Here is a 42,018-nt window from a genome sequence, read left to right as displayed (position 1 = left end):
CCACGTCTCACGCCTCGTACTTGTAGCCCAGGCCGCGGACGGTCACCAGGTGCTTGGGCGAGGACGGGTCCGGCTCGATCTTGGCCCGCAGCCGCTTGACGTGGACGTCCAGCGTCTTGGTGTCCCCCACGTAGTCCGAGCCCCACACCCGGTCGATGAGCTGCACGCGCGTCAGGACCCGCCCGGCGTTGCGCAGCAGCATCTCCAGCAGCTCGAACTCCTTCAGCGGCAGCGAGACGGTCTCGCCGTTCACCGTCACGACGTGCCGGTCGACGTCCATGCGCACCGGCCCGGCCTCGACCGTGGTCTGCAGCAGCTCCTCCGGCTCGGCGCCCCGGCGCAGCACCGCGCGCACCCGGGCCAGCAGCTCCCGGGAGGAGTACGGCTTGGTGACGTAGTCGTCCGCGCCGATCTCCAGGCCCACGACCTTGTCGATCTCGGAGTCCTTGGCCGTCAGCATGATCACCGGGACGCTGGAGCGGGTCCGCAGCTGCCGGCACACCTCCGTCCCCGGGATGCCGGGGAGCATGAGGTCGAGCAGGACCAGGTCGGCGCCGGCACGCTCGAACTCGTCCAGGGCGGCGGGACCGGTGGCGGCCACCGACACCTCGTAGCCCTCCCGCCGCAGCAGGTACGACAGGGGATCGCTGAACGACTCCTCGTCCTCGACCAGGAGGATGCGGGTCACGGTGTGTTCTCCTCGTTCAGGGTGCGGAACCGGTGGATGGGTCGGAGGGGCGGCACGGGGCCCGCCCGGGCCGGGGAGCTCACCGCGGCTGCGCCCCGGAGGGAGCGACGGCGGGCGGCCGCACGGCTCCCGGGGCGACGGCGGCGATGTCCGTGGCGTCGGGCAGGCGCAGCGTGAACGTCGAGCCCTCCCCGACGACGCTCCACACCGTCACCTCCCCCCGGTGGTTCGCGGCGATGTGCTTGACGATGGACAGGCCCAGGCCCGTGCCGCCCGTCAGCCGCGAGCGCGCCGGGTCGACCCGGTAGAAGCGCTCGAAGATGCGGTCGAGGTCGGCGGCGGGGATGCCCACGCCGCGGTCGATGACGGCGATCTCGACGGAGTCGCGGACCCGGCGGGCCTCCACGACCACCCGGCTGCCCTCCGGGGAGTAGGCCACGGCGTTGTGGACGAGGTTGCGCACGGCGGTGACCAGCAGCTCCCGGTCCCCCGCCACCCGCAGGCCCCGGTCACCGGCCACGACGACCTCCGCGTCGCGCGCCTGCACCACCGAGCCCGTCCGGTCGACCGCCTCGGCGACCACCTCGTCGACCTCCAGCAGCCTCGGCTGCACCACCCCCGGCGAGGACTGCAGCCGGGACAGCTCGATGATCTCCTTGACGAGGTCGGCCAGGCGGACGGACTCCCGCTGCATCTGGGAGGCGAAGTGGCGCACCGCGTCGGGGTCGTCGGCCGCACCCGCCACGGCCTCGGCGAGCAGCGACAGCGCACCCACCGGTGTCTTCAGCTCGTGGCTCACGTTGACCAGGAAGTCGCGGCGGACCTCCTCGACGCGGCGGGCCTCGGTGCGGTCCTCCACCAGCAGCACGACGTGGTGGGCGCCGAGCCACGACACCCGCGCGTGCACCAGCAGCGGGCCACCGGCCAGCGGCCCCGCGGGCAGCTCCAGCTCCGCCTCGTGCACCGCCCCGTCGCGGCGGCACTGGCGGACCATCTGGCGCAGCTGGGGGTGCACGAGCTCGCGGCCGGAGACGATGCCCGCGGCGTAGGCGGCGGCGCTGGCGCGCACCACGTCGTCCTCGTCACCCACCACGACCGCCGAGGAGCGCAGCACCGCCAGGACGTCCCCCACCCCCGCGGGCAGGTCGGTCGGGCGCACCTGGTCGCGCGGCGCCTCCTGCTGGTGCTCGCTGAACCAGAACGCGAGCACGGCCCCGGCGCCGACGACCGCGCCGACACAGCCGGCGAAGATGGCCAGCAGCTCGGGTGTCACGGCTCCCCCACGAGCACGAGGGTACGGCGGCGCCGGGGCTCCTCGGCGCGCAGCGACCCCCTACGGCGGGCGGACGCTCCCGCGGGGCGAGAAGTTCACCCACGCGATCCGGCCCGTTCACCGCATACTGTGAGCTTGGCGTGAGGACGCGGGTACCCGCTGTACCGACGGGGTGGTCGGCTCGCGGAAGGGGATCCCCGCCCCGAGACTGTGGCGCAGCCGGACGACGGAGGAGTGCACGTGCGGGACCAGTTCCACGGCGAGCTGTCGCTGATCGACGAGAGCCTCGTGCAGATGGCGCACCTCGCCGAGTCCGCGGTGACGCGCGCGACGACGGCCCTGCTCGACGCCGACCGCGAGCTCGCGGAGAGCGTCATCGCAGCCGACCAGCGCATCGACACCCTCCACCACGAGCTGGAACAGCGCTGCCTGACCATCCTCGCCCGCCAGCAGCCCGTCGCCACCGACCTGCGCGTCGTCGTCACGGCCCTGCGGATGAGCCTGGACCTGGAGCGGATGGGCGACCTCGCCCGGCACGTCGCCAAGCTGGCCCGCCTGCGCCACCCCAACCCCGCCGTCCCCCCGGAGATGCGCGCCACCATCCTGCAGATGGGGCAGGTCGCCGAGCGCATCGTCGCCAAGGCCGCCAGCGTCATCGCCACCCGCGACCTCGACCTCGCGGGCGAGCTGGAGGTCGACGACGACGAGATGGACCAGCTGCACCGCAGCATCTTCCAGTTCCTGCTGTCCGGGGAGCGCACCCCCGGCATCGAGTCCGCCGTCGACCTCACCCTCTGCGGCCGCTACTACGAGCGCTTCGCCGACCACGCGGTCTCCGTCGCCCGGCGGGTCGTCTTCCTCGTGACGGGCCAGCACGTCGGGGACCCCGGCGGCGTCGGCACCGCCTCCACGAGCACGTCCTTCCCGCTGGTGTGGGACCGGCGCGCCGAGCCCCGCGAGGGCGGCGCGGCGACGGCCGAGGTCTGACGGCCCCACCGGCCGTCACGAGGCGTCCGCAGGTGCGGCGGCGGCACGGCGGCCGGTGGTGGGGGGCGCGCGCCCGGCCACCCGCGGGGCCGCTGCTGCTCGTGGCGGCGCTGGCCGTCCTGCCTTCCGCCTGCACCGGGGGGCCGCCCGCACCCGTGGACCCGGGCACCACCCCGGCCGCCTCCACCGCCGTCCCCGGCGGCACGGACCCACCGCCCACCAGTGCCGACGGCACCGCACCCGGGGGCACCGCCACCGGCCCCGCCGTGGACTGCGCGCGGGTGGAGGAGGCGAAGGAGGCCCTCGACGGGGCCATCGAGGCCGAGATGGACCGGCTCGGCGTCGGCGCCGGCGACCCGCGCGCCCCGTCGGTCTCCGCGATCGCCACCACCCTGCACGGCAAGGACTACCAGGCCGCCCTCGTCGAGGCGACCAGCGGCGCCACCCGCGCCGACGCCGAGCGCGTCCTCGGCTACTACGAGCACCTCGCCGTCGCCGTCGGGGACATCGACCTGCGCTCCGGCAGCGCCACGGACCTCGGCCTCGCGCTGCAGCGCATCGACGCCGCGAGCGCCGCCCAGGACCCGGCCGTGCTGGAGGCGCAGCAGCGGGTGCAGGCCCGGGTCGAGGCGGCGTGCACCGGCGAGCCCACCGCCACCGCCTCCACCCCGGCCGGCGGCACCGGCAGCACCTGAGCGGCGCCCCCGGGACGGACGGGGCCGGGGTGCCCGTGCGGCACCCCGGCCCCGTCCACCGCCCGGACCCCCGGTGGAGGTGTGGCCGGTCTCAGCGTCCCTGGTTCGCCACGGCCGCCGCGGCTGCCGCGGCCGCCGCCGGGTCCAGGTACTCCCCACCGGCCTGCACCGGGCGCAGGTCGTCGTCGAGGCGGTACAGCAGCGGGATGCCCGTCGGGATGTTCAGCCCCGCGATGGCCTCGTCGGAGATGCCGTCCAGGTGCTTCACCAGCGCGCGCAGCGAGTTGCCGTGCGCGGCGAGCAGCACCACCTTCCCGGCGCGCAGGTCCGGGACGACGGCCTCCTCCCAGTACGGCAGCATCCGGGTCACGACGTCCTGCAGGCACTCCGTGCGCGGCATGTCCGCGCCGAGATCGGCGTAGCGGGCGTCGCCGTCCTGGGAGAACTCCGAGCCCGCCTCGATCTCCGGCGGCGGGGTGTCGTAGGAGCGGCGCCAGAGCATGAACTGCTCCTCGCCGAACTCCGCCAGGGTCTGCTTCTTGTCCTTGCCCTGCAGCGCACCGTAGTGCCGCTCGTTGAGCCGCCAGGAGCGGCGCACGTCGATCCAGTGCCGGTCGGCGGCGTCGAGCGCCAGGTGCGCGGTCGTGATCGCCCGCCGCAGCAGGGAGGTGTGCACCACGTCGGGCAGGATCCCGGCCCCGGCGAGCAGCTCACCGCCCCGGGAGGCCTCCGCGCGGCCCTTCTCCGACAGGGGCACGTCCACCCAGCCGGTGAAGAGGTTCAGCGCGTTCCACTCGCTCTCACCGTGGCGCAGCAGCACGAGGGTTGCAGTCATGCGCCCGACCCTAGTGGGCCGCCGGGGCCGCCCGGACCGGCCCCGGACCAGCCCCGGACCGGCCCCGGACCGGCCCGGGCGCACCCCGGCGACCCCGCGGCAGGCTCAGCGGCAGGCTCAGCGGCGGCGCCCGCGGACCACCTCGCGGTACACCTCCGCCGTGGCCTCCGCCGTCGCCCGCCACCCGAACCCCGCGGCGTGCCGCACCGCCCCGGTCGCCAGCCGCGCCCGCCGCGCCGGGTCCTCCAGCAGCGCCTCCAGGCACACCGCCCACTCCGCCGGGTCGTGCGAGCCGACCAGCACGCCGGAGACCCCGTCGGCCACCGCGGTGCGCAGCCCTCCCACCGAGGCCGCCACCACCGGCGTCCCGCACGCCTGGGCCTCCAGCGCCACCAGCCCGAACGACTCCGAGTACGAGGGCACCGCCACCAGGTCCGCCGCGCGGTACCACTCCGCCAGCTCCGCGCGCGCCACCGGCGGCTGCACCCGCAGCACGTCGCCCAGCCCCGCCTCCCGCGCCAGGTCCGCCAGGGCGTGCGGGCGGTTGCGGCCCGTGCCGCTGAGCCCGCCCAGGACCGCCACGAGGAGGCGCCCGCGCCGCTGCGGGCGCCTCGCCAGCAGGTGCGCCGCCGCGCGCACCAGCACGTCCGGCGCCTTCAGCGGCTGGATGCGGCCCACGAACAGCAGCAGCTCCGCGTCGGCGGGCACCCCCAGCCGGGCGCGCGCCGCGGCCCGCGGGTCCGGACCCGCACCCGGCGAGAACGTCGCCAGGTCCACCCCCGGCGGCACCACGGACACCTTCTCCGGGGCGGCCCCGTACAGCTCCACCAGCTCCCGGCGCTCCTGCGCGGTGTTGGCGACGAGGCGGTCCGCGGCGTCCACCACCTGCTGCTCGCCGATGACGCGCCCGTTCGGCTCGGGGGTGTCGCCCTCGGCCAGGCTGGCGTTCTTGACCTTCGCCATCGTGTGCATCGTGTGCACCAGGGGGACGTCCCAGCGCTCCGAGGCCAGCCACCCCACCTGCCCGGAGAGCCAGTAGTGCGAGTGCACGAGGTCGTAGTACCCGGGCTCGTGGCGGGCCTCGGTCCGCAGCAGGTCCGCGGCGAAGGCGCACAGCTGACCGGGCAGGTCCTCCTTGGAGAGGCCCTCGTAGGGCCCGGCCGGCACGTGGTGGACCAGCACGCCCGGCACGTGCTCCACCACCGGCGGCTGGTCCGAGGACGTGGCCCGCGTGAAGATTTCGACCTCGGTGCCGCGGCGGGCCAGCTCCGAGGCCAGCTCCACCACGTAGACGTTCATCCCCCCGGCGTCACCGGTGCCGGGCTGCTCCAGCGGCGAGGTGTGCAGCGACAGCACCGCCACCCGCCTGGGGTCGGGCGCCGCCGTGCCCGGCCCCGGGCTCCCTCCGGTCATCGCTGCACTCCCGGCACCCGGTCCTGACGTCGCTACGGTTCGCCGGTGGCCGATCCCCCCTCCGGCGCCCGGCGAGGCGCTGCGCGCGCCGCCGGTCGCGCCCGGGAGGCGGGGGCGGCCGGCGACCCGCCCCGCGCGCAGTCTGCCTCCCCGCGCGGGCGCGGCGCACCAGCAGGGGGTGCCGCACGGCCCGTGGGGAGCATCACGCGCGGCACCACGAACCCGGACCGGCTGCGCCGGGTGGACCGCTGGCTGGCCGGGCCCGCCGCCGGGCGGCTGCGGGCGGCGGCCGACCCGCTCGTGGTGGACCTCGGCTACGGCGCCTCCCCCGTGACCGTGCTGGACCTGCAGCGGTGGCTGCGCCGCGTGCGCCCGGACGTGCGGGTCGTCGGCCTGGAGATCGACCCCGGGCGGGTGGCCCTCGCGCGGGAGCGCACGGCGCACCTGCCCGGCGCCCCCGGGTTCGCGCTCGGCGGCTTCGAGCTGCCCGTCCCCGGCCGGCCGGTGCTGGTGCGGGCGTTCAACGTGCTGCGGCAGTACCCCGAGGACGAGGTCGCCGGGGCGTGGGACCTGCTGCGCTCGCGGCTGGCCCCCGGCGGGCTGCTGGTGGACGGCACCTGCGACGAGGTGGGCCGCCGCGCCTCCTGGGTGGCGGTGGACGCGGCGGCCGGGCCGGTGTCGCTGACCCTCTCCCTGCGCCTGGGCGGGCTGGAGCGGCCCTCGGACGTGGCGGAGCGGCTGCCCAAGGCGCTCATCCACCGCAACGTGCCCGGGGAGCCGGTGCACGCCTTCCTGCGCGCCCTCGACGCGGCGTGGGCGCGGGCCGCACCGCTGGGCGCGTTCGGGGCGCGGCAGCGGTGGCTGGCGAGCTGCCGGGAGGTCGCGGCGGCGTACCCGCTGCTGGACCGCCCCGCCCGCTGGCGGCTGGGGGAGGTGACGGTGGCGTGGTCGGCGGTGGCCCCGCGGCAGCGCTGAGCCTCAGGCGGTGGCCGGGGACCGCGCCGGGACCACCGCGGGCACGGGCACCTCGCGCAGCCGGCCGCCCTTGACGTCGACGACGAAGCCGCGGATGTCGTCGCGGGCGGGCAGGAAGCGGTCCTCGCGCAGGCGCCGCACGCTGTCGCGCACGCTCGCGTCGAGGTCGCGGAAGGCACCGAGACGCCAGGCGGGCCGCACACCGGCATCGCTCTCCAGGGCGTCCGCGAAGGTCTCGTCCTCGGCGATCAGCATCCCGCAGTGGTCGTGCTGGATGACCATGACGGAGCGGGTCCCGAGCAGCCGCTGGCTCACCGCGAGGGAGCGCACGACGTCGTCGGTGACGATGCCGCCGGCGTTGCGGATGATGTGCGCTTGGCCGTTCTCCAGGCCGAGGACCTTGAAGACGTCGATGCGCGAGTCCATGCAGGTCACGACGGCGACGTGGTGCGCGGGCGCGGTCGGCAGCTCCGGCGGGAGCAGGTCCCCGGCGCGCGTGTGCGCCTGGTTGTGCTCCAGGTAGCGGTCGACGGGCGAAGGCTGGGGTGCGGTGTCCTCGACGTGCATCCGCACAGGGTAGGGCCGCCGCGGGGCGCGCCGGGCCGGCCGTCCCCCGACGCCGCCTCAGGCCTCCAGCAGGATCGTGACGGGCCCGTCGTTGACGAGCTCGACGGCCATGTCCGCGCCGAAGGAGCCGGTGGCCACCTGCAGGCCCCGCGCGCGCAGGGCCGCCACCACGGCCTGCACGAGCGGCTCGGCGACGGGCCCGGGGGCGGCGGCGTTCCAGGTGGGGCGCCGCCCCTTGGCGGTGTCGGCGTACAGGGTGAACTGGCTGACGACGAGGACGGGTGCGCCGGCATCGGCCGCGCCGACCTCCCCGCGCAGGATGCGCAGCTCGGCGACCTTGCGGGCGATGCGCTCGGCCTGCTCCGGCCCGTCGTCGTGGGTGACCCCGACGAGGACGAGGAGGCCGGGGCCCTCGACGGCGCCGACGACCTCGCCGGCGACGGTGACGCTGGCCCGGGTGACGCGCTGCACGACGGCTCTCACGGCGGAGCACTCTGCCGCAGCCACCGCGGGGCTCCCGCACCCGGCCCGCCGCGACCGGGGGCGGCGGGTGCGGCGCGGCGGTGCCGTGGGGGTCGCGTGCAGATGCGCCCGGCCGGGGCGTTCGCGGCTGCCGGTGCCGGCGGGGGCGCCTAGCCTCGCGGGGTGGTGCTGATCCCCCTGACCGTGCTCGCCGTCCTGGTCGCGTGCGTCGGCTCGCTGCTGCGGCCCCGCTGGGACGTGGCCGTGCTGACGGGTCTGCTCGGGGCGATCTGGACGCGGGTGAACCAGCCGGTGGAGGGGCGGGTCCTGTACGTCATCAGTGCCGACCGCGGCTTCACCGAGGCCGACCTGCTCGCCGTCCTCGCCGTCGCCGTGGCCGGCACGGCGCTGCTGCGCTGCGCGGCCGCGGCGCTGCGCACCTCACCCGGCTCCCGCACCTCACCCGGCTCCCGCACCGCGTCCGCCGGGGTGCCGGGGACGGCTCACCAGGGTCCGTAGGGCCCCGACCGGGTGCCGCGGCCGTCGCCGCGCCCCTTGAAGGGGCGCAGCGCGGGCCGGGCGTCCGTGAGGTAGACCACGGCCGCCACGACGGCGAGGGCGTCGAAGAACAGCAGGCCGAGCAGGTTGTTCACGGAGATGACGCCGATCGCGGTGGCGACGGCGAGCAGCGCCACCCACTTCGTCTTCGTCAGCTTGCCCGCGGCGACGTACGCCTCCGGTCGGTGCCGCAGGGAGTCGACCAGGGCCCACGCCTGCACGCCGAGCGCGCCCACCCCGAGGGCGAGCAGGAGGAAGTACTGCACGACGGCGAGCCCCTGGGTCACGGGACGATCCTACGAGCCGGGGGCCGGGGGCGGCGCGGTGCGGGCGGCGTCAGCGCCCGGACGCGCGCAGCGTGTCGTCGACGGAGGCGCTGCCGTCGCGGTACCGGCGGGTGATCTCCTCGGTGCACGCGTCCATGGCCTGCTGGACGCGGTGCCGGTCCGCGCTGATGTCGTGCTCCATCTCCCGCAGGCGCTCCTGCGCCCCGGCGAGCTCCTCGTCGCTGAGCTCCGGCAGGTTCGACAGGCGCGGGTCGGCCACGGCGGCCTCGGCGCGACGGCGGTGCTCGCCCACGCGGCTGGGCTCGACGAGGCTGTGCCGGCCGTAGCCGTGGTTGACCCTGCGCGGCTCGGCGAGCACGTCCACGAGGCTGCGCACGAGCTCGGCATCGGAGCGGACGGTGGGCGGCTCCGGGGCGCCGTCGGCACCGGCCCGGCGCGCCACCTCGCCCTGCACGATGTCCAGGCGCCCCTGCAGGAGGCGCCGGGCGTAGGAGAGGTCCGCCTCCTCCTGCTCCGCCTCCGAGCGCCGGAGGCGGAGCTCCTCCAGGGAGATCTCGCCCAGCCCCTCGAGGAACCCGGGGCCCAGGACCCGGTCGATCGCACGGCGGCCACCCTCCTGGTAGCCGCTGGAACCCTCGCCGCTCATGCCGTCCCCCGCTCAGCCGTCATCGCACAGCTCTCATCGCTGCTAGCGACGCTTCTAGCACTGAGCGTATGCGAATGCGTCTCAGGGGGCTACGACCGCCTCCTGCGCCGCAGCGATGCGCCGGGTCGGCACCCCGTCCTCGCCGGCCCCGCCGACGACCAGCAGCGGGGCGTCGGCCGGCGCGCCCCGCTTGAGCATCGCCAGGGCCACCGGGCCCAGCTCGTGGTGGCGCGCCGCCGAGGTGACGAACCCGATGCGCCGCCCGTCCAGCAGCACGTCGTCCCCCGCCACCGGCAGGTCGTGCCCGGAGCCGTCCAGGTGCAGGAACGCCAGCCGCCGCGGGGGCCGTCCCAGGTTGTGCACCCGCGCGACGGTCTCCTGCCCCCGGTAGCAGCCCTTGTGCAGGTGCACGGCGGTGCGCAGCCAGTCGACCTCGTGCGGGATCGTGCGGTGGTCCGTCTCCCAGCCCGCCCGGGGCCGCCACGCCTCCACCCGCAGGGCCTCCGCCGCCCACGTGCCGGCCAGGGGCCGCTCCCCCACCGCGGCGGCCAGCTCCGCGCGGAGCACGAGCACCTCGCGCCACGCCCGCTCCCGGCCGGGATGCTCCGCGGTGCTGACGGTGGCGTAGCTGGCGGTGTCGGCGGTGCCGCCCTCGGCCAGCGGCGCCGCACCCGGCCACGGGTCGCACCAGGCGGGCGGCCCCCCGGGCGCGGACTCCGCGCGGACGGGCTCGCCGAGCACGGCCCAGTCCGCGGTGACGTCCGCGACCTCCACGCGCAGCATGAACCGCATCTTCAGCAGCCACGCGGCCAGGGCGGGCGCGGTGCCCGGCTCCACGGTGATCCACGTCGTCGTGCCGTCGTCGACGAGGTGCAGGGCGTGCTCGACGTGACCCTTGGGGCTGAGCACCAGGCTCTCGGTGCTGGTGTGCGGCGGCAGCACGCGCAGGTCCTGCGTGGTGAGGCTGTGCAGCCAGGACAAGCGGTCCGGCCCGCCCACGGTGACCACGCCGCGGTGCGAGAGGTCCACGACGGCGCGCCCGGCGAGGAGGGCGCGCTGCTCGGCCACGGGGTCGCCGTAGTGCCACGCCACCCCCGCGTCGGCGCCGCCGCCCTCGACGGCCCCGGGCCGCTCCAGCAGCGGCGAGCGCCACCCCCCGGTCTCCGGTGCGGCCCCGGTCTCCACCTCGACCTGCACGGCGTTCTCCTCTCCCGCGGCTGACGCCGCTGCGACGGCGGGTCCCGCGGCTGGCGCCGCCGCGGCGGCGGGCCCCGTCCCTCCCGCCGCTGCAACGGTGGAGGGGGGCCGGATCATCCGCCGTCCCCGGACCCGGCCCGGCACCGCGGGCAGCGGCCCCGGAGCACCAGGTGCCGGGCGTCGACGGCGAAACCGGACAGCTCCGCCACCCGCGCCACCAGCGGCCCGGCCTCCGCCGCGGGGACCTCGGCCATCGCCGCACACCCGTCGCACACGACGTGCAGGTGGTCGGCGTGCTCCAGGAGGTGGTACGAGGCGGGGCCCTGCCCGAGGTGGCCGCGCGCGACGAGGCCGACGTCCACGAGCACGTCGAGCGCGCGGTAGACGGTCGAGAGGTTCACGTCCGGGGCGTCGCGCTGCACCCGGGCGGCCACCTGCTCGGGGGTGGCGTGGCCCAGCTCCGCGACGGCCTGGAGCACCAGCTCCCGCTGGGGCGTGCGGCGCAGGCCCCGCGCGCGCAGCGCGGTCCGCAGGCCCCGCGCGTCCTCCACGGCGCCAGGGTACGGCGGCGGGGACCCCGGCGGCGCCCGGTGCCCGGCGGCAGGCGCCGCGGCACCCGGGGGCGGGCCGGCCTCAGGCGACGCGGCGCAGCCCGGGGCGGACGCCGGCCGGCTCCGGGTGCGGCAGCCCGTGCACCGCGAGGAACCCCTCCACGCTCCCCTGCCAGCCGAAGCGCTCGGCCCGCGCCCGCGCCACCCGCCGCCGCGGCGCACCGGCACCCGGGCCCGTCAGCAGCTCCTCCACGGCGTCGGCCATCGCCCCCGCGCGTCCCGGCGCGGTCAGCCCCGCCCCCGCCAGGACCTCCCCCACCGCCGAGGAGGAGTCCGCCAGCACCGGCGTGCCGCACGCCAGCGCCTCCAGCGCCGCCAGCCCGAACGTCTCGACCGGGCCAGGGGCGAGCACCACGTCCGCGCAGGCCAGCACCGCGGCCAGCTCCTCGCGCTCGCGCAGGAACCCCGTGAACCCCACCGGCAGGCCCCGGGCGCGCCGCTGCAGGCCCACCCCGGCCGGGCCGTCCCCCACGACGACGAGGCGCACCCGCCGGCCCCGCCGCACCAGCTCCGCCACCACCTCCACCGCCACCTCCGGGCGCTTCTCCCGCGAGAGCCGGCTCGCCAGCACGAGCAGCGCCTCACCGGGTGCGGCGTACCGGGCCCGCACGGCGGCGCCGGCGCGCGAGGGGGCGAAGCAGTCCAGGTCCACCCCCAGCGGCACCCGCACCGCGTCCACGCCGATGCGGGAGAACTCCTCCGCCGCCCAGCCCGTCGTGCACACCACCGTCCCGAACGCCGCCGCCAGGGAGCGGTTGGAGCCGTCCGCGGCACGTGCCACCACCGGCTCCAGCACCCGGCGGGCCGGCCCGCGCCCGGGCAGCCACTGCCCCAGCACCCGGTCGAGGCGCTCGTGGCTCACCACGAGGGACGGCACGCCCGCCCGCCGCGCCCAGCCGCCGAGGCCGCGCAGGGTGGTCCGGTCGTGCACCTCCAGCCGGTCGGGGGCGACGTCCTCCAGGATCCGCTGCACCCGCTCGGGGTCCACGAGCACCCGGTAGCCGGTGCCGGGCACCAGCGGCGCCTCGACGGTGACGAGCGTTCCCCACGGCTGCTCCGACACCGCGTCCCACGGCCCGGGCAGGACCTGCACGACGTCGTGGCCCCGCGCCGCGTAGCCGGCCGCCAGGTGCCGCAGGACGGTGCGGATGCCCCCGGAGCTGGGCGCCACGAAGTTCGCGGTCTGCGCGATGCGGCTCACGCCAGCAGCTCCCGGTAGTGCCCGACGAGCTCGTCGCCCACGGAGTGCCAGTCCCGGCTCGCCACGGAGCGCCGCGCCGCGCCGCCCAGGGCGCAGCGCCGGTCCGGGTCGGCCACCAGCCGCCGGACCTCCGCCCGCAGCGCGAGCGCGGAGCCGGGCGCGAAGAGGGCGCCGTTGACGCCGGGCTCCACGAGGTCGAGCAGCCCTCCGGCGGCGGGCGCCACGACGGGCACCCCGCTGGCCAGCGCCTCCTGCGCGGCCTGGCAGAACGTCTCGTGGGAGCCGGTGTGCACGAAGACGTCGAGGCTGGCGACGACCGCGGACAGCTCCCGCCCGCCGAGCATCCCCAGGAAGCGCGCCCGCGGCAGCAGCCGCTGGAGCTGGGCGCGGTGCGGCCCGTCGCCGACGAGGACGAGGCGCACGCCGGGCAGGTTCTGCACGGCGGCGAGGAGCTGGAGGTCCTTCTCCCGCGCGAGGCGCCCGACGTAGCCGACGATCACCTCGCCGCGCGGGGCGAGACCCGAGCGCAGGGCCTCGTCGCGGTGCTCCGGGGAGAACCGCACCAGGTCGACCCCGCGCGGCCAGCGGGCGACGCGCTCGACGCCGTGGTCGGTGAGCTGGCGGCAGGCGTGCCGGCTGGGGGCGAGGGTGCGCCCGGCGAGGGCGTGGACGCGGCGGATCCAGCGCCAGGCCGCACCGGAGGCGGCGCGCAGGCCGTAGCGGGCGATGAAACCGGGCAGGTCGGTCTGGTAGACGGCGACGGTGGGCACGCCGAGGCGCTGGGCGGTCGTCGCCGCGGCCGCGCCGAGCACCGTGGGCGAGGCCAGGTGCACCACGTCGGGGCGGAACTCCCGCAGGGTCCGCGCGAGCAGGGGGTAGGGGTAGGCGACGCGCTGCTCGGCGTACCCGGGCAGGGGAGCGGCCGGCACCCGCAGGACGCGGATGCCGTTGTGGCTGGTCGGCCCGGGGCCGGGGGCGACGACGAGGGCCTCGTGGCCCTGCCGGCTGAGGTGGTCGCACACCCGGAGCACGGAGTTCGTGACCCCGTTCACCTGGGGGAGGAAGCATTCGGTCACCACGGCGATCCGCACAGGTGCACCGTGGCGCGCCGGGCCCCGTCCCCGGGCGAGCAGCACGAGGACGGGGGCTGAACCCCTCCGGAAGCTTGCGCGGGCGGGAGCGTCCCCGGCCGGGCACGGGACCCGGCCGGGGAGGGGGCTCAGCCGGGGACGGGGCCCTCGGCGGGGTCGACCGCCTCGGGGTAGCCCGGGGGCTGGGTGGGTCCTGCGCCGGTGTCCTCGGCGGGGCCGTGGGCCCCGAGGTCGGTCTCCGGCAGGTCCTGACCGCCCCCCGCTGCGGGCGCGGGCTCGATCGGTGCGCTCGTCATGGTTCTCCCTCCGCTCGTCGGCGCCCGGGTCCTACCCGCCGCCGGGACGGGGAAACCCCCGGCGGGACCTCAGCCGACGCGCTTGAGCCGGGCGGAGGCGTAGGACTGCACGGGGTGACCGCCGGCGGCGACGTCGAGCGCCCAGAGCAGGTCGCCCTCCACCAGGCCGTACATCCGCTGCCCCGCGGTGTACTCCGCGGCGGTGGCGGTGCGGGCGACCACGTCGGTGGCGAGGTCGATGCGCGGTCCGCGGGCGGTGCCGACGTAGACCTCCACCACACCCGTGGGGTGGGCGAGCAGGACCTCCAGGTCCACGGGCACGGGCCCGCCACCGCCCTGCTGCGCGGCGGGCTGCCCCGTGGGGCGCCACCAGCCGGTCTCGACGTCGAGGGGTTCCTGCACGGCGCCGGAGTCGTCCAGGCGCCAGGTGCGGCTGGTGTAGTGCAGGAACGGGCGGCCGTCGTGGGAGAACTCGACCTCCTGGCCGAAGCGCACGTCGGCGCCGCGGGTGGGGTGGCCGAGGACCCCGGCGCCCTCCCAGCGGCCGATCAGCCACGCCAGCGGCAGCAGCGGGGCCGGTGTGGCGGCGTCGATGTGCAGCACCACGGGTCAGCGCTGTCCCTTGTACAGGCGGTACACCACGAAGACGGAGAACCAGGCGATCACGAGGCTCACGACGACCAGGAGGACGAGGTAGAACGTCTCGAGGGCTTCGATGGACATGCCAGGACACTACACAGCGCGCGCCCGCGGGAGCGCGCCGCGGGCGGTGGGGTCAGCCCAGCAGGAGGCGCCCGAGCACGTAGGTGCCCGGACCGCACAGCGCCACGGGCGCGGCGGCGACGGCGAGGGAGGCGCGCCTGCCCCGCACCGCGGGCAGCGGCGCCACCAGGGTCCGCCAGGCCGCGACGACCGCCCCCGCCACCGCGCCCACGGCACAGGCGGCGAGCAGCCCGCGCCCGGCGGGGCCGGCAGCGCCCACGGCGTGCACGAGCCAGCCCGCACCCGCCCCCAGGACCACGGCGCACGGGCCCGCGGTGCGCAGCGGCAGCGGCAGGGTGCACAGCGCGGCGGCCACCGCGACGGCCGCCGCCGCGGCCAGGGACAGCCGCACGCCACCGGCGGCGAGGGGCACCGCGACCCAGGCGGCGGCCCCCACCACCACGGCCTGCCCGGCGGCGACGGAGCTGACGGACTCCACGAGCCGGGGCCGGCCGTCGCGGCGCAGGAGCTGGTGGGCGAAGGCGGCCAGCACGGCGAGGGCCATGGTGGCGGGCAGCGACGCCAGCGGCCCGTCGTCCCCGCCCCGGCCCGCGGTGGCGCCCACGACGGCGGCGGAGGCGAGGGCGGCCGCGCCCACCACCGCGGTGCTGCCGCGCGGGGTGGGCAGGGCCAGCAGGGGCGGCCAGCCCACGGCGAGCAGCACACCGAGCGCCGCGACCACCACGACGAGGACGGCGGTGGGGGCGGCGGAGGCGAGGGCGAGGAGCGCCGCGAGGACGGCCGTCGCGGCGGCCGTGACGGGAGCGCTCACCGCTGCATCCTCGCAGAGCGGCGCCGTCCGGACGGCACGGCGCCACGCGGCCTCCCCCGGCCCGCGGGGCCTGCGGGCACGGCTATCCTGGCCGCTCCCGACGGCGGGCGCGGCCGCCGCCAGGGCTGCCGCACACCGGTCCGCCGCCCGGACGCCGGGCGATCGGAGGTCGAGACTGCCGGTGGCACAGATCCTGCTGCTGACCAACGCCCTGTCCCCCTCCACCGACGTCCTGCCGGCCCTGGGGCTGCTGCCGCACACCGTCCGCGTGCTGCCGGCGGAGGCCTCCGTGCTGGTCGACGGCCCCACCGCCGACGCCGTCGTGGTCGACGGGCGGCGGGAGCTGGCCGCGGCGCGCTCCCTGTGCCGGGTGCTGCGGACCGCCGGCGTGGCCCAGCCGCTGCTGCTGGTGCTCACCGAGGGCGGGATGGCCGCGGTGGCGGCGGACTGGTGCGCCGACGACGTGGTGCTCGACAGCTGCGGGCCGGCGGAGCTGGAGGCGCGGCTGCGCCTGGCCTCCGGCCGGCTGAAGCTGGCGGTGGAGGAGGCGGAGCAGGGGCAGCCCAGCGAGATCCGCGCCGGGGACATCACGATCGACGAGGTCTCCTACACGGCGCGGGTGCGGGGGCGCGCGCTCGACCTGACCTACAAGGAGTTCGAGCTCCTCAAGCACCTCGCCCAGCACCCGGGCCGGGTCTTCACGCGGGCGCAGCTGCTGCAGGAGGTCTGGGGGTACGACTACTTCGGCGGCACCCGCACGGTGGACGTCCACGTGCGGCGGCTGCGCGCCAAGCTCGGCCCGGAGCACGAGAGCTCGATCGGCACCGTGCGCAACGTGGGGTACCGGTTCGTGCGCACGGGCCGCGAGGAGCAGGAGGGCCGCGGGGCCGACGGCACCGGGGAGCAGCGCTGAGCGGCGCGGTGGGGCCCGTGCCGGTGCGGCCGCTGACCGCCCCGGACGCGGTGGTGGTCCCGGAGCTGGTGTCCGCCGCGGCCGCCGCCGACGGGGTGGGCCCGCTGTCGGAGGACGCCGTGCTGCGCCTGCGGGCGGCGCTGCCGGGGCCCGGCGCCGTGCCGGGGGAGCTGGCGCGGGGCGTGGTGCACCTGGTCGCGACGGCCGGGGGGTCCCCCACCGGCTACGCGCAGGTCACCGCGGGCGCGCCGGGGACCGCGGCGGGGGGCGAGCTGCTGGTGCACCCGGCGCACCGGCGCGCGGGCGCGGGCCGGGCGCTGCTGCGGGCGGCGCGGGCGGCTGCGGGCGGGCCGCTGCTGGTGTGGGCGCACGGGGACACCGCGGGCGCGCGGGCGCTGGCGGTGTCGGAGGGCGCGCGGCGGGTGCGGGACCTGTGGCACATGCGGCGGCCGCTCCCGCCGTCGGGACCGGAGCTGCCGGAGGTGGGGCCGCCGGCGGGCACGCGGCTGCGGGCGTTCCGGCCGGGGCTGGACGAGGCGGCCTGGCTGGCCCTGAACGCCGCGGCGTTCGCGGACCACCCGGAGCAGGGGCGCTGGGGTCCCGCGGACCTCGCGGCGCGGCAGGGCGAGCCGTGGTTCGACGCGGCGGGTTTCCTGCTGGCCGAGGCGGACGGCGGGCGGCTGGTCGGTTTCCACTGGACGAAGGTGGAGCCGGGCTCGGACACCGGGGAGGTCTACGTCCTGGGCGTGGACCCGGGCCGGGCCGGGCGCGGGCTGGGCCGGGCGCTGGCCGTGGCGGGCCTGCGCCACCTGGCGGGGCGGGTGGCGGCGGCGGAGCTGTACGTGGACGGCGGCAACACCGCCGGGGTGCGGCTGTACACCCGGCTGGGGTTCACCCGCACGTCGCTGGACGTGCAGTACCTGCTGCCCTGAGCGACCGCGCGGGCGGCGCGCAACCGGCTGTTCGCCGGGCCGTCCCCCACCCGCCACGTGCCGTCCGGGCGGGCGCCCAGCGTGGGCGGGGGCGCCGATCCCGGTGGCAGGATGCAGTCATGGCAGCGAGCACGCAGCAGACCTCCCCCACCCCGGCGCCGGCGATCACCCCCCGTCCGGCGGTGGTGCGCGAGGAGGACCTGCCCGAACTGCCGCCGGACCGCTTCGCCGACCGGGAGCTGTCCTGGCTGGCCTTCAACCAGCGGGTGCTGGAGATGGCCGAGGACCCGGACATGCACCTGCTGGAGCGGGCCCGCTTCCTGGGGATCTTCGCCAACAACCTGGACGAGTTCTTCATGGTGCGCGTGGCGGGCCTGAAGCGGCGCATGGCCACGGGCCTGGCCGTGACGGCCGCCAGCGGGCTGGAGCCGCGGGAGGTGCTGGAGTCGATCAGCCGCCGCGCCCACGAGCTGACGACCCGCCACGCCGCGGCGTTCACCCACTCGATCCGCCCCGCGCTGGCCGAGGCCGGCATCACGATCGTCCGCTGGGAGGAGCTCGCCCCCGAGGAGCAGGTGCGCCTGCACGGCTTCTTCCGCGACCAGGTGTTCCCGGTGCTGACGCCGCTGGCGGTGGACCCGGCACACCCGTTCCCGTACATCTCGGGCCTGTCGCTGAACCTGGCCGTCGTGGTGCGCAACCCGACGACGGACAAGGAGCACTTCGCCCGCGTCAAGGTGCCGCCGCTGCTGCCGCGGTTCGTCGAGGTCGCCCCGGCCTCGGGCGTGGTGGAGGACGACGGGCACGAGGGTCCGCGCCCGTCGCGCTTCGTGGCGCTGGAGGACGTCATCGCGGTCCACCTGGACCAGCTGTTCCCCGGCATGGAGGTCGTGCAGCACCACACGTTCCGGGTGACGCGCAACGAGGACCTGGAGGTGGAGGAGGACGACGCGGAGAACCTCCTGCAGGCCCTGGAGAAGGAGCTGCTGCGCCGCCGCTTCGGCCCGCCGGTGCGCCTGGAGCTGGCCACCGACATCGACCCGCGCATCCGCGAGCTGCTGGTGCGCGAGCTGGGCATCTCGGAGGCGGAGGTCTACGAGCTGCCGGAGCCGCTGGACCTGCGGGGGCTGTTCGCGATCGCGGACATCGACCGCCCGGAGCTGAAGTACCCGAAGTACGTGGCCCGCACCCACCGCGACCTGACGGACGGCGCGGAGACCGCCAAGCCGCGCGACGTGTTCGCCGCGATCCGCACGCACGACGTGCTGCTGCACCACCCCTACGACTCCTTCTCCACGAGCGTGGTGGCGTTCCTGGCGCAGGCGGCGGCGGACCCGAAGGTGCTGGCGATCAAGCAGACGCTGTACCGCACGAGCGGCGACTCCCCCATCGTGGACGCCCTCATCGACGCCGCCGAGGCCGGCAAGCAGGTGCTGGCGCTGGTGGAGATCAAGGCGCGCTTCGACGAGCAGGCGAACATCACGTGGGCGCGCAAGCTGGAGCAGGCGGGCGTGCACGTGGTGTACGGGCTGGTGGGGCTGAAGACGCACGCGAAGCTGAGCCTCGTGGTGCGCCAGGAACCGCAGGGGCTGCGCCGCTACTGCCACGTGGGGACGGGCAACTACAACCCGAAGACCGCGCGGATGTACGAGGACCTGGGGCTGCTGACGGCGGACCCGAAGGTCGGCGAGGACCTGACGAAGCTGTTCAACCAGCTCTCGGGGTACGCGCCGAAGACGACGTACCGGCGCCTGCTGGTGGCGCCGCGCTCGCTGCGCACGGGGCTGATCGACCGGGTGGAGCGGGAGATCGACAACCACCAGCAGGGCAAGCCCGCCAAGGTGCGCATCAAGGTGAACTCGATCGTGGACGAGGCCCTCATCGACTCCCTGTACCGGGCGTCGCGGGCCGGTGTCGACGTGGACGTCATCGTGCGCGGCATCTGCGCGCTGCGGCCGGGGGTGCCGGGGCTGTCGGAGCGGATCCGGGTGCGCAGCATCCTGGGGCGCTTCCTGGAGCACAGCCGGGTGTTCTGGTTCGCCAACGCCGGCGACCCCGTCGCCATGATCGGCAGCGCGGACATGATGCACCGCAACCTGGACCGCCGGGTGGAGGCGGTGGTGCGCCTCGGCGACGCCCGCCACGTCCGGGAGGTGGAGACGCTGCTGGACCTGTGCATGGAGGAGAGCACCGCCTCGTGGCACCTGGACGCGGAGGGCTGCTGGACGCGCCACCACCGCGACGCCGACGGGAACCTGCTGCTGGACCTGCAGGAGCACATCATCGCGACGCGCCCGGGCCGGCGCCCGACGCGGCGCCGGTGACGCGGCGGCCGGTGGCCGCGCAGGCTGCTGCGGGCGCGCGCCCGGGGCGGGTGGAGGCGGCGGGGTGCCTGGTGCACCGCCGCTCCGGCGGCCGGCTGCAGGTGCTGCTGGTGCACCGCCCGGCCAAGCGGGACCGGGGGCCGGACTGGTCGTGGCCGAAGGGCAAGCTGGCCGCGGGCGAGCCGGCTGCGGTGGGGGCGGTGCGCGAGACGGTGGAGGAGACGGGGCTGCGGGTGCGGCTGGGGGTCCGGCTGGGCTCGCTGCGGTACCCGCTGGCCGACGGGCGCCGCAAGCGGGTGCGCTACTGGGCGGCGACCGTCGTGGACGGGGCGACGGAGGCGGCGGACCCGCGGGAGGTCGACGACCTGGCGTGGCTGGACCTGGACGAGGCGGCACGGCGGCTGACGCACCCGCAGGACTGCGAGCCGCTGGCGGCGCTGCGCGCGCACCTGGTGGCGGCGCCGCGGGGGACGTGGCCGCTGGTGGTGCTGCGGCACGGCAAGGCGCTGCCGCGGGCGGGGTGGGCGGCGCCGGACTTCCGCCGACCGCTGGCGCCGGCGGGGGTGGCGCAGGCGGAGGCGCTGCGGGAGGTGCTGGCCTGCTGGGCGCCGGAACGGGTCGTGACGTCGCCGTGGCTGCGGTGCGCGCAGTCGGTGCGGCCGTTCGCGGTCGCGGCGGGTGTGGCCGTGGAGACGGCGGAGGCGGTGAGCGAGGCCGGGCACGAGCGGGACCCGCGGGGGGCGGCGGCGCTGGTCGGTGCGCTGCTGGGCGGGGGTGCGGCGGCGGTGGTGTGCTCGCACCGCCCGGTGCTGCCCGCGCTGCTGGAGGCGCTGGCGGTGCGGGCGGACCCGGAGGTGGCCGGGCGGCTGCGGCGGGCGGCGCTGAGCCCCGGGGAGATGGTGGTGGCGCAGGTGGCGGGGGTGGGGGGCGCGGCGCGCGTCACGGCGATCGAACATCACTCTGCGTGACGTCACGGGTAGCGGTTTTTTATGACCCAAAGTGAACAAGACTAGTCCCCCCGGACCGGGGAACTAGCCCGTTCACCCTATGTCCGCCTGGTCGCCGCCGAAATCGCGCCGGAAGGACCGGAGTCGTTCACCATTCATTCATCGACGCCGGGCCGCGCCGTCACTTCGAGTGCCTACCTTCGGAAGGGTCAAGGCCTCGGCGCTGAGGACCACGACCCGGTGGAACACCGCGAGGTCGATGCCCGCGCCGGTTTCCCGGAAGCCCGTCCAGCCACGTCGAAAGAGGACCTCCCCGATGCGCTCTCCCCTGCGCCGCGCAGCCGTTCCCGCCGCTCTGGCGCTGGCCCTGGGCCTGTCGGCCTGCGGCGCCTCCAACGAGAACGCCGGCACCGCCCCCAGCGAGGGCCCCAGCGCCTCCAGCGAGGCCGCGCTGAGCGGCGACCTCAACGGGGCGGGCGCGAGCTCGCAGAAGGCCGCGATGGACGCCTGGGTCGCCGGCTTCACCGCGCAGAACGCCGACGTGAACGTCAACTACGACCCGGCCGGCTCCGGCGCGGGCCGCGAGCAGTTCCTCGCCGGCGCCGTGGACTTCGCCGGCTCCGACTCGTACCTGAAGGACGAGGAGCTGGAGCAGGCCAAGGAGGCCTGCGCCGGCGGCGAGGCGTTCGACGTGCCCGTCTACGTCTCCCCCATCGCGGTGATCTACAACCTCCCCGAGGTCAAGGACCTGCAGCTCAGCGCCGCGACCATCGCGAAGATCTTCAACGGCACCGTCAAGACCTGGGACGCGCCGGAGATCAAGGCCGACAACCCGAACGCGACGCTGCCGGCGACCGCGATCAACCCGGTGCACCGCGCGGACGACTCCGGCACCACCAACAACTTCACCGACTACCTCTCCAAGGCCGGCGAGGGCGCCTGGACCGCCGAGCCCGACGGCGAGTGGCCGGCCGGCCTCGGTGGCGAGGCCGCGCAGGGCACCTCCGGTGTCGTCTCCGCCGTCAAGGCCGGCGCCGGCTCCATCGGCTACGCCGACCTCAGCCAGGCGGGCGACCTCGGTGTCGCCTCGGTCAAGGTGGGCGAGGGGTACGTCAAGCCCAGCGCCGAGACCGCCGCGGCCGTCCTGGACAACTCCCCCAAGGTCGAGGGGCGCCCCGCGGGCGACATCGCCATCAAGGTGGACCGCAGCACGACCGCCGCGAACACCTACCCGGTCGTGCTCGTCTCGTACCACATCGCCTGCTCCAAGTACGAGGACGCCGCCCAGGGCGACCTCGTCAAGGCCTTCCTGACCTACGTCGTGAGCGAGGAGGGCCAGCAGGCCGCCGCGGAGGCCGCGGGCTCCGCCCCGCTGTCCTCCGCCCTCTCCACCGAGGCCGCGGCCACGATCGAGAAGATCGGCAGCTGACGAGCCCTCCCCGGGCTGAGGGGGCGGCCGCGCCGGTGCGGGAGACCGCACCGGCGGGGCCGCCCCATCGCCATGCGTGCCCCCGCTCACCCGTCCGGGCGCAGGGCACCGAGGCACCAACCACGAGCACAGATCGGAGAGGGAGCGCGTGACGAGCACGAAGCCCGCCGCCAGAGCAGTCCCCAAGCGCAGCACGGACCGTCCCGGCGACCGGATCTTCAAGGGTCTGTCGACCGGGGCCGGGGTCCTCATCCTCGTCATCCTCGCGGGGGTGGCGGCCTTCCTGGTCTACAGGTCGCTGCCCGCGTTCAGCGCCTCGCCGGAGGAGCTCGGCGGCCACAGCCTCGCCGGCTACATCGGCCCGCTGCTGTTCGGCACCGTCATCTCCTCGGTGATCGCCCTGGTGGTCGCGACCCCGCTGGCCCTGGGCATCGCCCTGTACATCTCGCACTACGCGCCGCGGCGGATGGCCCAGAGCCTCGCCTACGCGGTGGACCTGCTCGCCGCCGTGCCGAGCATCGTCTACGGCCTGTGGGGCATCCAGTGGCTCGCCCCCCAGCTCGTGCCGCTGTACGGGTGGCTCGCGGAGCACGCCTCGTTCATCCCGTTCTTCGCCGGCCCGGCCTCGGGTTCCGGCCGCACGATCTTCACCGCCGGCATCGTCCTGGCCGTGATGATCCTGCCGATCATCACGGCGCTGTCGCGGGAGGTCTTCCTGCAGACCCCGCGCCTGCACGAGGAGGCCGCCCTCGCGCTGGGCGCCACCCGCTGGGAGACCATCAAGTACGCGGTCATCCCCTACGGCCGCTCCGGCGTCACCAGCGCCGCCATGCTCGGCCTGGGCCGCGCCCTCGGCGAGACGATGGCCGTGGCGCTGGTGCTGTCCGCCTCCGGCGCGGTCATCACGTTCAACCTCATCAGCGTCACCAACCCCTCGACGATCCCGGCGAACATCGCGCTGCAGTTCCCCGAGGCCTCCGGCGTCGGGATCAGCGTCCTCATCGCCAGCGGCCTGGTGCTGTTCGTGATCACCTTCCTGGTGAACGCGCTCGCCCGCTGGATCGTCAGCCGCCGCGCCGAGTTCTCCGGAGCCAACTGATGGCCACGCCCACCACCACCGCCCCGAAGACCGTCATCCCCGCCGGGTTCACCGAGCCCCGCCTGCCCCGCTGGGCACCGGCGGCGGTCATCGCGGCCGCCGTCCTGGTCGCCGTCGCGCTGACCGTGCCCGCCGGCCTGCCCCTGGCCGTGACCATCGCCCTCGCCGCGCTGCTGGCGGTCGTCGCCGTCTGGGCCGTCTCCTACGCCCGCGAGGGCAGCCGCCAGGCCATGGACCGGCTCGTGACCTCGCTGGTCACGGTCGCCTTCGGCATCGCGATGATCCCGCTGGTCTCCGTCGTCTGGACCGTCGTCTCCCAGGGCGTGGCGCGCCTGGACGGGGAGTTCTTCTCCTCCTCCATGCGCGGTGTGGTCGGCGAGGGCGGCGGCATCCTGCACGCGATCTGGGGCACCGTGCTCGTCACCGGCGCCGCGACGCTCATCTCCGTGCCGATCGGCGTGCTCGCGGCGATCTACCTGGTGGAGTACGGCAAGGGCCGCCTCGCCCGGTGGATCACCTTCCTCGTCGACGTCATGACGGGCATCCCGTCCATCGTCGCCGGCCTCTTCGCGATCGCGGCCTTCACCGCGATCCTGGGCCCGCGGGTCCGCATGGGCATCATCGGCGCCGTCGCGCTGTCGGTCCTCATGATCCCCGTCGTGGTGCGCTCGGTGGAGGAGATGCTCAAGCTCGTCCCGAACGAGCTGCGCGAGGCGTCCTACGCCCTCGGCGTGCCGAAGTGGCGCACGATCACCAAGGTCGTGCTGCGCACCGCCGTCGGCGGCATCGCGACCGGCATCACCCTGGCCATCGCCCGCGTCACCGGCGAGACCGCTCCCCTGCTGGTGACCCTCGGGTCGACGGCGAGCATGAACTTCGACCTGTTCTCCGGCCGCATGGCGACCCTGCCGGTGTTCTCGTACTTCTCGTACACCCAGCCGGGTGTCCCGCCGCAGTTCTCCATCGAGCGCGCCTGGACAGCGGCGCTGGTCCTCATCACGCTGGTGATGGGCCTGAACCTGCTCGCCCGGCTCATCTCGCGGCTCTTCGCCCCCAAGGGCGGTCGCTGATCCGCACCCCCGGTGCGGCACCGCCGCCCACCTCGACCACCCCGACCCGCCCGCCCCGTCCCCGAGGAGCCGCAGTGGCCAAGCTCATCGACGTGTCCGACCTGAACATCTACTACGGCAGCTTCCTGGCGGTCGAGAACGTCACGATGACGATCGAGCCGCGGGCCGTGACCGCCCTCATCGGCCCGTCCGGCTGCGGCAAGTCGACGTTCCTGCGCTCGCTGAACCGCATGCACGAGGTCATCCCCGGCGCCCACGTCGAGGGCAAGGTCGTCATGGACGGCCAGGACCTCTACGGCGACGGCGTGGACCCGGTCACGGTCCGCCGGCACATCGGCATGGTGTTCCAGCGCCCGAACCCGTTCCCGACGATGTCGATCTACGAGAACGTCGCCGCGGGCGTCAAGCTCAACGCCAAGCGCATGCGCAAGAACGACCTCGACGACCTCGTCGAGCAGTCCCTGCGCGGGGCGAACCTCTGGAACGAGGTCAAGGACCGCCTCGACCGGCCCGGCTCGGGCCTCTCCGGCGGCCAGCAGCAGCGCCTGTGCATCGCCCGCGCGATCGCCATCCGGCCCGACGTCCTCCTCATGGACGAGCCGTGCTCGGCGCTCGACCCGATCTCGACGCTGGCCGTCGAGGACCTCATCGAGCAGCTGAAGTCCGAGTACACGATCGTGATCGTGACGCACAACATGCAGCAGGCCGCCCGCGTGAGCGACAGGACGGCCTTCTTCAACCTCGCCGGCGTCGGGCAGCCGGGCAAGGTCGTGGAGATGGACGACACCACCACGATCTTCTCCAACCCGTCCCAGAAGGCCACGGAGGACTACATCTCCGGCCGCTTCGGCTGACGGTCGCACCACCTCCCACGAGGCCCCGGCGGGATCCCCGCCGGGGCCTCGTGCCGTCCCGGCGCAACCGCTCTCCGCACGGTCGGTGAGAGTTCACCGGCTGCTCGCCCCGCGGTGGCGCGGGCGCCGGGGAGGAGCGGGGAGGGTGGCACCCCAGGCAGCGCCGGCGATCCGCGCACCGGCGCCCAGCACAGAGGAGAACCCGTGCCCCGTACCCGCAAGCGCACCGCCGCACTGGCCGCGGCGGTCGCCGCCCTGGCCGCCGTGCCCGCCGTCGCCACGGCCGCCCCGGCCGTCGACGACTTCGTGCGCAAGTCCGGCGTCGCCGGCAAGGAGCGCAAGGCCCTCGACCAGACCGGCAACATGATCTTCATCCACCCCGACGGCACCGACGCGGCGTACTGGGAGGCGGGCCGGATCTACTGGGACGGCCCGGACGGCACGTCCCAGTGGGACCGGCTGCCCGAGCAGGCCGTCTACCGCGGTCACATGGCCGACCAGCTCACCGGCACCTCCAACGGCGGCGCCACCGTGCACGCCTTCGGCTACAAGGTGGACGGCCCCGGCTCCTTCGGCACCGACTCCGGCGCCGCGGACGTGCGCGCCGGGGACGCGCCCGCCCCCCGCCGCATCGAGGCGCTCTCCGGCTACCAGGGCAGCTGGCTGCGCGAGGCCGGCAACGCCGGGCACCCCATCGGCATCATCAACGACGGCGACATCGCCGAGCCGGGCACCGGGGCGTTCGTGGCGGAGGTCGCGACCCGCGAGGACCCCAACGGCATCGTCCAGCAGATCGTCCAGGGCCGCCCCGGCTTCGGGGAGGAGGACGCCGACCCGGTCGTCGTCCTCGGCGGCGGCGAGGAGAACTTCCTGCCCACCGGCACGCCCTACTGCTCCGCGGACCAGGTCCGCCGCGCCGAGCGCCGCGGGGAGAACCTGCCCCTGACGTGCCTGGCGCACCGGCCGGCCGGCGCCACGCTGACGGAGGAGGTGCCCGCCACCGGCGGCACCCGCACCGACGGGCAGAACCTGCTCGACGTCGCGGCCGAGGAGGGCTACACCGTCGTGCGCACCCGCGCCGAGTTCGAGCGGCTGCGCGACGCCGTGGACGCCGGCGACGTGGACGCCGGGGAGCTGAAGGTCCTCGGCCTCTTCGCCGACGAGGACGTCTTCAACGACGAGCCGGAGGAGTCGCTGATCGAGCGCGGCCTCGTGGACCGCTCGGTGCCCGCGGGCGCCAAGCAGACCAACCTGGTCCTGTGGGGCTCCGAGCCCGGCACCCCCGGCTACCGGCCGCCGACCCCGGGCGAGCTCAACTCCTTCGGCCTGACGGTGCTGCAGGCCCACGCCGAGCGCACCCGCAAGCCCTTCGGCCTCGTCTCGGAGGTCGAGAGCACCGACAACTTCGGCAACAACAACAACGGCATCGGTGCCCTCGCCGCCGTGCGGGCCGCCAACGAGGTCATCGGCGCCGCCCGCTCCTTCGTGGCCGACAACCCCCGCACCCTGGTGCTCACCGCCGCGGACTCCTCCGGTGGCGCGCCGCAGGTGTACGGCTACAACGTCGACGAGGAGGTGCCGGCGGCCGTCGGCAGCGTCGACGTCAACCCGACCGGGCTGGAGCCGGAGGGCGAGAAGGCCCCGCAGAACCCGCTGGACGGCCGCTACGGGCGCGCCACCGCCCCGTTCGTCGCCGCTCCCGACCAGTTCGGCCAGGCGCTGCCGTTCGGGCTGGCGTGGACGGGCGGGCCGGACTTCAACGGCGGCATCGTCACCCGCGCCCAGGGCCTCAACGCCCACCTGCTGCGCGACACCTTCTCCGGCCGCTTCGACAGCGCGGACGTCTACCGGATGGCGCAGCTGACGCTGTTCGGCCGGGCGCTGGAGTACCCGGCCGGGCGGGTCGCCCCGACCCGCCCGTAGGGCGGGACGCCCCGGCACACCGGCCGGNGCCGCCGCTCCCCCGGGAGCGGCGGCCGGCCGCGTGCAGGGGGCTCGGTGCAGGGGGCTCAGTGCAGGGGGCTCAGCAGGGCGTAGCAGAGCGCGCCGACCACGCCGGCGGCCGGCAGCGTGAGCAGCCACGCGAGGACCATCGAGCGGACGACGCCCCAGCGCACCGCAGCCAGGCGGCGGGTGGCCCCCACCCCCATGATCGCCGAGCTGATGGTGTGGGTCGTGGAGACGGGGGCGCTGTAGCCGATCGAGGCCACGTAGAGCACGCCGGCGGCGACGCTCTCCGCGACGAACCCGCGGGGCGGGTCCAGCGCGATGATGCGCCGCCCCAGGGTCCAGATGATCCGCCAGCCGCCCGCGTACGTGCCGAGGCTGATGGCCAGCGCGGCGCTGATCTTGACCCAGGTGGGGATGCCCGGCCCGGAGTGGTACCCGCCGGCCACCAGCGCCAGCACGATCACGCCCATCGTCTTCTGCGCGTCCTGCAGCCCGTGCCCGAGCGACATCGCGGCGGCCGAGACGGTCTGGGCGATCCGGAAGCGGCGGTTGACGCGGGCGGGGTGGCTGCGCCGGAAACCCCACAGCACCCCGAGCATCACCAGGTACGCCAGCAGGAACCCCAGGAGCGGGGAGAGCAGCATCGGCAGCAGGATCAGGTTCTGCACGACGTCCCAGTGCAGCGTGGCCCCGGCCCCCGCTCCCGCCCCCGCCAGGCCGCCGATGAGGGCGTGCGAGGAGGACGAGGGCAGCCCGAGCCGCCACGTCACCAGGTTCCAGGTGATCGCACCGACCAGCGCGGCCAGCACCACGAGCAGCCCGACGTGGCCGGAGGGCAGGGAGATGATGCCGCCGCCGATGGTCTCGGCGACCCCCACGCCGAGGAACGCGCCGATGAGGTTGAACACCGCGGCCATCAGCAGGGCGATGCGCGGGGTCAGGGCGCGGGTGGAGATCGACGTGGCGACCGCGTTCGAGGCGTCGTGGAAGCCGTTGGTGTAGTCGAACGTCAGCGCGATCACGACCACGACGACGACGAGTGCGAGCTCCACCCGTCAGAACCCCTTGAGCGCGATCGTCTCGACGGTGTGCGCGACGTGCTCGAAGGCGTCGGCGGCCCGCTCCAGGGCCTCCACGACGTCCTTGTGCTTCATGATCGCGATGGCGTCGTACTCGCCGCCGAACAGGGTGCCCAGCAGCCGCCGGTACAGGGCGTCGGCCTGGTTCTCCAGCCGGTTCATCTCGACCCAGTAGTCGTCGAGGTTCCCCAGGGAGCGCAGGCGCGGCATCGCCGCGGCGGTCAGCTCCGCCTGCCGGGACAGCACCTGCACGACCTCCGGCAGCGCGGCGGGCACGGTGTCCAGCCGGTAGATGACCATGAGCTCGACCGCGGAGTGCATCTCGTCGAGGCAGTCGTCGAGGCGGCAGGCGAGCTGGTAGACGTCCTCGCGGTCGAACGGCGTGACGAAGGAGGAGTTCACCCGGCGCAGCACCGCGTGGGTCGCGTCGTCGCCGCGGTGCTCCAGCTCGGTCATCGCGCCGGCCAGCTCCTGGCGGCGCACCGGGTCGCTGCCGAGGAACTCGGCCAGCACGGTGGTGGCCTCCACGAGCAGCTGCCCGGTGCTGGCGAAGAGGTCGAAGAACGAGTGGTCCTGGGGGGTCAGACGCAGGCGCACTCAGGGCTCCAGGGGGCGGTGGTGGATCCAGGCCGACGGGGTGCGGCCCGATCCGCGATGCTAGGCGAGTCCGGCCCGTTCCCCCGACGCCACCCGCCGCCGGGCAGGCGCCGGCCCGGGCCGGGTCACGACGTCCCGGAGCGTCCCTCCACGCCGAGCAGGCGGTCGAGCTCGCCCGCCCGCAGCGGCCCCTCGCTCTCGGAGGCGGCGAGCACCACGTCGGTGTAGAGCTCGATCTCCTCGGCCAGCTCGTCGTCGGCCAGCGGGTCCACGGGGGGGCGGGCCGCGGGCTCGCGCGGCTCCTCCGCGCGGCCGGCCGCGCCTCGGGGAGGGTGGGCAGCAGTCATGGTGCGCTCAATCTACGACCCGGACGGGGCGCGCGTGGGGGCAACCGCGGAGTCCGTCCCCCGTTCGGGCAGTGCCTGCCCGGCCCCTCCGTCGGAGGGGGCGGTCGGGGCCGCGCCCGGGGAGGAGGTGCCGAAGTGCGGGGTGGACGGCGCGACGGGCGAGGAGGCCGGGGACGTCGCGGGCACCCGCAGGGCCGGCACCTCCGCGGGGTCGACGACGGTGCGGCGCAGCTGCACCGAGGCGAGCCCGAGCCCGCCGACGGTGACCTCGTCGTAGGCGATGAGCCGGCCCGCCCGCTCCCCCGCGGAGGCGAAGTGCAGGAGCGTCGCCGACATCGGCAGCGGCTTGCCGTCGGAGAAGCGGACCATCGCCGCGGAGCTGAGGCCCCCGCCACCGGTGGTGCCCTGCACCATCACCAGGGTGCCGGAGCCGTCCTGCTCCACCGAGCGCTTGTGCAGGTGCCCGGCCAGGACCAGCGGCACCCGCCCGTGCAGCAGCTCGGTGGCGCTCGGGTCGTGGACGAGTGCCACGTCGACGGGGTCCTGCCCGTGGGCCTCGCCCCAGTCCTCCACACCGTCCGCGAGCCGCCGCGTGGCCGCGCGGACCACCTCCAGGTCGCCGCCCTGCGCCTTCTCCCCCTCCGAGGCCGGTGTGAAGCGCGGGTCGCCGACCCCGGCGAAGCGCAGACCGGCCACCTCGGCGGTGCGCCCGCCGTCCAGCACCACGGCACCCGGCTGGGCGGCCACCGCCAGCTCGGTGCCGGCGGAGTCGTGGTTGCCGCGCACGAACACGTACGGCACGCCGAGGGTGCCGATGCGCGCGAGGGTCGTCGACTCCAGCGTGCTGCCCCAGGTGGTGACGTCGCCGGTGTCGACGACGGCCCGCACGTCGAACTGGCGGACGAGGGACTGCGCGAGGTCGTACGCCAGCGGGTTCAGGTGGACGTCGGAGATGTGCAGGACCGTGGTCACGTCGGCCCCGAGCCCCGCCGCGCCCTGCTGCGCGCCGCCCTGCACGGGCAGGTTCGCGGAGACGGCGTAGAGGGTGGAGACGTCCCGCACGAGCTGCGACAGACCGCTGCGGTAGGACTCCAGGCGGCTCAGGGCGTTGCGGGTGTTGGTGACGATGTACGGCGCCCGGGACAGCAGCCCGGTGAACCGCGGCTGCTGCAGCGCGGCCGCGTCGAAGGTCGCGGCGGTCAGCCCGCCCACGGCGAGGAGCACGACGAGGGAGGTGGCGGCGGTCTGGGCGGTGCGGCGGGCGCCCCGGTAGACGAGGAGGCCGGCGAGGGCGGCCCCGGCGAGGCTGCACAGCGCGCTGGAGGCGGCGGCCCGCAGGGTGGCGCTGCGCACGGCGTCGGCGGCGGTGACCTCCAGGGCGAGGATCTGCTGCGGGGAGCGCACGAGGCGGCTGGCGGCGTCGAGGTCCACCGAGGTGATGCGGGCGACCACCCGCAGGGGCGCGCGGTGGGTGTCGAAGGCGACCTGCCCGACCGGGGGCAGGTCCACGAGCGCCCCGGCGGTGAGGCTGGGCCGCACGTGCACCTCGGTCTGCAGCGGCCCGACGTAGGTGCTGGTGCCGGGGGCGAGCGCGGCGCCGAGGGCGGCCCCGCAGGCGCTGACCGCGGCCACCCCGAGCAGCGCCAGGGCCCGGCGCAGCGACCGGCGCGCCGGGGTGGCCGCCACCCGGGCGGAGGCGGTGGGGGCGGACGCGGCGGGGACGGCGGCCGCAGGGGCCGGCGGGGGCGGTCCCTGCGCGCCGTGCTCGTCGTCGCTCATCGCTCTCCCATCTTGACCTCCCCGGCGCCGTCGCACCCACCGGGCGGGAGGGGCACGGGGCGGGCACGGCGCGGGAGGGGCACCGGTGCGCACCCGCCGTTTGACCGCGCGGCGGCGGGGAACGGCAGCCGCATGAGCCCCGTGCGCACCGACCCCTCCACCCTCCGGCAGCCGTCGACCGCGATCGTGACGGGCTCGGAGTCCGGCATCGGCCGCGCGGTGGCCGTGGCCCTGGCCCGCGCGGGCTGCGACGTGGGCGTCACCTGGTACCGCGAGGAGGCGGAGGGCGAGCGCACCGCGGAGGAGGTGCGGGCGGCCGGGCGCCGCGCCGAGGTGCGCCGGCTGGACCTGACGGACCTGCCCGCGGCCGCGGACGTGGTGGACGAGCTGGCCGACGCCCTCGGCGGGGTGGACGTGCTGGTGAACAACGCGGGCACCGGCACGTCGACGCCGCTGCTGGAGGTGACCTGGGAGGACTGGCGCGAGGTCGTGGCGACGGACCTGGAGGGGGCCTTCCTGTGCCTGCAGCGGGCGGCGCGCCGGATGGTCGCGGCCGGGCGGGGCGGGCGGATCGTCAACGTCACCAGCGTCCACGAGCACGCGCCCCGCGTCGGCGCGGCGCCCTACTGCGCGGCCAAGGGCGGCCTCGGGATGCTCACGCGGACGGCGGCGCTGGAGCTGGCCGAGCACGGGATCACGGTGAACTCGGTGGCGCCGGGGGAGATCGCCACGGCGATGACCGGGCAGGAGGACGCCGACCCGCACGCCGCGCAGCGCCCGGGGGTGCCGCTGGGGCGGCCGGGGGACGCGCGGGAGATCGCTGCGGTGGTGGCGTTCCTGGCGTCCCCGGAGGCGTCGTACGTGACGGGCCAGTCGTGGGTGGCCGACGGGGGGATGCTGCTGATGGGGCCGATGGCGGGCTCGCACATGACCTCCGACGACTGGCGTCGCGGCTGAGGAGACCACCGGCGCACCCCCGGACGGGCGCGCCGGCGCAGGTCTTGTCTTGACTCGTTCCAGAGAACTTGGTGGAGTGGGGTCGTGCACACGACGGCGGCAGAGCGGATCCGCGCCCGCGGCCTGCGCGCCACCCGTCCCCGCATCGCCGTCCTCGACGTCCTCGACTCCGCCACCGGCGACCGCCACCTCGCCGCGGCCGATGTCGCCGAGCGCGCCCGCGCCGGGCTCGGCGCCCTCTCCACCCAGGCCGTCTACGACTGCCTGGAGGCGCTGACCGGCGCGGGCCTGGCCCGCCGCATCGAGCCCGCCGGCCACCCCGCGCGCTACGAGTCCCGCGTCGGGGACAACCACCACCACCTCGTCTGCCGCGCGTGCGGCACCACCGTGGACGTCGACTGCGTCACCGGCGCCGCGCCGTGCCTGGACCCCTCCTCCACCGCGGGGTTCACCGTCGACGAGGCCGAGGTCACCTTCTGGGGCCGCTGCCCCTCCTGCCGGGCGGGCGACGGCACCCCCGAACCGCACGACCGTCCGATCACACCTCACCACCGAGAGGACCCGCGATGACCGACGTCGCCAGCCAGTCCAGCGCCCCCGACGACACCCGCCCGGTGCTGACCAACCGCCAGGGCCACCCCGTCTACGACAACCAGAACCAGCGGACGGTCGGCGAGCGCGGCCCGGCGACGCTCGAGAACTACCAGTTCCTCGAGAAGATCAGCCACTTCGACCGCGAGCGCATCCCCGAGCGCGTCGTGCACGCCCGCGGCACCACCGCCTACGGCTACTTCGAGGCGTACGGCTCCCTCGGTGACGAGCCGATCGCGAAGTACACCCGCGCCCGGCTCTTCCAGGACAAGGGCGCGCGCACCGACCTGGCGATCCGCTTCTCCACCGTCGCCGGCGGCCGGGACTCCTCCGAGTCCGCGCGCGACCCCCGCGGCTTCGCGGTGAAGTTCTACACCGAGGACGGCAACTGGGACCTCGTCGGCAACAACCTCGGGGTGTTCTTCATCCGCGACGCCATCAAGTTCCCCGACTTCATCCACTCCCAGAAGCCGGACCCCGTCACCTTCGAGGCGAGCGTGGCGAACCGGGCGTTCGACTTCTTCAGCCAGACGCCCGAGGCCCTGCACATGATGATGCTGGTCTTCAGCCCCCGCGGCCTGCCCGCGTCGTACCGCACGATGCAGGGCTTCGGCGTGAACACCTACAAGTGGCTCAACGCCGCCGGTGAGTCCGTCCTGGTCAAGTACCACTGGCTGCCGAAGCAGGGCGTGAAGTCCTGGACCGCCGCCGACGCCGCCGCCGTGCAGGCGCAGACCCTCGGCGCGCACACCAAGGACCTCTACGACGCGATCGAGGCCGGCGACTTCCCCGAGTGGGAGCTCAACGTGCAGATCATGGAGGACCACGACCACCCCGAGCTGGACTTCGACCCCCTCGACGACACCAAGGTGTGGCCGGAGGAGCTGTTCCCGCTGCGCCCGGTCGGCAAGATGGTCCTGAACCGCAACGTCACCGACAACTTCGCCGAGAACGAGCAGATCGCCTTCGGCACCGGCGTGCTGGTCGACGGCCTGGACTTCTCCGACGACAAGATGCTCGTCGGCCGGACGTTCTCCTACTCCGACACCCAGCGCTACCGCGTCGGCCCGAACTACCTGCAGCTGCCGGTGAACCGCCCCAAGGCGCCCGTCGCCACCAACCAGCAGGGCGGGCAGATGTCCTACGGGCGCGACAACGTCGGGGCCAACCCCCACGTGAACTACGAGCCCTCCATCACCGGCGGCCTCAAGGAGGCCACCTACCCCACGCACGACGAGCAGGGCCCCGTCATCAGCGGCCGCCTCACCCGCAAGCGCATCTCCCGCACCAACGACTACGCGCAGGCCGGCGAGCGGTACCAGCTCTCCGAGCAGTGGGAGAAGGACGACCTCGTCGCCAACCTGGTCGGCGCCCTGCAGCAGTGCGACCGCCCCATCCAGGAGCGGATGGTGTGGCACTTCCTGATGGTCGAGGACGAGCTGGGCCTGCGCGTCGGCGACGCCCTCGGCATCAGCCCCGACGACGTCCGCCACCTGCCGCCGCTGCAGTCGCAGACGCTGAACGAGGAGGAGCTGGCGCGCCTGGCAAACCTCGGCAAGAACGGCCCGCGCGACGTGACGGGCCACGTCATGACGCACTGCGTCCCCAACGAGCGGGTCGTCGTCGCCTCCTGAGCGGCCCCAGTTGTAGGCGGCGCCGTCCCGTGGAGTTCACGGGGCGGCGCCGCCCGCGCGTGTAGCGTCCGGATCATGAAGAGCGCGCCCGCACTGACCGCCTCCGTCGTGACCGCCGCCGCCTCCTACGCCGACACCTGGATCGCCCTGCGCCGCCGCACCGCCCGCGTGCCCGGGGTCCAGAGCGCCGTCCTGTTCGACGACCGGATCGTCCTGTCCTCCGCCCACGGTCTCGCCGACGTGGAGGCCGGGGTGCCGCTGACGTCGCAGCACCTCTTCCGCATCGCCTCGCACTCCAAGACGTTCACCGCGACCGCGGTGCTCCAGCTCGCCCAGCAGGGCCTGCTGCGGCTCGACGACCCCGTCTCGGCGCACGTGCCGTGGGTGGTGCAGGCCTCCGCGCCCCTCGGTCGGGTGACCCTGCGCGAACTGCTGTCCCACGGCTCCGGCATGGTCCGCGACGGCAACGACGGCGGCTACTGGCAGCTCAAGGGCGCCTTCCCCGACGTCGACGGCCTGCGGGCGATCGTCGCGGACTCCGCGGCGGTGCTGCCCCGCGGGGAGCGGTTCAAGTACTCCAACATCGCCTACGGCCTGCTCGGCCTCGTCGTGGAGACCGCCTCCGGCCGGCCCTACGCGGAGTTCGTGACCGCCGGGATCCTGGAGCCCCTCGGCCTCAAGGACACCTCCCCCGAGTTCGACCCCGAGCGCGCCGGCGACCACGCCGTGGGCTACTCGTCCCTGTCGTACGCCGAGGACCGCATCCCCATCGCGCACGTCGACACCCGCGCCCTGGGTGCGGCCACGGGTTTCTCCAGCACCGCGGCGGACGTGTGCACCTACGCCGCGGCGCACTTCCTCGGCGACGAGCGGATCCTGACCGACGAGTCCAAGCGCCTCGCGCAGCGGGAGGAGTGGCAGGTCGACACCGACCCGGGCGAGGGGAGCGCGGAGCACTACGGCCTCGGTTTCGCCGTGGAGCGCATCGGGGCCCGGCGGCTGGTGGGCCACGGCGGCGGCTACCCCGGCCACTGCACGCGGACGCTGTTCGACCCGTCGGCGCGGCTGGCAGTGTCGGTGCTGACGAACTCCATCGACGGGCCCGCCCGCGAACTGGCGCACGGCACCGTGAAACTGGTGGACCTGTTCGCCGAGCACGCCGCCGCGGGGCCCGACGCGCCCTCGCTGGAGCGCTACACGGGCCGTTTCGCGAGCCTGTGGGGGGTGCTGGACGTGGTGCGCTGCGGCGGGACCCTGCTGGCCCTGCACCCCGCGCAGGCGGACCCGACGGCCGACGCGGTGGAGCTCGCGGTGGAGGGTGAGGCGCTGCGGGTGGTGCGCGACGGCGGGTACGGCTCCTACGGGGAGCTGTGGCCGGTGGAGCTGGGCACCGACGGGCGCGTGGCGCGGCTGCGCGGCCCGAGCGGCATGACCTTGCGCCCGGTCGAGGAGGTCACCGCGGAGGTGGGCCGCCTCGACCGGGTCCGCGCCCAGGCCTGAGGCTCAGCTCTCCAGGGCGGCGTCGACGGTCATCTCGTCCACCCCGCCGAGCGCCTTGCTGACCGGGCAGGTGGCCTTGGCCTCCTCCGCGACGCGGCGGAAGCCGTCGGCGTCGAGGCCCTCGACCTCACCGCGGACGGTGATCGCGATCTTCGTGATGCGGAAGCCGCCCGCGGGGTCGGCGCCGAGGGTGACGTCGGCGCCGACCTCCAGGCTTTGCGGGGTGCCACCGGCCTCGGCGATCAGGTGGGACAGCTGCATCGCGAAGCAGGAGGAGTGGGCGGCGGCGATCAGCTCCTCGGGGCTGGTCGTGCCGCCGGCCTCCTCCGCGGCGCGCTTGGGGAAGGAGACGTCGAAGGTGCCCGCCTTCGAGCTGCTCAGCTCGACCTGACCGGAGCCGTCCTCCAGGCCGCCGTTCCAGGCGGTGCGTGCGGTGCGCGTGGGCATGCCGTTCCTCTCGTCACAGGTGGTCGCGTGCCAGCGCCATCCTCTGCGCTGCACCGCTGCCCCACCACCGGGAACCCCTGCCCCGCCCATCTCCGGGTTCGGGCGCACCCCGGCACCTCCTCCCCCGCCCATCTCCGGGTTCGGGCGCACCGGGGGCGGCGGTGCGGCGCTGAAACCCGGAGATGGGCGGGGAGGGAGCGGGACCCCCCGACGCACGGACGCCCGGCCCCTCCTCGCGGGGGGACCGGGCGTCGCTCTCGTGCGGTGCGTCAGTCGCGGGCGGGCTGGGCGCCGCCGTCGCGCGAGCCCCAGGAACCGGAGCTGCGCGGGCGGCGGGAGTCCCCACCGCGGGGGTCGCGGCCCCCGCGACCGGCGGAGTCGGGACGGGGCCCGCGACGGCTGCGGCCGTCCCGGCCGCGGCCCTCGCTGGTGCGGCGGGGCTTGACGACGACCGGCTCACCGGACTCGGCGACGGCGCGGACGATCTCGTCCCCGGCCGCGACGTGCTCGACGGCCTGCGCCGTCACGCCCGCGTCGCGGTGCAGCCAGCCGTAGCGGCGGACCTGGTCGGGCAGCGCGATCGCGAGGACCGTGCCCTTGTTGCCGGCGCGCGCGGTGCGGCCGGAGCGGTGCAGGTAGTCCTTGTGGTCGTTCGGCGGGTCCACGTGCACGACGAGGTCCACGTCGTCGACGTGGATGCCGCGGGCGGCCACGTCGGTGGCCACGAGGACGCGGGTCTCCCCCGCGGCGAAGGCGTCGATGGCCTTGGTCCGCTGCGCCTGGCGCAGGTCGCCGTGGATGGCCTCCGCCGGGGCACCCGCCTCGCGGAGCTGGTCGGCCAGGCGCTGCGCGCCCAGCTTCGTGCGCACGAAGAGGATGCTGCGCGCCGGCCGCATGGCGATCTCGGTCAGCACGGCCAGCTTGTCGTGCGGGCGCAGCGCGAAGACGCGGTGCTCCATGTCCGCGGCCGCCTCGGTGTCCTTGGGGACGGAGTGGAAGGCCGGGTCCGTGAGGAAGTCCTTGACGAGCTGCTCCACCCCGCGGTCGAGGGTCGCGGAGAAGAACATCCGCTGCCCGTCGGGCCGCGTCTGCTGGAGGATCTCCCGCACGCTCGGCAGGAAGCCGAGGTCGGCCATGTGGTCGGCCTCGTCCAGGACGGACACGCTGACCTCGGCCAGCGAGCACGCCTGGCGCTCCAGGAGGTCCGTCAGGCGGCCGGGGGTGGCGATGAGCACGTCGACACCGCGCTGCAGCGCGGCGATCTGGCGGGCGTAGGGAACCCCGCCGACGACGCAGGTCATGCGCAGGCCGAGCGAGTCGCCCAGCGGGCGGAGCGCATCGGCGACCTGCATGGCGAGCTCGCGGGTCGGGACGAGGATCAGGCCGCGCGGGGAGTTCTGCACGCGGGTGCGCTCACCCGCGGCGAGCCGGGCGATCATCGGCAGGCCGAAGCCGAGGGTCTTGCCGGAGCCGGTCTTGGCGCGGCCGAGGATGTCGCGGCCGGCGATGCCGTCGGGCAGGACGCGGGACTGGATGGCGAACGGGGCGGTCATGCCCCGGCGCTCCAGGGCGGCGACCAGGTCGGTGGGCAGGCCGAGCTCGGCGAACGTGGACTCGGCCACCTCGAGGAGCTGGGCGGCGTCGAGCGCCTGCTCGATCGGGGAGGGCGCGAAGGAGCGCGGGCTGCGGGGCGGGCCGGAGCGGCGGCCCTGGTAGCCGCTGGAGCCGCCGTAGCTGCTCGAGCTCGAGGAGGAACCGGAGCGGTGACCACCGGAGGAGCTGGAGGAGCTGGAGGAGCCGCGGTAGCCGCCCGAGCGGGGGCTGGAGGAGCGGCGGTCCTCGGAGCGGAAGTCGCCACGGTAGTTGCGGGACTCGGAGGATCGTGCGTCGTACGAAGGCATGCGGGAAGGAACTCCACGTGGGTATACAGGCCGCACGCGGTCGCCCCCGACCCTGGGCGCACGTCGGTGGACGTGCACGTCGTCGGGGGGAATGACTCAAGCGACCTCGCGGGCGGCTCGCCCGCAGAGTGGACGGCGTCGGCCGTCGTGCTCAGCCTAACAGCCGGCCCGCGCCGGCTGTTCCGCGGTGCGCCCGGACGGCCCCGTGAGAGGGCGGGCGGAGGCGGGGCGGGGGGACGGGGCGGGGGGACCGCACGCGCTCAGCCCCGCGCCGCCTGCACCGCCGTCAGGGCGATCGTGTAGACGATGTCGTCGACGAGGGCGCCGCGCGAGAGGTCGTTCACCGGCCGCGCCAGACCCTGCAGCATCGGGCCGATGCTCACCACGCCCGCGTTGCGCTGCACCGCCTTGTAGGTCGTGTTGCCCGTGTTGAGGTCCGGGAAGACGAAGACGGTGGCCCGCCCCGCCACCGGCGAGCCCGGCGCCTTGCTGCGCGCCACGGACGCCACCGCCGCCGCGTCGTACTGCAGCGGCCCGTCGATGACGAGACCGGGATCGCGCTCGCGGGCGATGCGGGTGGCCTCGGCGACCTTCGCCACCGCCTCCCCCGCACCGGAGGAGCCCGTCGAGAAGCTGATCATCGCGACGCGGGGCTCGATGCCGAACGCGCGCGCCGAGGCCGCGGACTGCAGGGCGATGTCCGCGAGCTCCTCCGGGCCGGGGTCGGGGTTCACCGCGCAGTCCCCGTACAGCACGACGTCGTCCGGCAGGCACATGAAGAACACCGACGACACCAGCTTCGCGCCGGGTTTCGTGCGCACCACCTGCAGCGCCGGGCGCACCGTGTCCGCGGTGGTGTGCACCGCCCCCGCGACGAGGCCGTCGACGTGCCCGGCCTGCAGCATCGCGGTGCCCAGCCACACGGTGTCGGCCAGCAGGTCCCGCGCCACCTCCGGTCGCAGGCCCTTGTGCCGGCGCGCCTCCACGAGGACGTCCACGTACCGCTCGGCGTGCTCGGCCGGGTCCAGCACCTCCACGCCGCCGGGCAGCTCCACGCCCAGGCCGGCGGCGACGGCCGCGACCTCGGCGGGCGGGGCCAGCAGCACCGGCCGGGCGATGCCGCGCTCGGCGACCACGGCGGCGGCCTGCACGGTGCGCGGCTCCAGGCCCTCCGGCAGCACGATGCGCCGCACGGACTGCCGGGCCAGGGTCGTCAGCCGCCGCCGGAACGCCGCCGGGGACAGCCGCGGGGTGTGCGAGGGGGTGGGCAGGCCCGCCAGCCAGGCCGGGTCCAGGGACTCGGCCACGGTGGCGGCCACGGCCCGCACGCGCTCCTCGTCGTCGGCGGGCACCTCCGGGTCCAGGTCGCGCACCCGCGAGGCCGTCTCGTAGGTGCTCGCGCCGGACAGCAGGATCGGCAGCCCCGTCGCGGCGGCGGCGCGGGTCAGGTCGGCCACCCGGGGGTCCATGCGCACCCCGGCGGTCAGCAGCAGCCCCGCCAGTCGCACCCCGCCCAGGGCGGCCAGGCACACCGAGAGCACCACGTCGTGCCGGTCGCCCGGCACGAGGACCAGGCGCCCCTCCCGCAGCAGCGGCAGCATCCCGGGGACGGCCTGGGCGGCGACGACGACCTCGCGGATGCGCCGGTCCTGCTCCCCGGTGGTGAGGACCTCCACGTCGAGGTCCCGCACGAGGTCGCAGACCCGGGGGTGGGTCAGGGCCTCGCGCAGCGGCACCACCCCCACCAGCGGGACGCCCCGCCGCTCCAGCGCCGCACGCAGCAGCCCGGCGCGGGTGGCGGCGTCCTCCAGGTCGGCGGGCACGGGCCAGCGGCTGACGACCGCGCCGACGACGCGGGCGCTCTCCCCGCTGCGGTAGGGGCCGCCGGCGATGGCGACGGCCTCGGCGATGCGCTCGGCGTCGGCGGCGTCCCCGCCCCCGGGTGCGGCCGAGCCGACGAGGACGACGTCGGCGTCCAGGGCCGTGGCCAGGGCGTTGTTGACGCGCCCGGAGTACACCTGCTCCTCGGAGGGCACGAGCCCCTCGACGACCACCACGTCGTGGCGGGCCTGCGCGGGCTCGACGGCGGCGACGACCTCCTCCATGAGGTCGTCGAGGTCACCGCGGCTGAGCAGCTCCCCGACCCGGGAGGCGGCGATGGGCTCGGCCGGGTCCAGGGCGGAGACGAGCCGCACGAGCGCGGCGGAGCGGTCGGGCCCCGTCCCGGCGCGCGGCTGGCCCAGCGGCTTGGCGTAGCCGACGTCGACGCCGCGCGCGTCCAGCGCGCGCACCAGCCCCAGGCAGGTGGAGGTCAGGCCGGCGCCGTGGCCGGTGGGGACGAGGAGCAGCGTGCGGGCCATGGGGTCCCTCCCGGCCGCGGGCGGCGGATCGGCGGTCCGGTCGGCGGGCCGGCCGGGTCAGCGGCTCACGAGCCTCGCGGTGTCCCGGGCGATCAGCAACTCCTCGTCGGTGGGCACGACCAGGGCCACGGGGCCACCGGGGGCGCCCGCGGTGACCAGGCCCGGCGGGGTGCTCCCGCGGCCGTGGTCCGCCCCGGCCGCGGGGTCGGCCCTCAGTCCCAGGTGCGCCAGCCGCCCCAGCAGCGCGGCGCGCACCGCCGCGGAGTTCTCCCCGATGCCGCCGGTGAGCACGAGCGCGTCGAGCCCGCCGAGGGGGACGGTCAGGGCGGCGACGTGCTTGGCGAGGCGGTACCCGAACACCTCCAGCGCCAGGCGCGCACCGTCGTGCCCGTCGCGGGCGGCGGCCTCGAGGGTGCGCACGTCGTTGCCGAGGCCGGAGAGCCCGAGCAGGCCGGAGCGGGAGTTCAGCTCCCGCACCAGGGCGGCGGTGTCCGCGCCGGTGCGGTGCGCGACGTGCGCGAGCACCCCGGGGTCCACGTCGCCGGAGCGCGTGCCCATGACGAGGCCCTCCAGCGGCGTCAGGCCCATCGTGGTGTCCACGGAGCGCCCGTCGAGCACGGCGGTGGCGCTGCACCCGTTGCCGAGGTGCGCCACGACCAGGCGGCGCGCGGGCAGCCCGGCGGCGGTGAGCAGTTCCGCGGCGCGGGCGCTGACGTAGCGCACGCTCGTGCCGTGGAAGCCGTAGCGGCGCACGCCGTGCTCGGTGTACCAGGAGGCCGGCACCGCGTAGCGCCACGCGTGCTCGGGGACGCTCTGGTGGAAGGCGGTGTCGAAGACCGCGACGTTGGCCAGCTCCGGCAGGAGCTCCCGGGCGGCCTCGATGCCGGCGACGTTGGCGGGGTTGTGCAGCGGCGCCAGCTCGCTCACCTCGCGGATGCCGTCGAGCACGGCGTCGTCGACGAGGACGGAGGAGGCGAACCTCTCCCCGCCGTGGACGACGCGGTGCCCCACCCCGGCCAGGGACGGGGCACGCCCGCCCAGCAGCCGCTCCAGCAGGTGCGCCAGGACGCCCCGGTGGCCGGGGTCCGCCGGGGTGGAGGTCTCCTCCCCACCGCCGGCGGCCCGCACCCGGACGAGCGCGTCGGGGGTGCCGACGCGCTCGGCGAGGCAGGACGCGGCCCGCTCGCCGGTGACGGCGTCCACGAGGGCCGCCTTCACCGACGAGCTGCCGCAGTTGAGGACGAGGACGCCGGGCCGCGGATCCGTCACGGCGCCAGGCTAGCCAGCCCCGCCCGGAACGCCCGGACCGCCCGCCGGGCTCAGGCCAGCCAGCGGCGCAGCTGCTTGGCCGAGGAGCGCGCCCAGACCTCCGCGAAGCGGGCGTCGGCGGCCGTGCCGTGCGCCTCCTCCTGCGCGTGCAGGCGCCCGAGGGCGAAGGCCACGGCCGGGGAGTCGGTGGCGGCGGCGAGGGAGCGGATGCGCTCGCGGGTGACGACGGAGTCCTGGTGCTCGCCGAGGATCTCCTGCACCTTCGTGACGGCCTTGGCGAAGGTCACCGCCTCGGCCCCGAAGACGGAGGAGACGGACTCGGCCGCGTAGCGCACCTGCTTGGCCGCCTTGCGGGCCTCGTGCAGCAGGAAGTCCCGCTCCTCGGGGGTGTCGGCGGCGTCGGCGCGCTCGACGAGCCCGGAGAGCTCGCGGTAGGTCTTGAGCACCCGGCCGGGGAGGATGTCGCGGGCCCGGCGGCGGGCGCGGCCGGTGAGGGGCGGCTCGGTGACGAGGGCGCGCAGGGCGGTGACGAGCGCGCGGTAGCGCTCGCCGTCGAGGGCTGCGACGACCTGCCGGTGGGCCTCCTCGTACGCCTGGGACAGGGGCGCGTCGATGCCCTGCCCGGCGGCGCCGAGCAGCAGGCCGGGGTCCTCCGCCGCCACACCGCGCAGGAGCCGCTCGCGCATGACCTCCGCGTCGCGGGCGCCGCCGAGCTCGCCGGCC

Annotated in this window: 41 protein-coding genes; 17 read left to right on the top strand and 24 right to left on the bottom strand. The window is 75.8% G+C overall.

What is annotated here, in order from left to right; all coding sequences use genetic code 11:
• Positions 1-7 precede the first annotated feature (7 nt).
• Together ACYQBY_RS20390 and ACYQBY_RS20385 are read right to left on the bottom strand one after the other, a co-directional pair.
• On the bottom strand, positions 8-688 hold the full coding sequence (locus ACYQBY_RS20390; protein ID WP_459645730.1) for a winged helix-turn-helix domain-containing protein: 681 nt from the start codon (positions 686-688) through the stop codon (positions 8-10).
• Between the two features lie 79 nt (positions 689-767).
• Complete coding sequence (locus ACYQBY_RS20385; protein WP_459645729.1) at positions 768-1,961, bottom strand: sensor histidine kinase; 1,194 nt, start codon at positions 1,959-1,961, stop codon at positions 768-770.
• A 240-nt stretch (positions 1,962-2,201) separates the two neighbouring features.
• Between ACYQBY_RS20385 and phoU the strand changes: the two genes are divergently transcribed.
• Together phoU and ACYQBY_RS20375 are read left to right on the top strand one after the other, a co-directional pair.
• Positions 2,202-2,948: a phosphate signaling complex protein PhoU gene (phoU, locus tag ACYQBY_RS20380; RefSeq protein WP_459645728.1), complete on the top strand. Its 747-nt coding sequence runs from the start codon at positions 2,202-2,204 to the stop codon at positions 2,946-2,948.
• 32 nt (positions 2,949-2,980) lie between these two features.
• The gene (locus ACYQBY_RS20375; protein WP_459645727.1) at positions 2,981-3,643 is read left to right on the top strand and encodes a hypothetical protein; all 663 of its coding nucleotides are present in this window, start codon (positions 2,981-2,983) and stop codon (positions 3,641-3,643) included.
• 91 nt (positions 3,644-3,734) lie between these two features.
• On the opposite strand, the gene ACYQBY_RS20370 is transcribed toward ACYQBY_RS20375, so the two are convergent.
• Together ACYQBY_RS20370 and mshA are read right to left on the bottom strand one after the other, a co-directional pair.
• Positions 3,735-4,478, bottom strand: coding sequence for a phosphoglyceromutase (locus ACYQBY_RS20370; protein ID WP_459645726.1), 744 nt, complete (start codon positions 4,476-4,478; stop codon positions 3,735-3,737).
• Positions 4,479-4,595: 117 nt separating this feature from the next.
• Positions 4,596-5,891: a D-inositol-3-phosphate glycosyltransferase gene (gene mshA, locus ACYQBY_RS20365; protein ID WP_459645725.1), complete on the bottom strand. Its 1,296-nt coding sequence runs from the start codon at positions 5,889-5,891 to the stop codon at positions 4,596-4,598.
• Between the two features lie 192 nt (positions 5,892-6,083).
• Here mshA and ACYQBY_RS20360 point away from each other — a divergent pair, with 192 nt between their 5' ends.
• Positions 6,084-6,866 carry a class I SAM-dependent methyltransferase gene (locus tag ACYQBY_RS20360; protein WP_459645724.1) on the top strand — a complete coding sequence of 261 codons (783 nt, stop codon included), beginning with the start codon at positions 6,084-6,086 and terminating at the stop codon, positions 6,864-6,866.
• A gap of 3 nt (positions 6,867-6,869) precedes the next feature.
• Here ACYQBY_RS20360 and ACYQBY_RS20355 read toward each other — a convergent pair whose 3' ends face one another.
• Entirely contained in the window at positions 6,870-7,433 is a 564-nt protein-coding gene (locus ACYQBY_RS20355) for a beta-class carbonic anhydrase (protein ID WP_459645723.1), read from the bottom strand.
• Between the two features lie 57 nt (positions 7,434-7,490).
• A complete protein-coding gene (gene dtd / locus ACYQBY_RS20350; RefSeq protein ID WP_459645722.1) occupies positions 7,491-7,916 on the bottom strand; it encodes a D-aminoacyl-tRNA deacylase in 426 nt (141 codons plus the stop codon).
• Between the two features lie 162 nt (positions 7,917-8,078).
• Between dtd and ACYQBY_RS20345 the strand changes: the two genes are divergently transcribed.
• Complete coding sequence (locus ACYQBY_RS20345; protein WP_459645721.1) at positions 8,079-8,414, top strand: hypothetical protein; 336 nt, start codon at positions 8,079-8,081, stop codon at positions 8,412-8,414.
• Here ACYQBY_RS20345 and ACYQBY_RS20340 read toward each other — a convergent pair.
• From ACYQBY_RS20340 to ACYQBY_RS20300, 9 genes are all read right to left on the bottom strand, one after another.
• Positions 8,399-8,740 (bottom strand): DUF2516 family protein, encoded by a 342-nt coding sequence (locus tag ACYQBY_RS20340; protein WP_459645720.1) that lies wholly within the window; start codon positions 8,738-8,740, stop codon positions 8,399-8,401. The two genes, ACYQBY_RS20345 and ACYQBY_RS20340, sit on opposite strands and share 16 nt — an antisense overlap.
• A 49-nt stretch (positions 8,741-8,789) precedes the next feature.
• The gene (locus ACYQBY_RS20335) at positions 8,790-9,386 is read right to left on the bottom strand and encodes an RsiG family protein (RefSeq protein ID WP_459645719.1); all 597 of its coding nucleotides are present in this window, start codon (positions 9,384-9,386) and stop codon (positions 8,790-8,792) included.
• Positions 9,387-9,467: 81 nt separating this feature from the next.
• Positions 9,468-10,583, bottom strand: a complete 1,116-nt coding sequence (gene ygfZ, locus ACYQBY_RS20330) for a CAF17-like 4Fe-4S cluster assembly/insertion protein YgfZ (protein WP_459645718.1) — start codon at positions 10,581-10,583, stop codon at positions 9,468-9,470.
• Between the two features lie 113 nt (positions 10,584-10,696).
• On the bottom strand, positions 10,697-11,134 hold the full coding sequence (locus ACYQBY_RS20325) for a Fur family transcriptional regulator (RefSeq protein WP_459645717.1): 438 nt from the start codon (positions 11,132-11,134) through the stop codon (positions 10,697-10,699).
• 82 nt (positions 11,135-11,216) lie between these two features.
• Positions 11,217-12,395, bottom strand: coding sequence for a glycosyltransferase (locus ACYQBY_RS20320; protein WP_459645716.1), 1,179 nt, complete (start codon positions 12,393-12,395; stop codon positions 11,217-11,219).
• On the bottom strand, positions 12,392-13,486 hold the full coding sequence (locus ACYQBY_RS20315) for a glycosyltransferase family 4 protein (protein ID WP_459645715.1): 1,095 nt from the start codon (positions 13,484-13,486) through the stop codon (positions 12,392-12,394). The genes ACYQBY_RS20320 and ACYQBY_RS20315 overlap by 4 nt, the downstream gene beginning before the upstream one ends.
• Before the next feature lie 128 nt (positions 13,487-13,614).
• Complete coding sequence (locus ACYQBY_RS20310) at positions 13,615-13,782, bottom strand: hypothetical protein (RefSeq protein WP_459645714.1); 168 nt, start codon at positions 13,780-13,782, stop codon at positions 13,615-13,617.
• Between the two features lie 69 nt (positions 13,783-13,851).
• Positions 13,852-14,388: a nitrobindin family protein gene (locus ACYQBY_RS20305; RefSeq protein ID WP_459645713.1), complete on the bottom strand. Its 537-nt coding sequence runs from the start codon at positions 14,386-14,388 to the stop codon at positions 13,852-13,854.
• 169 nt (positions 14,389-14,557) lie between these two features.
• Positions 14,558-15,316 (bottom strand): hypothetical protein, encoded by a 759-nt coding sequence (locus tag ACYQBY_RS20300; protein WP_459645712.1) that lies wholly within the window; start codon positions 15,314-15,316, stop codon positions 14,558-14,560.
• A 181-nt stretch (positions 15,317-15,497) separates the two neighbouring features.
• On the opposite strand from ACYQBY_RS20300, the gene ACYQBY_RS20295 reads away from it, so the two are divergent.
• From ACYQBY_RS20295 to ACYQBY_RS20255, 9 genes are all read left to right on the top strand, one after another.
• Positions 15,498-16,229: a winged helix-turn-helix transcriptional regulator gene (locus ACYQBY_RS20295; protein WP_459645711.1), complete on the top strand. Its 732-nt coding sequence runs from the start codon at positions 15,498-15,500 to the stop codon at positions 16,227-16,229.
• A 17-nt stretch (positions 16,230-16,246) separates the two neighbouring features.
• Complete coding sequence (mshD, locus tag ACYQBY_RS20290; protein WP_459645710.1) at positions 16,247-17,161, top strand: mycothiol synthase; 915 nt, start codon at positions 16,247-16,249, stop codon at positions 17,159-17,161.
• A 119-nt stretch (positions 17,162-17,280) separates the two neighbouring features.
• Positions 17,281-19,485, top strand: a complete 2,205-nt coding sequence (locus tag ACYQBY_RS20285) for an RNA degradosome polyphosphate kinase (RefSeq protein WP_459645709.1) — start codon at positions 17,281-17,283, stop codon at positions 19,483-19,485.
• On the top strand, positions 19,482-20,453 hold the full coding sequence (locus ACYQBY_RS20280; RefSeq protein WP_459645708.1) for an NUDIX hydrolase: 972 nt from the start codon (positions 19,482-19,484) through the stop codon (positions 20,451-20,453). The genes ACYQBY_RS20285 and ACYQBY_RS20280 overlap by 4 nt, the downstream gene beginning before the upstream one ends.
• A gap of 295 nt (positions 20,454-20,748) precedes the next feature.
• A complete protein-coding gene (gene pstS / locus ACYQBY_RS20275) occupies positions 20,749-21,861 on the top strand; it encodes a phosphate ABC transporter substrate-binding protein PstS (RefSeq protein ID WP_459645707.1) in 1,113 nt (370 codons plus the stop codon).
• 148 nt (positions 21,862-22,009) lie between these two features.
• Positions 22,010-22,960, top strand: a complete 951-nt coding sequence (gene pstC, locus ACYQBY_RS20270; protein WP_459645706.1) for a phosphate ABC transporter permease subunit PstC — start codon at positions 22,010-22,012, stop codon at positions 22,958-22,960.
• Complete coding sequence (pstA, locus tag ACYQBY_RS20265) at positions 22,960-24,030, top strand: phosphate ABC transporter permease PstA (protein ID WP_459645705.1); 1,071 nt, start codon at positions 22,960-22,962, stop codon at positions 24,028-24,030. The genes pstC and pstA overlap by 1 nt, the downstream gene beginning before the upstream one ends.
• Before the next feature lie 74 nt (positions 24,031-24,104).
• Positions 24,105-24,884, top strand: a complete 780-nt coding sequence (pstB, locus tag ACYQBY_RS20260; RefSeq protein WP_459645704.1) for a phosphate ABC transporter ATP-binding protein PstB — start codon at positions 24,105-24,107, stop codon at positions 24,882-24,884.
• Positions 24,885-25,088: 204 nt separating this feature from the next.
• Positions 25,089-26,807 carry an alkaline phosphatase gene (locus tag ACYQBY_RS20255; protein ID WP_459645703.1) on the top strand — a complete coding sequence of 573 codons (1,719 nt, stop codon included), beginning with the start codon at positions 25,089-25,091 and terminating at the stop codon, positions 26,805-26,807.
• An 86-nt stretch (positions 26,808-26,893) separates the two neighbouring features.
• Here the strand turns inward: ACYQBY_RS20255 and ACYQBY_RS20250 are convergent, their stop codons facing one another.
• The 4 genes from ACYQBY_RS20250 to ACYQBY_RS20235 form a co-directional block, all read right to left on the bottom strand.
• Entirely contained in the window at positions 26,894-27,886 is a 993-nt protein-coding gene (locus ACYQBY_RS20250) for an inorganic phosphate transporter (RefSeq protein ID WP_459645702.1), read from the bottom strand.
• A gap of 3 nt (positions 27,887-27,889) precedes the next feature.
• Complete coding sequence (locus tag ACYQBY_RS20245; RefSeq protein ID WP_459645701.1) at positions 27,890-28,510, bottom strand: DUF47 domain-containing protein; 621 nt, start codon at positions 28,508-28,510, stop codon at positions 27,890-27,892.
• Between the two features lie 125 nt (positions 28,511-28,635).
• Positions 28,636-28,857, bottom strand: a complete 222-nt coding sequence (locus ACYQBY_RS20240; RefSeq protein ID WP_459645700.1) for a hypothetical protein — start codon at positions 28,855-28,857, stop codon at positions 28,636-28,638.
• A gap of 12 nt (positions 28,858-28,869) precedes the next feature.
• Positions 28,870-30,636 carry a metallophosphoesterase family protein gene (locus ACYQBY_RS20235; RefSeq protein WP_459645699.1) on the bottom strand — a complete coding sequence of 589 codons (1,767 nt, stop codon included), beginning with the start codon at positions 30,634-30,636 and terminating at the stop codon, positions 28,870-28,872.
• Positions 30,637-30,768: 132 nt separating this feature from the next.
• Between ACYQBY_RS20235 and ACYQBY_RS20230 the strand changes: the two genes are divergently transcribed.
• The 4 genes from ACYQBY_RS20230 (at position 30,769) to ACYQBY_RS20215 (ending at position 35,318) form a co-directional block, all read left to right on the top strand.
• Complete coding sequence (locus ACYQBY_RS20230) at positions 30,769-31,593, top strand: SDR family oxidoreductase (protein ID WP_459645698.1); 825 nt, start codon at positions 30,769-30,771, stop codon at positions 31,591-31,593.
• A gap of 84 nt (positions 31,594-31,677) precedes the next feature.
• Entirely contained in the window at positions 31,678-32,163 is a 486-nt protein-coding gene (locus ACYQBY_RS20225; RefSeq protein ID WP_459645697.1) for a Fur family transcriptional regulator, read from the top strand.
• On the top strand, positions 32,160-33,818 hold the full coding sequence (locus ACYQBY_RS20220; protein ID WP_459645696.1) for a catalase: 1,659 nt from the start codon (positions 32,160-32,162) through the stop codon (positions 33,816-33,818). The genes ACYQBY_RS20225 and ACYQBY_RS20220 overlap by 4 nt, the downstream gene beginning before the upstream one ends.
• Before the next feature lie 75 nt (positions 33,819-33,893).
• The gene (locus tag ACYQBY_RS20215) at positions 33,894-35,318 is read left to right on the top strand and encodes a serine hydrolase domain-containing protein (protein ID WP_459645695.1); all 1,425 of its coding nucleotides are present in this window, start codon (positions 33,894-33,896) and stop codon (positions 35,316-35,318) included.
• Between the two features lie 3 nt (positions 35,319-35,321).
• On the opposite strand, the gene ACYQBY_RS20210 is transcribed toward ACYQBY_RS20215, so the two are convergent.
• From ACYQBY_RS20210 to ACYQBY_RS20190, 5 genes are all read right to left on the bottom strand, one after another.
• A complete protein-coding gene (locus tag ACYQBY_RS20210) occupies positions 35,322-35,765 on the bottom strand; it encodes an OsmC family peroxiredoxin (RefSeq protein ID WP_459645694.1) in 444 nt (147 codons plus the stop codon).
• 269 nt (positions 35,766-36,034) lie between these two features.
• On the bottom strand, positions 36,035-37,666 hold the full coding sequence (locus ACYQBY_RS20205) for a DEAD/DEAH box helicase (protein WP_459645693.1): 1,632 nt from the start codon (positions 37,664-37,666) through the stop codon (positions 36,035-36,037).
• A gap of 260 nt (positions 37,667-37,926) precedes the next feature.
• Complete coding sequence (gene pta, locus ACYQBY_RS20200; RefSeq protein WP_459645692.1) at positions 37,927-40,026, bottom strand: phosphate acetyltransferase; 2,100 nt, start codon at positions 40,024-40,026, stop codon at positions 37,927-37,929.
• A 57-nt stretch (positions 40,027-40,083) separates the two neighbouring features.
• Complete coding sequence (locus tag ACYQBY_RS20195; protein WP_459645691.1) at positions 40,084-41,295, bottom strand: acetate kinase; 1,212 nt, start codon at positions 41,293-41,295, stop codon at positions 40,084-40,086.
• Between the two features lie 50 nt (positions 41,296-41,345).
• The coding region (locus ACYQBY_RS20190) for a CHAD domain-containing protein (RefSeq protein ID WP_459645690.1) at positions 41,346-42,018 on the bottom strand (673 nt) is incomplete at its 5' end.

It is taken from the genome of Kineococcus anabasis (genome assembly GCF_054590795.1).
Note: the sequence above shows the minus strand (reverse complement) of the source record. Positions and strands in the feature narration are given on the sequence as shown.

What these genes read in the sequence shown, in the direction of transcription:
- ACYQBY_RS20235 (WP_459645699.1), bottom strand. Translation starts at nt 30,636, where the DNA reads ATGAGCGACGACGAGCACGGCGCGCAGGGACCGCCCCCGCCGGCCCCT.
- ACYQBY_RS20355 (WP_459645723.1), bottom strand. Translation starts at nt 7,433, where the DNA reads ATGCACGTCGAGGACACCGCACCCCAGCCTTCGCCCGTCGACCGCTAC.
- pstA (WP_459645705.1), top strand. Translation starts at nt 22,960, where the DNA reads ATGGCCACGCCCACCACCACCGCCCCGAAGACCGTCATCCCCGCCGGG.
- ACYQBY_RS20310 (WP_459645714.1), bottom strand. Translation starts at nt 13,782, where the DNA reads ATGACGAGCGCACCGATCGAGCCCGCGCCCGCAGCGGGGGGCGGTCAG.
- ACYQBY_RS20230 (WP_459645698.1), top strand. Translation starts at nt 30,769, where the DNA reads ATGAGCCCCGTGCGCACCGACCCCTCCACCCTCCGGCAGCCGTCGACC.
- pta (WP_459645692.1), bottom strand. Translation starts at nt 40,026, where the DNA reads ATGGCCCGCACGCTGCTCCTCGTCCCCACCGGCCACGGCGCCGGCCTG.
- ACYQBY_RS20370 (WP_459645726.1), bottom strand. Translation starts at nt 4,478, where the DNA reads ATGACTGCAACCCTCGTGCTGCTGCGCCACGGTGAGAGCGAGTGGAAC.
- ACYQBY_RS20215 (WP_459645695.1), top strand. Translation starts at nt 33,894, where the DNA reads ATGAAGAGCGCGCCCGCACTGACCGCCTCCGTCGTGACCGCCGCCGCC.
- ACYQBY_RS20335 (WP_459645719.1), bottom strand. Translation starts at nt 9,386, where the DNA reads ATGAGCGGCGAGGGTTCCAGCGGCTACCAGGAGGGTGGCCGCCGTGCG.
- ACYQBY_RS20210 (WP_459645694.1), bottom strand. Translation starts at nt 35,765, where the DNA reads ATGCCCACGCGCACCGCACGCACCGCCTGGAACGGCGGCCTGGAGGAC.
- mshA (WP_459645725.1), bottom strand. Translation starts at nt 5,891, where the DNA reads ATGACCGGAGGGAGCCCGGGGCCGGGCACGGCGGCGCCCGACCCCAGG.
- ACYQBY_RS20205 (WP_459645693.1), bottom strand. Translation starts at nt 37,666, where the DNA reads ATGCCTTCGTACGACGCACGATCCTCCGAGTCCCGCAACTACCGTGGC.
- ACYQBY_RS20220 (WP_459645696.1), top strand. Translation starts at nt 32,160, where the DNA reads ATGACCGACGTCGCCAGCCAGTCCAGCGCCCCCGACGACACCCGCCCG.
- ACYQBY_RS20285 (WP_459645709.1), top strand. Translation starts at nt 17,281, where the DNA reads ATGGCAGCGAGCACGCAGCAGACCTCCCCCACCCCGGCGCCGGCGATC.
- pstS (WP_459645707.1), top strand. Translation starts at nt 20,749, where the DNA reads ATGCGCTCTCCCCTGCGCCGCGCAGCCGTTCCCGCCGCTCTGGCGCTG.
- ACYQBY_RS20240 (WP_459645700.1), bottom strand. Translation starts at nt 28,857, where the DNA reads ATGACTGCTGCCCACCCTCCCCGAGGCGCGGCCGGCCGCGCGGAGGAG.